Genomic DNA, 56,922 nt, shown 5'->3' on the forward strand with positions numbered 1-56,922 from the left:
AAATCTCACCCCGGAGCCGTTCCACCCCCCCAACCTCATGACCAGAAGATGCCCACCACCAGCCAAGATCACCCAACGTAACGAAGCACTACTAGGCACGTCTCCCGCGGCCCCGCCCCGTGTGCTTCCGGGAAGCCGGCCCGGAGGCACGCGCGGCGGTGGTTCAGCGCAGGGCCGGCACCTCCAGGGTGAGCGTGCCCGCCTCCGCGTCGAGCACGCCGGGGATCCCGAGCGGCACGGTCAGGGCCGTCTCCCCGTGTCCGAAGCCCAGCTCCTCCACGACCGGCACCCCGAGCCCGCCCAGCCGGTCGGCGAGCACCGCCCGCACCTCCTCGTACGGGCCGCACTCCGCCCAGGACCCGAGGGCGACGCCCGTGACTCCGTCGAGCCAACCGGAGCGCAGGAGCTGGGTGAGGACGCGGTCGAGACGGTACGGCTCCTCCCCCACGTCCTCCAGGAGCAGCAGTCCGCCGCGCGCCGAGGGCCGCCCGTACGGGGTGCCGAGGTCGGCGGCGAGGAGACTGGCACAGCCCCCGAGCGTCACGCCCCGGGCCCGGCCCGGCACCAGCGCCCGTGCCGTCTCCAGGCCGAGGGTCCGCACCGATTCGGGTTCGAAGAGGGTGGCCCGCAACGACTCCCGGGTGCGCGGGTCCGTCAGGAACGTGCCCGCCGCGGCCATCGGGCCGTGCAGGGTGGCGAAGCCCGCGCGGACGGCGAACGCCTCGTGCAGGGCGGTCACGTCGCTGTAGCCGACGAACGCCTTGGGTCCGGCCGCCCGGATCGCCGTCCAGTCCACGAGGTCCACCATGCGCTGGACCCCGAACCCCCCGCGCGCGCAGATCACGGCGGAGACCGAGGGGTCGCACCACGCCTCGGTCAGGTCCCCGGCCCGGTCCCGGTCCGTCCCCGCGAGGTACCCGAGCGCGGGACGGACGTCCAGGACGTGCGGGGCGACCACCGGGTCCAGGCCCCAGCCGCGCAGCACGTCGAGCCCCGCCCGCAGCCGTTCCTCCGGGACGGGCCCGCTGGGGGCGACGACGGCGACCCGCGCCCCGGGCCGGAGCCTGACGGGGCGCGCCAGGGGGACGGCGACGGCCGGACCCCGTGCCTCCCGCCCGGTCACGTGCGGTACTCCAGGGCGGGCACGTCCGTACGGCCGAGCCCGAAGACCTCGGAGTAGAGGGACAGTTCGGCCTCCAGGGCCCGGACCAGGGTGTCGGCCGCACGGAAGCCGTGGCCCTCCCCCTCGAAGGCGAGGTAGGCGTGCGGGACTCCCCGCCCGGCCGCGCGGGCGAGGAACCGCTCGGCCTGCGCGGGCGGGCAGACGACGTCGTCGAGCCCCTGGAGCAGCAGGAAGGGCGCCGTGATCCGGTCGACGTGCTCGATGGGCGAGCGCTCCTTGTAGCGGGCCGGGACCCGGTCGAGGGGGCCGATCAGTCCGTGGAGGTACTGGGACTCGAAGTCGTGGGTCCCCTCGGCGGCCCAGTCCCGCAGGTCGAGGACGGGGTAGATGATCGTGCCGCAGGCGTACACGTCCGTCCCGGCGAGGGAGGCCGCCGCCGTCCAGCCGCCCGCGCTGCCGCCGCACACGGCGAGCCGCGCCGGGTCGGCCGCGCCCTCGGCGACGAGCGCCGCCGCGACGGCCGCGCAGTCCTCCACGTCCACGACGCCCCACTGCTCGCGCAGCCGCTCCCGGTACTCCCGGCCGTACCCGGTCGAGCCGCCGTAGTCGACCTCGGCGACGCCGATGCCCCGCGACGTGAAGTAGGTGATCTCCAGGTCGAGGACGAGCGGGGTGCGGCCGGTGGGCCCGCCGTGCGCCCGGATCACGTACGGCGGCAGCTCCCCGGCGGGCCCGGTGAAGCCGGGGTGGTGGGGCGGGTGGAGGTGGGCGTGGATCTCCCGTCCGCCGGGACCGGTGAAGGTGCGGGCGCGGGGCGGGGAGTAGTACGCGGGGTCCACGGCGTCGGTGTGCGCGGCGCCGACCACGCGGGTGCGGCCGGTGCGGGTGTCGAGCTCGACCAGTTCGTGGGAGCTGCGCGGTCCGCCGGCGAGGCCGACCACCCGGGTGCCGTGCGCGGCGAGGGTCGCGTCCCACTCGGTCCAGGGCCCGACGGCGTCGGCCAGTTCGCCGCTCTCGGGGTCGAGGACGCCGAGGGAGGTGGACCCCCTGCCGTGGACGACGGCGACGAGCCCGTTGTCCAGGGGTGCGAACCACTTCTGCCCGATCTTCCAGAGCGGGCCGCCGAACTCCTCGTCGCGGGGGTGGAGCGGGACCGGTTCGGACAGGGAGCCGTCGGCGTCGACCGACGCCCGGTAGAGGTTCCACCAGCCGGTGCGGTCGCTGACGAGGAGCAGCCGCCCCGCCGGGTCCCAGTCGATCTGCGGGACGGACTCGGCGGGGCCGCCGGCGACGGTCCGGGCGTTCCGGAAGGTGCCGTCGGGGGCGATCTCGGCGAGCAGGACCTCGGTGCCGTCCCACGGCATCCGGGGGTGGTCCCAGCCGATCCAGGCCGCCCGGCGTCCGTCCGGGGAAAGCCGGGGCCCGGTCACGAACCGGTGCCGTTCGCCGGTGAGTTCGCGCACGGCGGTGCGGTCCCCGGCGGCCGATCCGTCGAGGGGCACGGCGACGAGCACCCGGCGCACGTCGGTCGGCGCGGGGCCGGTGAACTCCTCCAGGACGCACCAGATCTCGCCCCGCTCCGGACGGATCACCGGATCGGCCCAGCGCAGCCCGCCGCCGACGGCGGAGACGGGGGTGAGGGGCCGCGGCGGCACGGCGGGGGCGGCGTCGGGCTCGTACGCGTAGAGCCGCTGGTCGGGGAAGTGGCAGAAGACCACGAGCGGTCCGTCCGCCGGGCGGTCCACCGCCGCCCAGGGCTGTCCGCCGTACTCGACGACCCGGCTGCGGACGTTCCACGGGGCGGGCAGCACGGTCTCCTCCGTGCCGTCGGCGCGCCGTCGTACGAGGGCACGGCGGCCGCCCTCGGCGGGCCGGGGCGCGGTCCACCACAGTGCGTCGCCGACGGCGCCGAGGTACTCGGGCCGTCCGTCGTGCGCGGCGGCGAGCGCCGCGTCGACGGGCGACGGCCAGGTGCCGTGGGCGGCGCTGGTCTTCATCTCGTCTCCCCCTGTCACGGGTCTGTCCCCCGGGTCCTGGTCACGTGCCCTACGCGGTCTTCAGATAGTGGTCGAGCACGCGGACGCCGAAGTGGAGGGCGTCCACCGGGACGCGTTCGTCCACGCCGTGGAAGAGCGCCCCGTAGTCGAGGTCCGGGGGCAGCCGGAGCGGCGAGAAGCCGTAGCCGGTGATGCCGAGCCGGGAGAACTGCTTGGCGTCGGTGCCGCCGGACATGGTGAACGGCACGACGTGCCCGGCCGGGTCGAAGCGCTCGACGGCGGCCCGCAGTTTGGCGAACGTCGGTGAGTCGACGGGGGATTCCAGGGGCACCTCGCGGTGGTGGAACTCCCACTCCACGTCGGGGCCGGTGAGCCGGTCCATCGTCTCGGTGAACTCCTCCTCGCCGCCCGGCAGCATCCGTCCGTCGACGTACGCGACGGCCGTGCCCGGAACGACGTTGACCTTGTAACCGGCCTCCAGCATCGTCGGGTTGGCGCTGTTGCGGACGGTCGCCCCGACCAGGGCGGCGGCGGGTCCGAGCTTGTCGAGGAGGCGGTCCACGTCGAGGTCGGGGGCGTGGGTGTCGACCTCGACGCCGTACAGCGCGGCCAGTTCGGTGAGGGCGGCGCGGACGGTGGTGGTGAGCCGGACCGGCCAGGTGTGGGCGCCGATGCGGGCGACGGCGGCGGCGAGGCGGGTGACGGCGTTGGCCGTGTTCACCTTGGAGCCGTGACCCGCCCGGCCGCGGGCGGTCAGCCGGAGCCAGGCGGTGCCCCGCTCCCCCGCCGCGATCGGGTAGATCCTCGTGCGGGGGTCCGGGTGGAAGCTGTACGCCCCGGACTCGCTGATGCCCTCCGTGCAGCCCTCGAAGAGGGCCGCGTGCCGGTCGGCGAGGAAGCCGGAGCCGTCGTCGGCGCTGTCCTCCTCGTCGGCCGTGTAGGCGAGGACGATGTCGCGGCGGGGACGGACGCCCTGCCGGGCCCAGGAGCGGACGACGGCCAGGACCATCGCGTCCATGTTCTTCATGTCGACGGCGCCGCGTCCCCACACGAGTCCGTCGCGGACCTCGCCGGAGAAGGGGTGGACGGTCCACTCGGCGGGATCGGCGGGCACCACGTCCAGATGGCCGTGGACGAGGAGCGCCGGGGCCCCGGGGTCGGTGCCGGGGACGCGCGCCACGACGTTGGTCCGGCCGGCGGTCCGTTCCAGGAGGGTGGGCTCGATCCCGGCGGCGGCGAGCCGCTCGGCGACGTACTCGGCGGCGGGCCGCTCGCGGCAGTCTCCGCCGCCCCGGTTGGTGGTGTCGAGGCGGATCAGCTCGGAGGTGAAGGCGACCGCCTCGTCGAGCGCCGTCGCGTCCGGTTCACGGACCTGCTCAGCCATACTGCTCCTCCACGGCGGCCGAGACGATGGTCGTGACCGCTTTGAACGTGCGAATCGCCTCGTACATCGTCGCGCCGGTGTAGGCGACGCGCCGCTCGCCGCTCCGCGTCACGCCGGGGACCACCGTGGCGGCGGCGCCCAGGTGCTCGGCGTCGAACTCCAGCTCCACGGTGAAGGGACCGCCCCGGACCGGTTCGTGCCGTACGGCGAGCGAGGCGCCCGTCTTCGCCGCGGCCCGGATGTCGGCGGCGGTCCTGGCCGGGGTGCGGCACACCGCCGCGTACCGCGAGACGTGGTCCTTGACGGCGACCTTGGGCGCCCCGGGGGCGTAGCCGAGGGCGTCCTCGCAGGTGAGGTCGTCGCCGGTGACGAGGACGACGGGGACGCCGTACTCCGCGACCACATGGGCGTTCAGCAGGCCCTCGCTCGCCCGCTCGCCGTTGAGCCAGACCCCGGTGACGGAGTTGGCGAGGTAGGTGTGGGCGAGGACCCCCTCGGCGCCGGCGCCCGTGTGGTAGCCGACGAAGGCGACGCCGTCGACGTCGCCGTGCTGCACGCCCTCGACCATGGAGAGGGACTTGTGCCGGCCGGTGATCATCTCGGCCCGCTCGTCCAGCCGCTCCAGGAGCAGGTTCCGCATGCTCCAGTGCGCCTCGTTGATGAGGACCTCGTCGGCGCCGCCGTCGAAGAAGCCGAGCACGGCGGCGTTCACGTCGGACGTGAACATCGCGCGGCACCGTTCCCACTGGGGCGTGCCGGGCAGCACGTCGGCGGGCCAGGTCACGCCGGTCGCGCCCTCCATGTCGGCGCTGATGAGGATCTTCATGTCTGGCACCGTACGCGCCGTCCGGCCGCCCTACCACCCCTGTGGAAAACCACCGTTGGAGTGGACCGGTGGCACGAGCCGGGCGGTGGCGCGGATCGTCCGGCGGGTTCCGGTCGTCTCCCGGCGCCGGGATACCGAAACGGGTGAAACTTCGCCAAGAGGTGTGGATAGGCTGTCGGCCGCAGTCGTCGTACCCGACCCTCGGAGAGCCCCGGTGACCACCGCCTTCACCCCGTCCGAATCCGCGCCCGCCGAGGCCGGAACCGCCGTCCCCGAGCCCGCCGACGCGGCCGCCGGGCCCGTCATGGCGGAGGAGCCGGAGTTCTGGGAGCCCTCGCCGCCGGAGGACCGGGACGGGCGGGAGGACGGGGACGGCCGGGGCGAGCAGGAGGGCCGGGAGGGCCGGGGCGAGCAGGAGGGCCGGGAGGGCCGGGAGGGCCGGGAGCAGGACGCCCCGGACCTGGAGGAGGACCGGGACACCGGGGAGCCCGACCCCGTGGTCGTCCGTGACGCGCGCGACTTCGGTGTCTACGCGCGGACCGGCGGCTGGGCCTTCGCGCTCAAGGTGGCGCGCAGCGTGCGTCCCGGCGGCCAGCCCGCCGAGGGAACGGCCCGGACGAAGGTCTCGGCGAAGGCGTTCGCCGAGCTGGCGGGGTGCTCGCCCGAGCGGGTCATGCGCCACTACAGGGCGTGGGACATGGCGGCCGACGACGGCCTGGTGCCCCAGTTCGAGGTCCTGGTCCCCGGCGAGGACATCGACCTGCCCGACGCGGACACCTGGATCGCGTACTACTCCTCCCGCAACGGCGCGGCCTCCGTGCGCGGCCGGGCGATCAGCGAGGCGGCCGAGGCGGAGGGCATCCGTCCGACGAAGGCCCTGGAGGTCGCGGAGAACCCGACGGCGCTGCGGGCCGCGATCCTCGCCGACCCCGGGACGGCGGAGGCCGCGCGCGGCGCGCTGCTCGACCGGATGAAGGAGGACCCGGCCCTCCAGACGGAGATGGCCCGCGCCTTCGTCCGCACCGACGACCTGAAGAAGGCGGTGGCGAGCGAGGCGAAGGCGGCCGACCGCATCGGCTACGTGCGCCAGATCGTCGAGAAGGGGCAGATCAGGACGCCCGCCGGGCAGACCGTGGAGGCGCCGGCCGAGCTGCGGGCGGAGGCCGAGCGGCACCTGTCCCTCCTGGACGAGCTGGACGACTCGGAGGAGGCGGGCGAGTGGGCCGGTGAGGCGTACGACACCGTCAGGGGCCTGGTCGCCAGGGCCGTGGAGGAGGACCCCGCGCTGCGCGTCCAGGAGCGGCGGACGAAGTTCTACAACAGTCTGCAGAAGGCGACGAAGGTCTTCGAGGAGCTGACGCTGGACGAGGTCCTGGAGGAGGAGATCTTCGAGGACGACATGCTCCAGCGGCTCGAAGCCCTCCAGGAGGCGATCAGCTCCTGCATCAGCACGCTGCGCAGGGCGTCGACCGCCTCCTGAGGCGCTCCCCTCAGTCCTGGTGGCCGAGCTGGAGGTCGCGTTCCGTGCGGCCCCCGCCGGCCACCTGGAGGACGGTCGCGACGGGCGGGTAGCCGGCGGCGATGACCGTGTACTCCCCGGAGGACAGGTCCACGAAGCGGAAGGTCCCGTCCGGCCCGGTGGTGAGGGTGTCCACGACGTTGCCGGCCGCGTCGAGCAGGGTGACCCGGGCGTCCTCCACGGCGCGCCCGCCGCCGGCGCGCACCGTCCCGCGCAGCACGGCGCCGCCGGCCAGCTCGATGTCCTGGCGGGTCTCGCGGGACGCCTGGACGCTCACCGGGAGCGCGGCGGGCCGGAAGGCGGGGGCGCTGGCGGCGAGCGTGTACTCGCCCGCGACCAGTTCGGTGATGACGTATCCGCCCTCGCGTCCGCTGCGGGTGGAGGCGACGACCTCGCCGCGCACGTCGGTGAGGGTGACGGACGCGTCCCGTACGGGCGTGCCGTCGGCGGTGACGACGCTGCCCGCGAGCCGGCCGGCGCCACCGAGGACCACGTCGAGTTCGACGGGCCGGTCGCCGACGGTGACGGAGACGGCCTGCGGCTGGTGTCCGCCGGCCGCCGCGATCAGGACGTACGCGCCGCCGCCGGGCACGCTCAGCGCGTACCGGCCGTCCTCGCCGCTCGCGCCCCGGCCCACCTGCCGTCCCTGGACGTCGATGAGGGTGAGGGCGGCCCGGGGGACGCGGCTGCCGTCGTGGTGCCGGACCGTGCCGCAGACGGGCAGTCCGGAGTGGGCCGGCCCGGGGTGCGACGGGGCGGCGGGCGCGGGCTCCGGGACGGCGTGCCGGGCCTGCGGCACCGCCTGGGTGCCGAAGTCGGCGGCCTCGGTGGTGGGGGTGTGGTGGGACACCAGCGGTTTCTCCTTGAGGGCGAAGGCGAGGACGAGGCCGAGCACGAGGACCGGCACGAGGTAGAGGAAGATGCGCGGCATCGCGTCCGCGTACGCCTGGATGTACGCGTCGCGCAGGGCGGGCGGCAGGGTGTGCACCGTCTGCGGGGTGATCGACTCGGCCGGGGGCAGGACGCCGGGGCCGCCCTGGGACAGGACGCCGGCGAGCCGGTCGCCGAGGGCGTCGTCGAGCCGGGAGGCGAAGAGGGTGCCGAAGATCGCGGCGCCGACGCTGCCGCCGATCTGGCGGAAGTAGTTGTGGGCGCTGGTGGCGGCGCCGAGGTCGGCGGGGCGCACGGAGTTCTGCACGGCGAGCACGAGCACCGGCATGACCAGGCCGATGCCGAGACCGAGGACGGCCTGCCAGAGGCTGTGGTGCAGGCGCGGCGTGTCGGTGCCCATGTGGGAGAGCAGCCACATGCCGAGGACGGCGAGGGCGCCGCCGGCCACCGGGTAGACCTTGTAGCGGCCGGTGCGGCTGATGAGCCGGCCCGAGGCGACGGAGGCGAGGACGATGCCGCCCATGAGGGGCAGCATCAGGAGTCCGGACTCCGTGGCGGTGGCGCCCTCGACCATCTGGAGGAAGGTGGGGAGGTAGCTGGCGGCGCCGAAGAGCGCGATGCCGATCACGGTGCCGACGAGGGCGGTGACGGTGAAGACGGAGTCGCGGAAGAGACGGAGCGGGATGAGGGGTTCGGGCGCGAAGTGCTCGACGACCAGGAACAGCAGGGCGGTTCCGGCGGCTCCGCAGGCGAGACCGAGGATGACGCGGGAGTCCCAGGCGTACTCGGTGCCGCCCCAGCTCGTCAGCAGGACCAGGCAGGTGGAGGCGGCGGCGAGGAGCAGCGCGCCGAGGACGTCGAAGCGCGCGCGTGCGGCCGGCTTGGGGAGCTTGAGGACGGTGACGACGACGGCGAGGGTGACGAGCCCGAAGGGCACGTTGAAGTAGAAGCACCAGCGCCAGGAGACGTGGTCGGTGAAGAAGCCGCCGAGCAGGGGTCCCGCGACGGAGGCGAGGCCGAAGACGGCACCGATCAGGCCCATGTACCGGCCGCGTTCCCGAGGGGGCACGATGTCCGCGATGATCGCCTGGACGCCGATCATGAGGCCGCCGGCGCCGATGCCCTGGACCGCGCGGAAGGCGATGAGCTGGTCCATCGTCCGGGACCAGCCGGCGAGCCCCGAGCCGATGACGAAGACGACGATGGCGAAGAGGAAGACGCCCTTGCGGCCGAGGAGGTCGCCGAGCTTCCCGTAGACCGGCAGGCCGACGGTGGAGGTCAGCAGGTAGGCGGTGATCGCCCAGGACATCCGGTCCAGGCCCTGGAGTTCGCCGACGATCTTCGGCAGGGCGGTGGCGACGATCATCTGCTCCAGGGCGGCGAGGAGCAGCGCGAGCATGAGGCCGAAGAAGACGAGCCGGACGCGACGGGGGTCGAGGGCGGCCGGGCCGGGCGAGGGCACGGGGCCGGCGGGCGGGCCGTCCGGCGGGGGCGGCGCCGCGCCCGCCACTTCTCCGACGGTTCCGACGACCCCGGCGGCTCCGGCGGCTCCGGCGGCTCCAGCGGCTCCGACAACCTCGGCGGACCCGGCGGTCCGGATGCCCTCGGTGATCCCGGTGCCCTCGGCGGTCCCGGTGCCCTCGGCGGTCCCGGTGCTCTTCGCCATGGTGACCCCACCCACGTGTCTGCTCCCCTCGTCACGGCGTCTGCGCCGCGCCATTCTTCGCATTGGGCGCGAAGGGGGAGCAAGTCGGGCGGTACGGGAGTCAAGGGCGCCCGGGGCGGTGAACCTCCCCGGACGGCAGCGCACTTGGGGCGCTCATCAGCGCGTTTGCGCGAGGGCCCGCGCCCCCGGCGCACCGGGGGCGCGGACACGGGGGCGCGGGCGATCCACTCGAATCGGTGAACGCTCCGGGCGTTACTTCTCGACCTCGGCCGCCAGCCGGTCGAGGACGAGGTCGTAGATCCGGCCGAGTCCCTTGGGCGCGAAGGTCTTCTCGAAGAAGCCGCCGATGCCGCCGGCACCGTTCCAGACGGTCGTGACGACGGCGCGGGACTTGCCCTCGCCGGCGGGCGTCACGGTCCAGGTGGTGACCATGGAGGAGTTGCGGTCCTTCTCGACGAGCTGCCCGTCGGTGGGCTCGGTGACCTCCAGGAGGCAGTCGCGGACGCGCTTGCTGGTGGCCTGGAGCTTCCAGTGGACGAGGGTGCCCTCGCCGTCGCCGCCCTCGCGCACCTCGTACTCGCTGAAGTGCTCGGGGAGGAGCTTCGCGCGCGTGCCACTGTAATCGGCGAGGGCGTCGAACACCGTGTCGGCGTTCGCGGCGATGATCCGTTCCGTCGTGGCCTCGACCTGCGCCATTGACTTCCTCCAGCTCGTGGTTCCTCGGGGAATGAGGACCAAGCGAACCACGTGGGTGCCGGGGGACGAAATCCGGTACGCGACGACGGGGAGCACGCGTTTCCTCGCGGGCGGACGATCGAACCCTGGCCGCCGAGGAGGCGCCCGTGCGCCGGGACGGCCCAAACGAAACCCCCGCCGTTCCGGCAACGGCGCCGGACCACTCGTCAGCTGTGCGGTTTCGCGGCGGAGTTCACCGTCGGTCCCGGCCCGCGCGGCGGGGTGCGCCGGGCCGCCCCGCCGGAGGAGCCGGACGTCACGCCGGCACCGGAGCGGTCCGCTCCCCTCCGGCGGCCGGTCGGATCGTCGGACCGGTATGCCTGACACGCCGTCGGGACCCGCCGTTCGGGTCAACTCCCGTCGGAACGGGTCCTTCCGGGCCCTGTTCGGGGCACGGAGCCCCCATGACCCCACGCGCAGGCATGCTGATCGCCGCTGGAGCACTGGTGGCCGGGACGGTCACCGTCCTGCCCGCCTCCCCCGCGGGCGCCGGCGAACCGGCCCCCCGTCCCCTCCCCCGGCTCGCCTGGGCCGACTGCCCCACGAAGCCGTACCCGAGACTCCAGTGCGCCACCCTGAAGGTCCCGCTCGACCACGACGCCCCGGCCGGGCGGACGATCACGCTCGCCCTCACCCGGGTCCCGCACACCGCGAAGACCTTCCAGGGGCCGCTGTTCGTGAATCCGGGCGGGCCCGGTGGCAGCGGGCGCGGCATGGCCGGGTACGTGGCGTCCGCGCTGCCCCCGGAGGTGGCCGCCCAGTACGACGTGATCGGCTTCGACCCGCGCGGGGTCGGCAGGAGCGAGCCCGCGCTCGACTGCCTCCCCGGCCACTTCGCGCCGGTGCGCCCCGACTCGGTGCCGCGCGGGAGCCGGGCCGAGCGGGCGGGGGTGAACCGGGCGCGGGAGTTCGCCGAGGCGTGCGGCGAGAAGTACGCCGACGTCCTGCCGTACATCGACACGGTGAGCACCGCCCGGGACCTCGACCTCGTCAGGGACGCGCTCGGCGCACCGAAGCTCACCTACCTGGGGTACTCGTACGGCACCTATCTGGGGGCGGTGTACGCGCGGCTCCATCCGGACCGGGTGCGGCGCATGGCGCTCGACTCCGTCGTCCACCCGCACGCCGTCTGGTACGAGTCCAACATCGCGCAGAACCACGCCTTCGACACGCGCCACAAGGCGTTCCTGGCGTGGGTGGCCCGGCACGACTCCGCGTACCGGCTCGGCACCGACCCGGCGGCGGTCGAGGCCGCCTGGTACCGGATGCGCGACGCGGTGCGCGCGGCCCCGGCCGGCGGGAAGGTCGGTCCGGGCGAACTGGAGGACACCTTCCTGCCCGGCGGGTACTACAACGGCTACTGGCCCGCGCTGGCGAAGGCGTTCTCCGCGTACGCCGTCGACGCGGACCCGAAGCCGCTGACGGAGGCGTACGAGCGGTACGGGGAGCCCGAGGCCGCCACCGACAACGGCTATTCGGTCTACACCAGCGTGCAGTGCCGGGACGCGGGCTGGCCCCGCGACTGGAGCGTCTGGCGCAGGGACGCCTGGAAGACGCACGCCAAGGCGCCGTTCTCGACCTGGAACAACACCTGGTACAACGCTCCGTGCGCGTTCTGGCCGGTGGAGTCCCTGACCCCGCCGGACGTCCGCAACGACCGGATTCCGCCGGCCCTCGTCCTCCAGGCGACGGACGACGCGGCGACGCCGTACGAGGGCGCGGTCGCGCTGCACCGGCTGCTGCGCGGTTCCAGCCTGGTGGTGGAGGAGGGCGGCGGCAACCACGGCGTGACGCTCGCGGGGAACGACTGCGCCGACCGGTACCTGGCCGCCTACCTGGCCACGGGCGAGGTCCCGCGCGGCGGGGGCGGCGGCGAGGCGGACGCGGTCTGCGCCGCGCTCCCGGACCCGGAGCCCGAGCCGGTGGCCCCGGCCGGTCCGAAGCCGCCGGAGAAGAACGGCGCGGCGTCGCGGGTGGGGCCGGTCGGAGCCGTCCTGCACGGCCTCCTCGGCCACGCGCGCTGAACGGCCGCCCGTCGCCCGGTCCCTCGCCGCCCGTCTTCCGCCGCCCGGACCGGCCGGGGCCACCGGACCGGGCCTCCGCCGTCCGGTCCCGCACCGCCCGGCCCGCGCCGGCCGCGCCCCCGCCGTCCGGTCCCGTTCAGCCGGCGGGGCCGAGCCGCCCCAGCGACCGTCCCGCCGCCGCGCCGAGACGGGGGTGCGGCAGCGCGGCCTCCAGGGCGGGGCGGGCCCGGGGATCGCCGAGGGCACCGAGCCCTTCGACGCAGGCGAGACCGACCCGCCAGTGCGGGTCGTCGGCCGGGAGGCGCCGTTCGAGGACGGTGATCAGGGCCGGTACGGACTCGGGGGCGCGCAGCGCGGCGAGCAGCCGGACCGGCAGCAGGGCGTAGGCGGCACGGAGTTCGTTGGTGGCGAGGGCGGCGGCCGCGCGGGCGGTGCGCGGGTCGCCGAGCCGGGTCAGGGCGTGGGCGGCGGTGACGCAGCGCTCGGGATCGCGGTGGTTGAGGAGGAGGACGAGGGGCTCGAAGGCGCGCGGGTCCCCGGCGACGCCCAGGGCGTAGGCGGCGATCTCCCGGGCCCAGAGCGGCTGTCCGGGCGCGGTGAGAACGTGGTGCAGTTCCTCGGGGTCGCGGGTTTCCGCGAGCCGTCCGAATTCCGCCGGGACCTCTCCGCCCTCATTCTCGATCTCGTCGCGCAATCGATCGATCATCGAGCAGAATTCCGGGTCCTCGGCGTATTCCATGAATCCGAGCCTATCCGCGATCCAGATCACATCTTCTCGACTTCCCGGGACTGGCGCGCTCGTTACCGGCCGGTTAGTCTCGGGTGAGCGGGTCGATCCCCGCTTCTCACAACGGCCTGGTGACGCAGCCGTCGTGAGCGTTCGTCGGTTCGGCAGTTTCGACGCGGCTCCGGGACAGAGCCCGTCTCCCCTTTCACCGGGCACCGCCCTTTCCGGGCCCGCTCCCGCGTGTTCTTCCGCGATTCCTTTCGCGCGATTCAGCGGCACCACCCGCGCGTACTGCCCTCAGTCGTCACTCTCCCTCCCTGGAGTCCCCTGATGGACACCCCTCTCTCCACCATCGCCGTCGTCGGTCTCGGCACCATGGGCACGGGCATCGCCGACGTCCTCGCACGGGCCGGCCGCGAGGTCATCGGCATCGACATCAGCGACGCGGCCGCCGCCCGGGCCGTCGCCGCCCTGGAGGCATCCACCGCCCGCGCCGTGGCCCGCGAGCGGATCACCGAGGAGGAGCGGCAGGACGTCCTGGCCCGCTTCCGCACCTTCCCCGACCTCCGGGCGGCCGCCGAGGCCGATCTCGTGATCGAGGTCGTGCCGGAGTCGTACGAGGCGAAGCGGGAGGTCTTCCGGGCCCTCGACGGCATCGTCCGGCCCGACGCGATCCTGGCCACCGGCACCAACGCGCTCTCCGTCACCCGGCTCGCCGCCGACTCGGCGCACCCCGAGCGGGTGCTCGGCCTGCACTTCTTCACCCCGGTCCAGGCGATGAGGCTGGTCGAGGTGGTCTCCTCGGTGCTGACCGACCCGCGGGCCGTCGAGGCCGTCACCCGCCTCGCCCAGGACCTCGGCAAGGAGCCGGTGGCGGTCGGGGACCGGGCCGGGTTCATCGCGGACGGGCTGCTCTTCGGCTACCTGAACCAGGCCGCCGCGATGTACGAGTCCAAGTACGCCTCCCGCGAGGACATCGACGCGGCGATGCGGCTGGGCTGCGGCCTGCCGATGGGCCCGCTGGCGCTGCTCGACCTGATCGGGATCGACACGGCCCGCACGGTCCTGGAGGCCATGTACGCCTCCTCGCACGACCGGCTGCACGCCCCCGCCCCGATCCTCCGGCAGCTCAGCGAGGCGGGCCTGACGGGCCGCAAGACGGGCCGCGGCTTCTACACGTACGCGGCGCCGGACTCCGGCGAGGTGGTGCGCGACGCGCTCACCCCGCTCGCCTCGGCGGAGGCCGGGGCCGGCCGCGAGGTCCGCTCGGTCGGCGTCGCCGGTTCGGGCACCATGGCCTCCGGCATCGCGGAGGTCTTCGCCAAGGCCGGGTACGAGGTCGTGCTCGCCGCCCGCTCCCAGGAGAAGGCGGACACCGCCAAGGCCCGGATCGCCACGTCCCTGGACCGTTCGGTGTCCAAGGGCCGGATGACGGCCGAGGCCCGTGACACCACGCTCGCCCTGATCACCCCGGCCGGCACGCTCGACGCCTTCGCCGAGGTCGACCTGGCGGTCGAGGCGGTCGCGGAGGACCTGGAGATCAAGCAGGAGCTGTTCGCGCGGCTCGACAAGATCTGCAGGCCGGGCGCGGTGCTCGCCACCACGACCTCCTCGCTGCCGGTCGTGGCCTGCGCCCGGGCCACCACGCGCCCGCAGGACGTCATCGGGATGCACTTCTTCAACCCGGCGCCCGCGATGAAGCTGGTGGAGATCGTCCGTACGGTCCTGACCGGCGACGACGTCCACGCCACCGTCCGCGAGGTCACCACCAGGATCCGCAAGCACCCCGTGGACTGCGGCGACCGGGCCGGCTTCATCGTGAACGCGCTGCTCTTCCCGTACCTGAACAACGCGGTCAAGATGGTCCAGGAGCACTACGCGACCCTGGACGACATCGACGCCGCGATGAAGCTGGGCGGCGGCTACCCGATGGGCCCGTTCGAGCTGCTCGACGTGGTCGGCCTCGACGTCTCGCTCGCGATCGAGCGGGTCCTGCACCGCGAGTTCCGCGACCCCGGCCTCGCCCCGGCCCCGCTCCTGGAGCACCTGGTGGCGGCGGGCTGCCTGGGCCGCAAGACGGGGCGCGGCTTCCGCGAATATGCCCGGCGCTGAACCCCGCTCCCCCGGCTGGGGCGGGCTCCTGATCCCCCCGGGCACCCCCGGTGCCCCGGGGGGTTCCCCGCCCCCACCTGGGCACACGTCCACTCCGATGCAGTACGTTCGGACCATGTCCAAGGCCGCGAAGTCACCCCGTGCCACCTCTCCGTCCGACGCTCCGGAGAGCGCGGCGGGCACCCGTGCCGCCGCGCAGCGGCTCAAGATGCGCCGGGAGCTCGCCACCGCGGCGATGGAGCTCTTCGCGACCAAGGGGTACGAGGCCACCACGGTGGACGAGATCGCGGCCGCGGCCGGGGTCGCGCGGCGGACCTTCTTCCGCCACTTCCGCTCCAAGGAAGAGGCGATCTTCCCCGACCACGACGACACCCTGGTGCGGGCGGAGGCGGTGCTGAACGCCGCGCCGCCGCACGAGCACCCGCTCGACACGGTGTGCCGGGGCATCAAGGAGGTCATGAAGATGTACGCGGGGTCCCCCGCGGTCTCCGTGGAGCGCTACCGGCTCACCCGCGAGGTGCCGACGCTGCGGGAGCGGGAGATCGCCTCGGTGGCCCGCTACGAGCGGCTGTTCACCCGCTACCTCCTCGGCCACTTCGACGAGCGCGACCACCACGACGGCAACGACGACCCGCTGCTCGCCGAGGTGGCGGCCTCGGCGGTCGTCACCGCCCACAACCACGTGCTGCGCCGCTGGCTGCGGGCGGGCGGCGAGGGCGACGTGGAGGCCCAGCTCGACCACGCCTTCGCGATCGTCCGGGAGACCTTCGGGTCGGGCATGGGCGCGGGCCGGCCGGCCCCGTCCTCCGCGGCCCCCCAGGACGGCCCCGCCCCCGCCGTCCGGGCCTCCGCCCGCGGTGACGTGGTGGTCGCCGTGGCCCGTACGGACGCGCCGCTCGACGAGGTCATGCGCTCCATCCAGCAGGCGCTCGGCACCGTCTGAGCCCTCCCGCTCCACGGCGCACCGCGTGGGCCGCTCCCGATCCCGGGGGCGGCCCACGCGGCGTTTGCCCAGGTCGGAGCGGTATGAGCCACCCATTCGATCGATCATCGCTCATCTGTGACGGGCAGTTCGCATGCGAGTGAAATTACTGGCACGCAGTGCCTTGTCAGGTGACACGGCGTGCCATACGTTGATGGTGTCCGGGCGGTCGGCACGCGGAGACCACCTCGCGCGCCGGCTGTCCCCACGGGCCGACGGCCCGTGCGCCCGGACGCCTGCGTCACAGGCAACCCCGCGCCCGAACGGCGCCGCGCCACCGCACCGCCCAGCCGAACCGACGGCACACCTCCACAGCAGCAGCACTTCCCGTCGCAACCCCCAGGCGTCCTCCCCGGACGCTCACCGCCGGAGGCAACCCGTGAAGGAAATCCTGGACGCGATCCAGTCCCAGACCGTGACGTCGAGCGGCTCCGCCGCGGTCACGTCCGCCGACTTCGCGAACATCCAGCTCCCCGAGTCGTACCGCGCCGTCACCGTCCACAAGGACGAGGCCGAGATGTTCACCGGACTCGCCAGCCGTGACAAGGACCCGCGCAAGTCGCTCCACCTCGACCAGGTCCCGGTCCCCGAACTCGGTCCCGGCGAGGCGCTCGTCGCCGTGATGGCCTCCTCGGTCAACTACAACTCGGTGTGGACCTCGATCTTCGAGCCGGTGTCGACCTTCGGGTTCCTGGAGCGCTACGGCCGCCTCTCCGAGCTGACCAAGCGCCACGACCTGCCGTACCACGTCATCGGCTCCGACCTCGCGGGCGTCGTCCTGCGCACCGGCCCCGGCGTCAACTCGTGGAAGCCCGGCGACGAGGTCGTCGCGCACTGCCTCTCGGTCGAGCTGGAGTCCTCCGACGGCCACAACGACACGATGCTCGACCCCGAGCAGCGCATCTGGGGCTTCGAGACCAACTTCGGCGGCCTGGCGGAGATCGCCCTCGTCAAGTCGAACCAGCTGATGCCGAAGCCCGGCCACCTGAGCTGGGAGGAGGCGGCCGCCCCGGGCCTGGTGAACTCCACCGCCTACCGCCAGCTCGTCTCCCGCAACGGCGCCGGCATGAAGCAGGGCGACAACGTCCTCATCTGGGGCGCCAGCGGCGGCCTCGGCTCGTACGCCACCCAGTTCGCCCTGGCCGGCGGCGCCAACCCGATCTGCGTCGTCTCCTCCCCCGAGAAGGCCGACATCTGCCGGTCCATGGGCGCCGAGGCGGTCATCGACCGCAACGCCGAGGGCTACAAGTTCTGGAAGGACGAGCACACCCAGGACCCGAAGGAGTGGAAGCGCTTCGGCAAGCGCATCCGCGAGCTCACCGGCGGCGAGGACATCGACATCGTCTTCGAGCACCCGGGCCGCGAGACCTTCGGCGCCTCCGTGTACGTCACCCGCAAGGGCGGCACCATCACCACCTGCGCCTCGACCTCCGGGTACATGCACCAGTACGACAACCGCTACCTGTGGATGTCGCTCAAGCGGATCATCGGCTCGCACTTCGCGAACTACCGCGAGGCGTGGGAGGCCAACCGCCTGATCGCCAAGGGCAAGATCCACCCCACCCTGTCGAAGGTCTACTCCCTGGAGGAGACCGGCCAGGCCGCCTACGACGTCCACCGCAACCTCCACCAGGGCAAGGTCGGCGTCCTCGCCCTCGCGCCCCAGGAGGGCCTGGGCGTGCGCGACCCGGAGATGCGGGCCCAGCACATCGACGCCATCAACCGCTTCCGCAACATCTGAACCCGGGACCACAGATGACTGAGCGCCAGAAGGACCGGCCGTGGCTCATGCGGACGTACGCCGGTCACTCGACCGCCGAGGCGTCCAACGAGCTGTACCGGCGCAACCTCGCCAAGGGTCAGACCGGCCTCTCGGTCGCCTTCGACCTGCCGACGCAGACGGGCTACGACCCCGACCACGTCCTCGCCCGCGGCGAGGTCGGCCGGGTCGGCGTCCCCGTCTCGCACCTCGGCGACATGCGCCGGCTGTTCCAGGACATCCCCCTGGAGCGGATGAACACCTCGATGACCATCAACGCCACGGCGATGTGGCTCCTGGCGCTCTACCAGGTGGTCGCGGAGGAGCAGGGGGCGGACGTCGCCGGGCTCCAGGGCACCACCCAGAACGACATCGTGAAGGAGTACCTGTCGCGCGGGACGCACGTCTTCCCGCCCGGCCCCTCCCTCCGCCTCACGACGGACATGATCACCTACACGGTGAACCACCTCCCGAAGTGGAACCCGATCAACATCTGCAGCTACCACCTGCAGGAGGCGGGGGCCACTCCGGTCCAGGAGATCTCGTACGCGATGTCCACCGCCATCGCGGTGCTCGACGCGGTCCGGGACTCCGGCCAGGTCCCCGAGGACCGCTTCGGCGAGGTGGTCGCCCGCATCTCGTTCTTCGTGAACGCGGGCGTCCGCTTCGTCGAGGAGATGTGCAAGATGCGCGCCTTCGGGCGCATCTGGGACAAGATCACCCACGAGCGGTACGGCATCGAGAACGCCAAGCAGCGCCGGTTCCGCTACGGCGTGCAGGTCAACTCGCTCGGCCTGACCGAGGCCCAGCCGGAGAACAACGTCCAGCGGATCGTCCTGGAGATGCTGGCCGTCACCCTCTCCAAGGACGCCCGCGCGCGGGCCGTCCAGCTCCCCGCCTGGAACGAGGCCCTGGGTCTGCCCCGGCCCTGGGACCAGCAGTGGTCGCTGCGCATCCAGCAGGTCCTCGCCCACGAGTCCGACCTGCTGGAGTACGAGGACATCTTCGCCGGCTCGCACGTGATCGAGGCCAAGGTGGACGCCCTCGTCGAGGAGTGCCTGGCCGAGATCGACCGCATCCAGGAGATGGGCGGCGCGATGGCGGCCGTCGAGTCCGGCTACCTCAAGGCGCAGCTCGTCTCCTCGCACGCCGAGCGGCGCGCCCGGATCGAGGCCGGCGAGGAGAAGATCGTCGGCGTCAACATCTACCGGTCGACCGAGGAGAGCCCCCTCACCGCCGACCTGGACACCGCGATCATGACGGTGGACCCGGCGAACGAGGCGCGGGTGGTCGCCGCCCTCCACGAGTGGCGCGACAACCGCGACGAGACCCGCGCCCAGGAGTCCCTGGCGAAGCTGAAGGCGACGGCGGCCGGCGACGGCAACCTCTTCGCCGCCACCCTGGAGTGCGCGCGCGCGGGCGTCACCACCGGGGAGTGGTCCTGGGCGCTGCGGGACGTCTTCGGCGAGTTCCGCGCCCCCACGGGCGTGTCCTCCGCCCCGGTCGCGGTGACCGCCGAGGCGGGCACGCCGCTGGCCCTCGTACGGGAGAAGGTGGCGCGGACCGCGGAGGAGCTGAACGCCGGACGGCTGCGGCTGCTCGTCGGCAAGCCCGGTCTGGACGGGCACTCCAACGGGGCCGAGCAGATCGCCGTACGCGCGCGCGACGCCGGTTTCGAAGTGGTCTACCAGGGCATCCGGCTGACCCCCGAACAGATCGTCGACGCGGCCCTGGCCGAGGACGTGCACTGCGTGGGCCTGTCGATCCTCTCCGGCTCGCACGCCGAGCTGGTCCCGGACGTCCTCGGCCGCCTCCGCGAGGCGGGCGCGTCCGACATTCCCGTCATCGTCGGCGGGATCATCCCGAACGCCGACGCCGCGGAACTGAGGCGCGCGGGCGTGGCCGCCGTCTTCACCCCGAAGGACTTCGGCATCACGGAGATCATCGGCCGTATCGTCGACGAGATCCGCAGAGCCAACAAGCTCAGCTCCCTTGAAAGTACGGAGGTCCCCGCATGACCAGCCCCGCGTCTCCCGTGAACCGGCTGCGCCCCCGCCGCTCCTGCCTGGCGGTCCCCGGCTCCAACCCGCGCTTCCTGGAGAAGGCCCAGGGCCTCGCCGCCGACCAGGTCTTCCTCGACCTGGAGGACGCCTGCGCCCCGCTGGCCAAGCCCGAGGCCCGGCACACCATCGTGAAGTTCCTGAACGAGGGCGACTGGACCGGCAAGACGCGCGTGGTCCGCGTCAACGACTGGACGACCCACTGGACGTACCGGGACGTCGTCACGGTCGTCGAGGGCGCCGGCCAGAACCTCGACTGCATCATGCTGCCGAAGGTCCAGGACGCGCAGCAGATCGTCGCGCTGGACCTGCTGCTCACCCAGATCGAGAAGACGATGGGCTTCGAGGTCGGCAAGATCGGCATCGAGGCGCAGATCGAGAACGCGCAGGGCCTGACCAACGTCAACGCCATCGCGCGGGCGTCCCAGCGCGTCGAGACGATCATCTTCGGCCCGGCCGACTTCATGGCCTCCATCAACATGAAGTCCCTCGTCGTGGGCGAGCAGCCGCCCGGCTACCCGGCGGACGCCTACCACCACATCCTGATGAGCATCCTGATGGCCGCCCGCGCCAACAACCTCCAGGCGATCGACGGCCCCTACCTGCAGATCCGCAACCAGGAGGGCTACAAGGCCGTCGCGCGCCGCGCCGCCGCCCTGGGCTTCGACGGCAAGTGGGTGCTGCACCCGGACCAGGTCGCCGCCGCGAACGAGATCTTCTCGCCCTCGCAGGAGGACTACGACCACGCCGAGCTGATCCTCGACGCGTACGACTACTACACGTCCGAGGCCGGCGGGAAGAAGGGCTCCGCGATGCTCGGCGACGAGATGATCGACGAGGCGTCCCGCAAGATGGCCCTGGTCATCTCCGGCAAGGGTCGTGCCGCCGGCATGCGGCGCACCACCAAGTTCGAGATCCCGGAGGCGTAGCACCATGCAGTTCGGCCGCACGTACGAGGAGTTCGAGGTCGGTGCCGTCTACAAGCACTGGCCCGGGAAGACGGTCACGGAGTACGACGACCACCTCTTCTGCCTGCTCACGATGAACCACCACCCGCTGCACATGGACGCGCACTACGCCGAGAACACGACGGACTTCGGCAAGAACGTCGTCGTCGGCAACTACGTCTACTCGCTGCTGCTCGGCATGTCCGTGCCGGACGTCTCCGGCAAGGCCATCGCCAACCTGGAGATCGAGTCGCTGCGGCACGTGGCGCCGACCTTCCACGGCGACACGATCTACGGCGAGACCACGGTCCTCGACAAGACCCCGTCGAAGTCGAAGAACGACCGCGGGATCGTGTACGTGGAGACCAAGGGCTACAAGCAGGACGGCACCCTCGTGTGCGTCTTCCGCCGCAAGGTGATGGTCCCCACCGAGACGTACATCAAGGAGCGCGGCGGCGAGCAGCCCGGCCGCCCCGACCTCGTCGAGCCCTCCAAGAAGCCGGAGAAGTAACCATGGCGCGACTCGCCCAGACCCACGGCCTCACCGATGTCCAGCAGGAGATCCTGGCCACCGTCCGCGACTTCGTGGACAAGGAGATCATCCCGGTCGCGACCGGCCTGGAGCACCGCGACGAGTACCCCCAGCAGATCGTGGACGGGCTCAAGGAGCTCGGCGTCTTCGGCCTGATGATCCCCGAGGAGTACGGGGGCCTGGGCGAGTCGCTGCTCACCTACGCGCTGTGCGTGGAGGAGATCGCCCGCGGCTGGATGTCGGTCTCCGGCATCATCAACACCCACTTCATCGTGGCGTACATGCTCAAGCAGCACGGCACGCAGGAGCAGAAGGAGTACTTCCTCCCGCGCATGGCGGCCGGCGAGACGCGCGGCGCGTTCTCGATGTCGGAGCCGGCCCTCGGCTCGGACGTGTCGGCCATCACCTCGAAGGCCGTCAGGGACGGCGACGAGTACGTCCTCAACGGCCAGAAGATGTGGCTGACGAACGGCGGCACCTCGTCGCTGGTGGCCGTTCTGGTCCGGAGTGACGAAGGACACCCGGAGGGCACCGCCCCCCACAAGTCGATGACGACCTTCCTCGTGGAGAAGGAACCCGGCTTCGGAGAGGTCCGTCCGGGCCTCACCATCCCCGGGAAGATCGACAAGATGGGGTACAAGGGCGTCGACACGACCGAGCTGATCATGGACGGACTGCGTATTCCGGCCAATCGTGTGCTCGGCGGGGTCACGGGCCGGGGCTTCTATCAGATGATGGACGGCGTCGAGGTCGGACGCGTGAATGTGGCGGCGCGTGGCTGCGGCGTCGCTCAGCGTGCGTTCGAGCTGGGCGTTTCGTACGCCCAGCAGCGCCACACCTTCGGCAAGGCCATCGCCCAGCACCAGGCGATCCAGTTCAAACTGGCCGAAATGGCTACCAAGGTCGAGGCCGCCCATGCCATGATGGTGAACGCAGCACGCAAAAAGGACTCCGGCGAACGAAACGACCTCGAAGCAGGGATGGCGAAGTACCTCGCCTCCGAGTACTGCAAGGAGGTCGTCGAGGACGCCTTCCGCATTCACGGCGGATACGGCTTCTCGAAGGAGTACGAGATCGAGCGCCTCTACCGGGAGGCTCCGATGCTGCTCATCGGTGAAGGTACCGCCGAGATCCAGAAAATGATCATTGGTCGCCGGCTGCTGGAGGAGTACCGATTCCAGGGTTGATTGTCGCTTTTGAGCCGGTTCGGCCGCGAAGAAGATCACACCCCGTGTTCGTCTTCCGGCCGCCGACTCGGTTCCTGGCTTGCCCAGTTGCGCCCCGCAACCGATAGCATCGCCGGAAAGCCGCCGTCCCCGTTGCCAGTGCGGCATCATCCGCTACGAAGGTCATCCATGCCCCACAGCCAAACCTCTGCACACCGCGACAGCCTCAAGGGCGTACGCCTCGCGCGCGGAGCATCGCCGTGGCTCCTGCCGACCGTCGCCACCGCGGCGCTCAGCCTCGTGCGCGCGCGCGGGTCGAGGCGCGCCGCGGCCATCGCCGTGCCGACCACCGCGCTCGCGGCCGGCATGCTGTGGTTCTTCCGCGACCCCGAGCGCGAGATCGCTCAGGGCCGGGTCATCTCCCCCGCCGACGGCGTGGTGCAGAGCATCATGCCGTGGAAGGACGGGCGCACCCGGGTCGCCATCTTCATGAGCCCGCTGAACGTCCACGTCAACCGCGCGCCGCTGGCCGGCACGGTGACGTCCGTGGAGCACATCCCCGGCGGGTTCGTCCCGGCGTTCAACAAGGAGAGCGAGAACAACGAGCGCGTTGTCTGGCACTTCGACACCGAGCTCGGCGACATCGAGATGGTACAGATCGCGGGCGCCGTCGCCCGTCGCATCGTGCCGTACGTCCCGCAGGGGACGAAGGTGGAGCAGGGCGACCGTATCGGCCTGATCCGCTTCGGCTCGCGCGTCGACATCTACCTCCCCGAGGGTGTCGAGGTCGCGGTCGAGGTCGGTCAGGTCACCACAGCGGGGGTGACTCGCATTGACCGTGATTGATCCCGAGACACAGTCGGCCGACTGGGCCGCCGACGCCGAGGCGCGGGCGGCCGAGGAGGCCGAGGAGATGCCGTTGTCGCTGAGGCTGTCCATAGCGGACGCCCTCACGCTCGGTAACGCCACGTGCGGTTTCATGGCCGTGTACTTCACCACCACGGGCATCCTCATCCCGCACCTCACCGGCAGCAACGAGACCGGCATGGCGCGCAACAGCGCCGCCACCGCCGTGATCCTGATGCTGTGCGCGGCGGTCTTCGACCTCTTCGACGGGCTGGTGGCGCGCAAGCTCCGCAGCTCCCCGATGGGCGCCGAGCTCGACAACCTGTCGGACCTGATCAGCTTCGGTCTCGCTCCGGCCTACTTCGTGCTCGTGTACGGCATGGTCGCGGACGACGCGCAGCAGAAGGTCTCGGCCGTGGCCGCGATCGTGGTGCTGCTCGCGGTGGTCCTCAGGCTCGCGAGATTCTCCTGCGTGACCATGAAGGACGGCATGTTCCAGGGCATGCCGAGCCCCTTCGGCGCGCTGACGGTCGTCTCGATCGTGCTGCTGGAGCTGCCCTTCATCCCGACGCTGCTCGCGATCATCGGGGTGGCGTGGCTGATGGTCAGCCGGGTCGAGTACCCGAAGCCCCGGGGCATCCTCGCGGTGGCGATGCTGAGCTGGATCGTCGGCGCGATGGCCATGCTGGCGGCCTGGGCGTTCGACGCGCCGGGCGGGGCGTTCCTGCTCCAGACCGGCTGCGCGCTCCAGGTCGTGCTGGGCGCCGTGATCCCCCTCTTCGCGACGGCCCGCCGGGTGAACACCTTCCGCGGCAACCGGCGCGAGAGCCGGGAGGCGCGGGCGGCACAGCTGCCGTAGCGGACGGCACACGAAAAGGGCCCCGGAAGGCGATTCGCCTTCCGGGGCCCTTTTCGTGTGCCCGGGGCCCGCCCGAGGCGCTCGTGGTACGGCATGGCGGGGCGCGGGCGCGCACGGCGCCGGGGGCGAGCCGTCCGGCACGGCCGGTCGCGGGGTCTCCTCTACGCTGCGTCCATGCGTGTACTGGTCGCGGGCGCCACGGGCGCCGTGGGTCGTCAGCTCGTGCCGCGCCTGCGGGCGGCGGGCCACGAGGTCGTGGGCATCTCCCGGCGCGGTCCGCGCCCGGTGGACGTGCTCGACGCGGAGGCGGTGCGGCGGGCGGTGGCCGCGGCCGCGCCGGACGCGGTGGTGCACCAGCTCACCGACCTGGGCGGGGCGGACGGGGCCGCGAACAACCGGGTCCGCGTCGAGGGCACCCGGAACCTGGTGGACGCGGCGCGCGCGGCGGGCGTCCGGCGGATCGTGGCGCAGTCGATCTCCTGGGCGTACGCCCCCGGGGACGCGCCCGCCGACGAGTCCGCGCCGCTCGACCCGGTGGAGGAGCTCCCCCGGGCCCGGGTCGTCGCCGGGGTGCGCGCCCTGGAGTCGGCGGTGGCCGGGCTGCCGGAGGCCGTGGTCCTGCGGTACGGGATCCTCTACGGGCCCGGCACCTGGTACGCGCCGGGCGGCGCCGTCGCCGCCGCGCTCGCCGGGGACCCGGGGGCGCGGTTCCTGGGGAGCCTGGCGGCCGACGGTTCGGTCAGCTCCTTCGTGCACGTCGGGGACGCCGCCGAGGCGGCCGTACGGGCCCTGGAGTGGCCCCCGGGCGCGTACAACGTGGTGGACGACGAGCCCCGCCCCCGGTCACGCCTGGCTGCCGGTCCTGGCGGAGGCCCTGGGCGTCCCGGCCCCGGAACGGACGGAGGGACGGGCACCGTGGGCCCGGGGCGCGGTGAACACCCGGGCCCGTGCGCTCGGCTGGGTCCCGGCCCGCCCGTCCTGGCGGACGGGCTTCGCCGACCAGGGCCGGTGACGGGCGCCCACGGCGTGCGGGTCCTCGCCACGTCCGGGGCGGAGGACCGCCGTGCGGGCGGGCGGCGTGCCCGCCGCCGGTGCTACGACAGGAAGTCGCGCGCGATGCGGGCCGCCGTGTCCTCCAGGAGCGGGCCCGCGTTCGCGATGCACGTCGCCGTGTCCGGTTCCAGGTCCGTGAGGGGGTAGGCGCGGCGGATGCCGGCCCCGCCCAGGGACTCGGCGGGCAGGGCGAGGCGGCCGCAGACGGCGACGACGTCCTTGCCCGCCGCGCGGGCCGCCGAGGCGACGCCGGCCGGGGCCTTGCCGTGCAGGGTCTGTTCGTCGAGGGAGCCCTCGCCCGTGATGACGAGGTCGGCGCGCTCCAGGGCGGGAGCGAAGCCGAGGACCTCCAGCATCAGCTCGATGCCGGGGCGGAAGCTCGCGCCGAGGATGAGGGCGCCGTAGCCGATGCCGCCCGCGCCGCCCGCGCCGGGTGCCGCGGCGGCCTCGGCCGCCCGGGGGCCGACGGTCTTCTCCAGGACGGTGGCGAAGTGGGCGAGGGCCGCGTCCAGGGTCCGGACGTCGTCCGGGGTGGCGCCCTTCTGCGGGCCGTAGACGGCGGGGGCGCCCTTGGGTCCGGTGAGGGGGTTGTCGACGTCGCTCGCGAGGACCAGGTCGACCCCGGCGAAGCGGGGGTCGAGGCCGGTGAGGTCGGCCGCGGCCAGATCCGCGAGGGCCGCGCCGCCGGGGCCGACGGGCTCGCCCGCCGCGTCGAGGAAGCGGGCGCCGAGCGCGGCGAGCATCCCGGCGCCGCCGTCGGTGGTGGCGCTGCCGCCGACGCCGAAGACGACGGTGGTCGCACCGGCGTCCAGGGCGGCGCGGAGCAGTTCGCCGGAACCGTACGTGGTCGCGGTGAGCGGGGCGAACACACCGGGCGGGAGGAGCTGGAGGCCGGACGCCTCCGCCATCTCGACGACGGCGGTGGTGCCGCGCAGCGCGAACGCGGCGGTGACCGGTTCGCCGAGCGGTCCCGTCACGGTCAGTTCACGGCGCTCGAACCCGGCGGCGACGGCCGCCGCGACGGTGCCGTCGCCGCCGTCCGCGACCGGCAGCGTTTCCACCACGAGGTCCGGGAGGACCCGCCGCAGACCCGCCGAGACCCGCCGCGCGACCTCCACCGCCGTGAGCGAACCCTTGAACTTGTCGGCCGCCACGAGCACGCGGGCGACCTCAGTTGCTGCTCCGTCCGTCACCTTGCATCCCTTGCTTTCGAACGTGCAGTCGCGCCGCCGCCGACCCTATCCGGACCGCCGGACGGCGTGCCACCCCCCGCCGCACGGACATTCCGCACCATAGTGGGGTCGCATGAGCACGGAACCGAGCGAGCGCGCCCCGGCAGCCCCGGACGGGCGGCACGCGCCTGACGGCAAGGTCATCGGGATCGGGGTCACGGCCGTCGCCGCGGCCGTGGCCTGGGCGGCCCTGGGCGAGGAGTCCTTCGACAGCGCCTCCTCCACGGCCCTGGACTGGGTCCTCTCCAACTTCGCCTGGTTGTTCGTGGTCGCGGCGGACGTCTTCCTGGTGCTGTGCGTGGTGCTGGCGCTGAGCCGGTTCGGCCGGATCAGGCTGGGTCCGGACGACTCCGAGCCCGAGTTCACGCACCTGGCGTGGATCGCGATGATGTTCAGCGCCGGCATGGGCATCGGCCTGATGTTCTACGGGGTCGGGGAGCCGCTCCAGCACTTCCTGTCCCCGCCGCCGGCGAGCGGGGCCTCCGCCGGGACGGGCACGGCGGCCCTCAACGCCATGGAGTACTCGTTCTTCCACTGGACGCTCACCCCGTGGGCGATCTACGGCATCACGGGCCTCGCCCTGGCGTACGCGGGCTTCCGCAAGGGCCGCGGGAACCGGCTGAGTTCCGCCTTCGTGCCGCTGATGGGGGCGCGGCGGGCGGCCTCCTGGCCGGGCAAGGCGATCGATCTGCTCGCGGTGTTCGCGACCGTGTTCGGCACGGCGACGAGTCTGGGGCTCGGCGCCCTCCAGGTCGCCGAGGGACTGGACCTGACCATGGGCGTGAAGAACACGACGACCGTCCAGCTCGTCGTCATCGTGTCGCTGTCGGCGGCCTTCGTCCTGTCGGCCTTCTCCGGCCTCCACAAGGGCGTGAAGTGGCTCTCCACGCTGAACGTCGCCCTCGCGGCCTGTCTGATGCTCTTCGTCTTCCTGCTCGGGCCGACCGTCTACGTCCTGGACACCATCCCGGCCTCCGTCGGCGGCTACCTGCACCAGCTGCTGCCGATGGCGACCCGGACCGGGGCGTTCACCGACCCCGGCTGGCTGGGGAAGTGGACGATCTTCTACTGGGCGTGGTGGCTGTCCTGGGCGCCGTTCGTCGGCACGTTCATCGCCCGGATCTCGCGCGGCCGGACGGTCCGGGAGTTCCTGGTGGGCGTGCTGCTCGTGCCGTCGGGGGCGACGGTGGTGTGGTTCTGCGTGATGGGCGGCACGGCGATCCGGCTGGAGTCGACGGGCGCCGCGGACCTGGCGGCGACGGTGGCGGACGGGGCGGAGGCGTCGCTGTTCGGGATGCTGGAGGCGCTGCCGCTGGGCACGGTCACCTCGGTCCTGGCGATGGTCCTGGTGATGACGTACTTCATCACCAGCGCCGACTCGGCCTCCCTGGTGATGGGGTCGCTGACCAGCCGCGGCGCGCTCCATCCGCCGACCTGGCTGGTGGTGGTGTGGGGCGTCCTGATGGCCGCCGTGGCGGCGGCGCTGCTCGTGGTGGGCGGTCTGGACTCGCTCCAGACGGCGACGATCCTGGTGGCGCTGCCGTTCGTGGTGGCGATGCTGGTGCTCTGCTGGGCGCTCGTGAAGGAGCTGCGGGAGGACCCGGGAGCGGGTCCGGTCCGGCACCACGCCCTGCACGGGCTGCGGGACGCGGTGCGGTCCATGGTCGGCGAGGCGATGACCGAGCAGGGCGGCGACCGCCACCCCCGCCTGCGGCGCGCGGCGCGGGCGCGCCGCGACGCGGAGCCCCCGGACCGGGAGGGCTGAGGTCCCGGACCAGGAGGGCTGAGGCCCCGGCGGGGCGGGCCATCCGGCCTGCCTCAGCCCTGCGGGGGCTCCGGCGGGACGATCTCGCCGGTGCGCTGCGGTTCGTCCCGGCCGGCGACCCGGGCCTCGGTGCGGTGGCCGCGGGCGATGTAGTCGCGGACGACCGCCTCGACGGCGTCCTGGGGGTTGTTGATCCCCGCCAGGACCATGACTTCCACGACGAGTTCGGCGTCGAGCGCGATGTTCATCTTGGGCATGCCGGGAACCTAGCACCCCGGCCGGGGGGAACGGGGTTCAGAAGAGGACGTCGGGTTCCTTCGTACCCGACTCGAAGGCCAGGAGCCGCCGTTTGCGGTCGAGGCCGCCGCCGTAGCCGGTGAGGCCGCCGCCGGTCCCGACCACCCGGTGGCAGGGGACGACGATGCCGACGGGGTTCCTGCCGTTGGCGAGGCCGACGGCACGGGAGGCGCCGGGACTCCCCAGCTCCTCGGCGAGTTCGCCGTACGTCCGGGTCTCCCCGTACGGGATGAGGCGCAGCCGCTCCCAGACGCGCAGCTGGAACGGGGTGCCGACGAGGTGCAACGGCAGGTCGAACTCGGTGAGTTCGCCGGCGAAGTAGGCGTCGAGCTGACGGATCGTCTCCCCGAAGGGGCGCGGGTCGGGCTCGCCGAAGGTCTCCTCGGGCGGGCGGTGGCGCTGGCCGGTCATGTGGACGCGGCTGAGGACCCCGTCGACGGCGACGAGGGTCAGCGGGTCGTACGGACTGTCCACGACGGTGTGCTGGACGGTGGGCACGGGCGCGGTCTCCTCAGGAGGGCAGGTGGTTGACCGGGTGGGTGTCGGTCGCCCAGAGGTACTGGACGGCGTAGGCGCGCCAGGGACGCCAGCACGCGGCGCGGGCGGTCAGCGCGGCCGGGGTGGCGGGCAGGCCGAGGCGTTCGGCGGCGCGGCGGACGCCGAGGTCGCCGGGGAGGAAGGCGTCGGGGTCGCCGAGGGCCCGCATGGCGATGAGTTCGGTGGTCCAGGGGCCGAAGCCGGGCAGGGCGAGCAACCGGGCGCGGACCTCCTCGCGGTCGTCGGCGGGGCCGAGGGGGAGCGTGCCGTCCGCGAGGGCCCGGACCAGGGTCAGGAGGGTGGTGCGGCGGCTGCGGGGCAGGGCGAGGTCGGCGGGGTCGAGGGCGGCGAGCGCCCCGGGTTCCGGGAAGAGGTGGGTGAGGCCGCCCTCGGGGTCGTCGACCGGGACGCCGTGCGCGGCGACGAGCCGGGCGGCGTGGGTGCGGGCGGCGGCGGTGGAGACCTGCTGGCCGAGGACGGCGCGTACGGCGAACTCGGCGGGGTCGACGGAGCCGGGCACCCGGCGGCCGGGCGCGGCGTCCACGAGCGGGGCGAGCAGCGGGTCGGCGCGCAGCCGCTCGTCCACGGCGACGGGGTCGGCGTCGAGGTCGAGGAGTCTGCGGCAGCGGCTGATCGCGTGGGTGAGGTCGCGCGGGTCGGTGAGGGAGAGGCGGCAGGCGATGTGGTCGGCGCGGGGGGCGAGGGCGACGGTGCCGTGCCCGTGCGGGAGACCGAGGGTGCGGCGGTAGGCGCCGTCCCGCCACTCCTCGACGCCGGGGACGGCGGTCGCCGCGAGGTGGCCGAAGACGTTGGAGGGTTCGAAGGGCGCGCGGAACGGCAGCCGGAGGCAGATCGCTCCGGGGGCGGGCGACCGCGGCGCGGCCGGACGGGCGGCCCGGGCGCGCAGTGCGCCGGGGGTGAGGGCGAAGACCTCGCGGACGGTGTCGTTGAAGGCGCGGACGGAGGAGAACCCGGCGGCGAAGGCGATCTCGCCCAGGCGCATCGGGGTCGTCTCGATGAGCACCCGCGCGGTCTGGGCGCGCTGGGCGCGGGCCAGGGCGAGGGGACCGGCGCCCAGCTCGGCGAGGAGCTGGCGTTCGATCTGGCGGGTGGACCAGCCGAGCCGCCGGGCGAGGCCCGGGACGCCCTCCCGGTCGACGACGCCGTCCTGGATGAGCCGCATCGCGCGGGCGACGGCGTCGGCCCGGACGTTCCACTCGGGCGAACCGGGGCTGGTGTCGGGCCGGCACCGCTTGCAGGCCCGGAAGCCGGCGCGCTGGCAGGAGGCGGCGCTGGGGTGGAACTCCATGTTCTCGGCCTTGGGCGGGGCGGCCGGGCAGCTCGGCCGGCAGTAGATCCGGGTGGTGCGGACGGCCGTGAAGAACACGCCGTCGAAGCGGGCGTCCTTCGACCGGACGGCCCGCACGCAGCGCTCGGTGTCGGTGTGCATGTCTCCATGGTCGGGGACGGACGGCGCCGGAGCTGGCGGAAAAACGACATGGCCGTCCGGCCCCGGGGCCCGCTACTCGAAGCGGGCGGTGTCCCCCGCTCCCCGGCGGACGATCTCGGGCTCGCCGCCGGAGAAGTCCACCACGGTGGTGGGCTCGGTGCCGCAGTCGCCGGAGTCGAGGACCGCGTCGACCTGGTGGTCGAGCCGTTCCTTGATCTCCCAGCCCTGGGTCAGCGGCTCGGCCTCGTCGGGCAGGAGCAGGGTGCTGGAGAGCATCGGCTCGCCGAGTTCGGCCAGGAGCGCCTGGGTGGCGACGTGGTCGGGGATGCGGACGCCGACCGTCTTCTTCTTGGGGTGGAGGAGCTGGCGCGGCACCTCCTTGGTGGCGGGCAGGATGAAGGTGTACGGGCCGGGGGTGGCCGCCTTGACGGCGCGGAACACGTCGTTGTCGATGTGCACGAGCTGGCCCAGCTGGGCGAAGTCCCGGCACATCAGGGTGAAGTGGTGCCGGTCGTCCAGGTCGCGGATCGCCCGGATGCGGCTGATGCCGTCGCGGCTGCCCATGCGGGTGCCGAGCGCGTAGCAGGAGTCGGTCGGGTACGCGACGAGCGCCCCGTTCCGGATGCTGTCGGCCACCGCCGCGATGGTGCGCGGCTGCGGGTTGTCGGGGTGCACGTCGAAGTACTTGGCCATGGGGCCAGTCTAATTTTCGCGGGCGGGGGCGCGCAGCCGCCGCCAGACCGCCTTCGCCGCGTTGTGGCCGGACATGCCGTGCACGCCGGGGCCGGGCGGGGTGGCGGAGGAACAGAGGAAGACCGCGGGGTGCGGGGTGTCGTAGGGGCGCAGCGACAGGGTGGGGCGCAGCAGGAGCTGGAGGCCGCGGGCGGCGCCGCAGGCGATGTCGCCGCCGACGTAGTTGGCGTTGCGGGCGGCGAGTTCGGGCGGGCCGGCGGTGGCGCGGGCCAGGACGCGGTCGCGGAAGCCGGGGGCGAAGCGCTCGATCTGACGTTCGATCGACTCGGTGAGGTCGCCGCGCCAGCCGTTGGGCACGTGGCCGTACGCCCAGAAGACGTGCTTGCCCCCGGGGGCGCGCGAGGGATCGACGAGGCTGGGCTGCGCGGTGATGAGGAAGGGCACGTCGGGCGCGGTGCCGGAGGACGCCCGGTTCAGGGCGGTGCCGATCTCCCCGGCGGTGGGGCCGATCTGGACGGTGCCGGCGCGGCGGGGCTCCTCGGCGGTCCACGGCACGGGGCCGTCCAGGGCGTAGTCGATCTTGAAGGCGGCGGCGCCGTACGCGTAGCGGTCGTAGTGGCCGCCGAAGCCGGCGATCCGGGCGAGGGCGGTGGGCGAGGTGTCGAAGACGTAGGCGCGGGCCGGCGGCAGGTCGTCGAGGCGCTTGATCTCGTAGTCGGTGTGGACGGCGCCACCGAGGTCCCGGAGGTACGCGGTGAGGGCGTCGGAGAGGGACTGCGAACCGCCCCGGGGCAGCGGCCAGCCGCCGGCGTGGGCGGCGAGCGCGAAGACGAGGCCGACGGCGCCGGTCGCGAAGCCGCCGAGGGGGGCCATGACGTGGCCGACGAGCCCGGCGAAGAGCGCGCGGGCCTTCTCGTCCCGGAAGCGGCGCACGAGCCAGGTGGAGGGCGGCAGCCCGGCGAGGCCGAAGCGGGCGAGGGTGACCGGGTCGCGGGGCAGCGCGGTGAGCGGGAGCTGCATGAAGTCCGCCGCCAGGGTGTCCCACTTGCCGCGGAAGGGGGCGACGAGCCGCCGGTACGCCCCGGCGTCGCGCGGGCCGAGGGAGGCGGCGGTCTCGGCGACGGAGCGGGCGAGGACGACGGCGGTGCCGTCGTCCCACGGATGGGCCATGGGCAGCTCCGGGTGGAGCCACTCCAGTCCGTACCGGTCGAGGGGCATCGTCCTGAAGACGGGCGAGCCGGCGCCGAGGGGGTGCACGGCGGCGCAGGGGTCGTGCCGGAAGCCGGGAAGGGTCAGCTCCTCGGTCCTGGCGCCGCCGCCCACGGTGGACCTGGCCTCGAAGACGGCCACGGAGAAGCCGCGGCGGGCCAGTTCCACGGCGGCGGTCAGTCCGTTGGGGCCCGCCCCCACGACGGCGGCGTCGAGCATCGGTGTCCTGTGCGTCACCCGCGGGCTCCTTCGTCAGCCGGTGGCCGGGCCCTCAGGATAGGCGGACGGGCCCGGCGGTCTCACCTCCCTCCGAGGAGGGTCCGTATCCTCTCGGCGGTCGCCGCGTCCCGGGCCGCGGTGAACGGCAGCGCGTTGCCGCCGGTGACGCGGAACGGCTCCCCGGCGACCGTGGTGTCCGCGCCGCCCGCCTCGGCGACCAGGAGGAGTCCGGCCGCGTGGTCCCACGCGTACTCCCAGGAGAAGGCGACCCCGGCGATCTCCCCGCGCGCCACGGCGAGGTATTCGAGTCCGGCGGAGCCGCAGGGGCGGGGACGGACGCCGTCGGCGTCCAGGCCGAGCAGGGCGTGCTTCTGCTCCGGGGTGGTGTAGTCGGGGTGCGAGGAGGCGACCTCCAGGACCTCGCCGGGCGCGGGCGAGCCGGAGCGCAGCGGATTCCCGTTCAACGTGGCGCCGCGGCCGCGCACCGCGACGGCCATCTGCTCCAGGGCGGGGGCGTAGGTCCAGGAGGCAAGGACCTCGCCGTGCCGGGCGAGGGCGACGAGGGTGCAGAAGGCGGGGTCACCGTGGACGAACTGGCGGGTGCCGTCGACGGGGTCGACGATCCACACGGGCGCGTCGCCGCGCAGCGCGCCGTAGACCTCCGGGTCGGCGTGGACGGCCTCTTCGCCGACGACCACGGAGCCGGGGAGGAGCGTGGTGAGGGAGGCGGTGAGGTGGGCCTCGGCAGCCCGGTCGGCGACGGTGACCAGGTCGTGCGGTCCGTTCTTCTCGACGACCTCGTGGGCGGCGAGTTGCCGGAAACGCGGCGTGATCTCGGCGGCGGCAGCCTCGCGGACCGCCTCCTCCACCTCGGCCGTACCGCCGTCGAGAACGTGTGCGAGGAAGTCTTCGATCATGCGCCCAGCCAAGCACGCCGCTCCGGCGAACGGTACGGCGCCTCCGTCGTCGGCCGTTCCGCCGGGGAGTACCCTTTGGCCGAGTTCATCCCTCACCCGCAGGAGGATCCCGTGCACGGCGAGTACAAGGTCCCGGGCGGAAAGCTGGTGGTCGTCGACCTCGACTCCGAGGACGGCGTCCTGCGGAACGTCCGGGTCGCCGGCGACTTCTTCCTGGAGCCGGACGAAGCGGTCCTGGCGATCGACCGGGCCCTGGAGGGCGCCCCGGCCGACACGGACGCCGCCGGGCTCGCGGCGCGGATCGACGCGGCGCTGCCGCCGGGCACGCACATGCTCGGGCTGACGTCCGAGGGTGTCGGGATCGCGGTCCGCCGCGCCGTCGCCCGCGCCACGGACTGGACCGACTACGACTGGCAGCTGATCCACGAGCCGCCGCAGTCCCCCGCCCTGCACATGGCCCTGGACGAGGTCCTGACGGCCGAGGTCGCGGCCGGCCGCCGCCCGCCGACCCTGCGGGTGTGGGAGTGGGGCGCCCCGGCGGTGGTGATGGGCAGCTTCCAGTCCCTGCGCAACGAGGTCGATCCGGAGGCGGCCGAGCGGCACGGCATCCGGGTGGTGCGGCGGATCAGCGGCGGCGGTGCGATGTTCGTCGAGCCGGGGAACACGATCACGTACTCGCTCTCGGTCCCCGACTCCCTCGTGCAGGGCCTGTCCTTCGCCGACAGCTACGCCTACCTCGACGACTGGGTCCTGGGCGCGCTCGGCGACATGGGGATCAAGGCGTGGTACCAGCCGCTCAACGACATCGCCACCGAGGCCGGGAAGATCGCGGGCGCCGCCCAGAAGCGGGTGGTCGGCCCGGACGGCGGGCCGGGGGCCGTCCTGCACCACGTGACCATGTCCTACGACATCGACGCCGACAAGATGCTGGAGGTCCTGCGCATCGGCCGGGAGAAGATGTCCGACAAGGGCACGAGGAGCGCCAAGAAGCGCGTGGACCCGCTCCGGCGCCAGACCGGCCTCCCCCGGGAGCAGGTGATCGAGAACATGATCGCCTCCTTCCGCGACCGCTACGGACTGACCGCCGGGGAGGTCACGGAGGAGGAGCTGGCCCGGGCGGAGGAGCTGGTGCGGACGAAGTTCGCCACCGAGGAGTGGACCGCGCGCGTGCCGTAACCGCCCGCCCCGGACCCCCGCCCGCGCACCGCCCCCGCCCCGTCGGCTCCGCGCCCGCGCGCCACCCGCGCCCTCCCGTCGAACGCCAGTCCGGGGCCGAGCCGGGGTGACCGGGTCCCGTCCGGTTCGTTGATGCCGACGCGGGCCGGAAAGCACGCGGAGGAAACGTCTCTGCACGCCGTCGGCCCCGGCAGGGTGACGCCGACGGATCGGAGGTCCCATGGGACGGACGCGAAAGCTCGTGGCCTCGGTCGCGGGCGCGGTGATGGGCATGAGCGTGCTCGGGCCCGCGCCGGCGCACGCGGTCGTCGGCGGACAGGAGGCCGGGCCGCACCAGTACCCGTTCATGGCGGGGCTCGTGGACCTGGCCGAGCGGCGGGTGATGTGCGGCGGGGCGCTGATCGGCGACCGGTACGTCCTGACCGCCGCGCACTGCCTGACGGGCGCGTACAGCAGCACCGCGCGGGTGGGCGTGCTCCTCGGGGACCACGACCTGACGAGCGGGGACGACAGTCCGCACGCGGTGCTCGCGGCCCCGGACCGGTTCCTGACGCACCCGGAGTACGACCCGGAGACCCAGCGGAACGACATCGCCCTCGTCCGGCTGGCCGAGCCGGTGGTGTTCGGCCGGGACGTGCGCCCGGTCGCCCTGCCCTCGCCCTACGCCCACGGCGCCTTCGACCACACGCGGGTGGAGGCGCCGGGGTGGGGCGCCACCTCGTCCGGCGGACGCGCCTCCCCCGTCCTGCGGACCGTGACCCTCGACACCATGGACAACGCGGCCTGCGAGGCCAGGGGCGCGTTCCGGGTGACGCCCGCCCAGCTCTGCACATACTCCCCCGGGCGGGACACCTGCCAGTACGACTCCGGCGGCCCCCTGGTCCGCACGGTGGCGCGGAAGCCGTATCTGGTCGGCCTGGTCTCCTACGGGCGGGGGTGCGCCACCGACTCCCCCGCCGTGAACACCCGCGTCCGGTCGTACCTCGACTGGATCGCACAGGTGACCGGGGAGCGGCCGTCCCCCACCTCGTGAAGGCGGTGCGCCGAAGCGGGGGACGAGGGGCGCGGCGCTCAGCGCCGGCGCCCGGACCGCCTGGTGGACGCCAGGCCCCGGCGTACGGCTCGCGTCAGGGGATGCTCCTCTCCGAGGGTGCGACGGCACCCGGAGAGGGCCTGCCCGTACAGGCTCCGGGCCCGGCGCCGCAGTCCGGCCTCCTGGCACGTGCCGGCCAGACTCAGCTGCGTGGAGAGCGTGTCGGGGTGATCCGCGCCCAGAGCCCTCCGCTGTCGCCGGAACGTGGCTTCGAACAGCGGGAGGGCCCGGCCGAAGTCTCCGGAGGCGGCGTGGGTGACCGCCAGGTTGTGGTGGGCGACGAGGGTGTGCGGATGGTCCTCCCCGAGGGCGTGGGCGCACGCGGTGGCGTTCTCCTCGTGGAGCAGCGCGGCCCGGTGGAGTTCACCCGCGTCCAGGTAGGCTCCGGCGAGATTGTTGCGGATGGTGAGCGTGTCGGGGTGATGGGGTCCGTGCACCCGCTCCTGTCCGTGGAGCGCCTGCTCGAAGAGCGGCGCGGCCCGGTCCGGCCGGCCCGCGAGCCGATAGGTGTGCGCGAGCATGCCGAGGACGGCGAGGGTGTCCTCGTGCCGCGCGCCGAGGACTCGTGACCGCGCGTGGAACGTCTGCTCGTAGAGCGGGAGGGCCCGCCCGAAGTCGCCCGACTCGCGGTGGGCGTCCGCGAGATGCCTGCGGCTGGTGAGGGTGCCGGGATGGTCCTCCCCCAGTGAACGTTCCCGCGCCCGGAGGACCTCTTCGAAGAGCGGAACGGCCCGCTCGGCGCGTCCCGCCTTGAGGTGGGCCACCGCCAGGTTGTGACGGGTGGTGAGCGAGCCGGGGTCGTCCCCGCCGAGCCGGTGCCGGTCGCCGCGGACGGCCTGCTCCAGGAGGGGAACGGCGCGGTCCACGTCGCCGACGGCCAGGAACCCGTAGCCGATGTCGGCGCCGCGGGTGTCGAGATGCCCCTCGTCCGGAACGACCGCCGCCGCACCGGGATCGGTGGGGTCCGTACGGTGCGCCGACGGCGCGCCGGGACCGTCCGGCGGGTCCGGTCGCGGAGCGGCGAGGCGCGCTGCCCGGTCCGGGTCGCCGGCCGCGCGGCACGCGAGAGCGAGGGCGACGCGGGCGGCGCGAGTCGTGCCGTGGCTCTCGCCGAGCACGCGCTCCATGACCGGCAGTACCTCGTCGAACAGCGCGACGGCCCGGTCGAGCTCACCGGCCTTCCGGCAGGCGCCCGCCAGATTGCCCCGCACGACGAGGGTGTCGGGGTGTTCGTCGCCCAGGACGCGTTCCATGTCGCCGAGGACCTCCTCCAAGAGACGGACGGTCTCTCGCGGCTCCACCGACGCCGCGCGCGCGGCCACCAGGTTGCTCCGCGTCACCAGGGTGAGGTGGTGGTCCTTCCCGAGCGCGCGGACGGAGGCGCCGAGGTTCTCCCCGTACAGGCGAACGACCTCGTCGTGGTGACCGGCCGTCCGCCGTGTACGGGCGAGGGTGTTGCGCATGGCGACAGCGGTGATGTCCTCGCCGTCCTCGGACGCGCCGGGAAGCGGGCCGTACGCGGGTTTCCCTCCGAGCAGGGCGAGCGCCTTGTCCGGATCGCCGACGGCCCTGTAGGCGTCGGCGAGGTTGTTGCGGCTGGCGAGGGTGAGCGGATGCGTTTCCCCCAGTACGCGTTCCTCGTCGCGCAGGGCCCGTTCGTACAGGGGGATGGCCCGCTTCACGTACCCCGACGCCTCGTGGGCGTGCGCCAGGTTGTGACGGCAGGTGAGCGTGTGGATGTCGTCGTGGCCGAGTTCCCGCTCGTGGTGGTCGAGGGCTCGACGGAGGTGCGCGACGGCTCGGGTGGCGAGTCCCTGGCTGATGAGGAACACACCGGCGTGGACGAGGAGCCGTGCCGTGATGCCGGTGTCGTCGCACGCCGGCGTGTGGTCGGCCAGGGCGTCCATGTGCGGGAGCAGGACGTGCCCGGTGGGCCAGGTGGCGGCGTCCTGCCAGTCGGTCGGCCGGACGGCGGCCTCCAGTGCGGCGGTCGCACGCCCCCGGGCCTCGGTGATGAGACCGGGCGCGCGGTGCGGGTCGTCGGCTGCGGAGGTCCGGGCCACGGACTGGACCAGCCGGTGGACGGAGAGGGCTCGTGCCCCGGGGTCCACGGTGATCATGCTGTACCTGTTCAGGGCGCCGATCGCGTCGTCGACCTCGGCCGGTTCGCCCCCGCCGTCCAGGAGCCCGGCGGGAATGCCGTCCGGCGCGTACCAGGCCAGGGTGCGCAGCACGTCGGCCGCCAGCGGCTGCTGTTCGGCGAGAAGGTCCAGCGTCACGCGCCAGACGCGGGCGACGGTGTGTTCGGGGTCGATGGCGCCCTCGCCGCCCTGCAGGTACAGCGGGCCGGGGTTCCGCCGGAGCCGTTCCAGGTACCTGCCCGGGGTCAGCAGGGGGTTCTCGGCGAGGGTGAAGGCCGCTTGTCCGACGGCCAGGGGAAGGTGCCCCAGTTGCGCGCAGACTTCGGCCGCTCCGGACAGGTCCCGGTCGCCGCCGACGTTCGCGATGCGCGTGAACAGGGCCAGTGATTCGGCCGGCTGCAGGGTGTCGAGCCGGATGACCTCGGCGGCGTCGTGCCACACCGTGGCGAGTCTGCTGGTGATGAGGAAGCGACCGCTGGGGACGCGGGCCAGGAGCGGGGCGATGTCCGCGAGGTGGTTGACGTTGTCCAGGATGAGCAGCCAGCCGCTGTGCGTGGCCAGCCACTGCATCCCGTTCTCGGCCAGGGCCTCCACCGTCAGCGCTTTGGAGGTCGCGGGCTGCAGGGCGGTGGCCAGGGCGGCCAGGCCCTGCTCCACGCCCGCCGCGCTGTCGGCGGATATCCACCGGATGGGCGCGAGGCGGTGCTTCCTGGCCCGGGTGGCCGCCCAGTGCACGGCCAGCGTGCTCTTGCCGACCCCGCCGAGACCGTGCACGGCCTGGATCCACACGCCACCGGTCTTCCTCATGGCGGCGTCGAGACGGTCGAGTTCGGTGGCGCGCCCCACGAAGTGGGCCGTGCGGTACGGCAGGTTGTCCAGTCCCGGTCGGGCTCTCACCTCGCCCACGGGCCGCACCGCCTCCGGTGGGAGCACCACGCTGGAATGGTCGTTGTAGATGCCCGAGACGGCGATGCCGCCGTGCGTCGCGTTCGCGTTTCCGGTGCCCGACACCTGCTGCGCGGGTGGGACGCCGCCCACCGTGCCCCCTGCCGGGGTGCGTTTGCCGGGGTCGCGCCTTCTCCCCCATCGCCACTTGGCCATGCGTCGCCCCGGCCGTCTACTCGGCCACGATGCCGCTGACCGCGCTGGACCCCGCGCCGGTGGCCTCCGCGGCCCCGGTGTTCACGGCTCGCGCGGCCCGGCCGCCGCCCGACCGCTTCACCCCGGTCACGGCGCTGCCGCCGTCCCGCGCCAGAGCGTTCCCGGTCGCCAGCGCCGTGTCGTCCCCCGCACCGGCGACGAAGGCCAGCAGGGCACGCAGGTCCTGGACCGCCCGCTCCCGGTCTCCCGCGCCGAGGGACTCCAGCAGGACCTCGAACCGCTCCTGCCACATGCCTTCCTGGCGCGACAGCTCCCGGTCCGGGTCCGTGGCGGCATCCGGCTCCAGGGCCCGTGCCGTCCGGTCCAGCCGCTCCAGCTCGGCCCGCCCCCGCTCCGCGTCGCCCCGGCCGAACAACGCGGCGACCCGCTGCCGCACCGCGTACCAGGCGTCGGTCCCCGCGGCCTGGACCACCGCCGCGCCACCCGCCGCTGCCAACGCGGTCAACGTCTCGGCCAGCAAAGTCCCCACCCACCCTCACGTCGCCTCAAGACCTCTCTCCGCAACGTACAGCTCCGCTGCCGCGAATGGACACCGAATGGGGCCGGTCGAAGGCCTCCGCTCGACGGGACGCCGGGAGGTCAGGAGTTGATCACGGGGATGATCCCGGAGCCGTACGCGTCGATGGTGGCCTCCTGGGCGTCGTGCATCGCGTACACCGCGAACTGGTCCACGCCGAGGTCCTCGAGGTGCCGCAGCTTCTCGACGTGCGCCTCGGCGGGGCCGAGGAGGCAGAAGCGGTCGACGATCTCGTCGGGCACGAAGGCGGTGTCGGGGTTGCCGGCCCGGCCGTGGTGTGCGTAGTCGTAGCCGTGCCGGTCCTTGATGTACGCGGTGAGTTCCTCCGGGACCATGCCGGAGTGCTCGCCGTACCGGGCGACCAGATCCGCGACGTGGTTGCCGACCATGCCGCCGAACCAGCGGCACTGGTCGCGGGCGTGGGCCAATGCCTCCGGGGAGTCGTCGGCCGTGACGTAGGCGGGGGCGGCGACGCAGACGGTGAGGGCGTCGGGGTCCCGGCCCGCGTCGGTGGCCGCCTGCCGGACGGCCCTGACCATCCACTCGGTGAGGAACGGGTCGGCGAGCTGGAGGATGAAGCCGTCGGCCTTCTGCCCGGCGAGGGCAAGGGCCTTGGGACCGTAGGCGGCCATCCAGACGGGCAGCTTTCCGTTCTTCACCCAGGGGATGCGGATCGGGTTGCCGTCGACCGTCGCCTCACGGCCCTCCGCGAGGTCGCGGATGACCTCGATGGCCTCGCCCAGGCGGGCCAGGGTGTTGGGCTTGCGGCCGGCGACGCGCATGGCGGAGTCGCCGCGGCCGAGGCCGCAGACGGTCCGGTTGCCGAACATGTCGTTGAGGGTGGCGAAGGTGGAGGCCGTCACCTCCCACGCCCGTGTCCCCGGGTTGGTCACCATCGGGCCGACGCGGAGCTTGGTGGTGTGCTCCAGGATCTGGCTGTGAATGACGAAGGGTTCCTGCCACAGCACGGCGGAGTCGAAGGTCCAGCCGTGGCGGAAGCCGTTGCGCTCCGCCCGGCGCATCAGGCCGACGACCCGCGAGGCGGGCGGGTCGGTCTGCAGGACGAGTCCGAAGTCCACGGGACGGCCTCCTAGTTCAGGTACTGACAGGTGGAACGGGGGACGAAGATCCCGTGTCCGGCGCGGCCGACGTACGTGCGCCGGTCGAGGACGGGTTCGCCGCGCGAGAGGACCGTCTCGACCCGGCCGGTGACCGTTCTCCCTTCGTACGCCGAGTAGTCGACGTTCATGTGGTGGGTCCCGGCCGACAGCACCTGGGTGGTGTGCGGGTCGTAGACGACGATGTCGGCGTCCGCGCCGGGGGCGATCGTGCCCTTCTGCGGGTAGAGGCCGAACATCCTCGCCGGGGTGGCGCAGGCGATCTCGATCCAGCGGCGCCGCGAGATGTGGCCGTCCACCACCGCCTGGTGGAGGAGGTCCATGCGGTTCTCCACCCCCGGCAGGCCGTTGGGGATCTTCGAGAAGTCCCCCCGCCCCAGCTCCTTCTGGCCCGTGAAGCAGAACGGGCAGTGGTCGGTGGAGACCACCTGGAGGTCGTTCGTCCGCAGCCCCCGCCACAGCGCCGCCTGGTGCTCCTTCGGCCGCAGGGGCGTGCTGCACACGTACTTGGCACCCTCGAAGCCCGGCTCCGCCAGGTTGTCGGTGGACAGGAAGAGGTACTGGGGACAGGTCTCGCCGAAGACGGGGAGCCCCTTGTCGCGAGCGGCCGCCAGCTCGGCCACCGCCTCCTGTGCGGAGACATGGACGACGTAGAGCGGGGAGCCCGCGACCCGGGAGAGCTGGATCGCCCGGTGGGTGGCCTCCGCCTCCAGGAGGGACTTGCGGACCTCCCCGTGGTACCGGGGGTCGGTCTCGCCCCGGGCGAGGGCCTGCTCCACCAGGACGTCGATGGCGATGCCGTTCTCGGCGTGCGCCATGATCAGCCCGCCGTTGCCGGCGGAGCGCTGCATGGCGCGCAGGATCTGCCCGTCGTCGCTGTAGAAGACGCCCGGGTACGCCATGAAGAGCTTGAACGAGGTGATCCCTTCCTGGACGAGCAGGTCCATCTCCTTGAGCGTGTGCTCGTTGACGTCGGAGAGGATCATGTGGAAGGCGTAGTCGATCGCGCAGACGCCGTCGGCCTTGGCGTACCAGGCGTCGAGCCCCTCGCGCAGGGAGCGGCCCGCGGTCTGCACGGCGAAGTCCACGATGGTGGTGGTGCCGCCCCAGGCAGCGGCGCGGGTGCCCGTCTCGAAGGTGTCGGAGGCCGATGTGCCGCCGAAGGGCAGCTCCATGTGGGTGTGGACGTCGACGCCGCCCGGGATGACGTAGCGGCCGGTGGCGTCGACGGTCCGGCCGGCGGACCAGCCGGCCGCCGCGTCCGAGCCGTGGGCCGCGAGGGCGGCCACGCGGCCGTCCTCGATCAGCACGTCGGCGTGGACCTCGTCGGCGGCGGTGACGACGAGGCCGCCCCTGATGAGGGTACGAGTGCTCACGGGACTCTCCCTGCTCGATGCGTCGGGACTGCGGGGACCACCGGGGCCGGCGGTCTGCCGGGCCGCCGGAACCGGCGGTCTCCCGGGTTCACAGGGACCGGAGGGCCCGTCCGAGGAGGGCGGCGCCCTCCTCGGCCTCGGAGACGGTGAGGGAGAGGGGCGGGGCGATGCGCAGGGTGCTGGTGTCGTGGCCGCCGCCCTTGCCGATGAGCAGGCCGTTCTCGCGGGCCGCCTCCAGGACCGCGGCGACCGCCTCCGGGTTCGCGCGGTCGGTGTCCGGTTCGGTGAGTTCGACGCCGATCATGAGCCCCCGGCCGCGTGCCTCCCGCACGGCGGGGACACCGGCGCAGACGGCCCGGACGCGTTCCAGGAGGAGACCGCCGACACGGCGGGCGTTGCCCTGGAGGTCGTGTTCCAGGAGGTACGAGAGGTTGGCGAGTCCGGCGGCCATGGTGACGGGCGAACCGCCGAAGGTGGAGATGGAGTGGGCGTCGACGCAGTTCATCACCTCGGCGCGGGCGACGACACCGCCGATCGACATGCCGTTGCCGATGCCCTTGGCGAAGGTGAGGATGTCGGGCGGCCCGGCCCGGCCGTGGGCCTGCCAGCCCCAGAAGTGGTCGCCGGTGCGGCCCCAGCCGGTCTGCACCTCGTCCGCGATCCACAGGATGCCGTGCCGGTCGAGGACGCGGCGGAAGGCGGCGTACAGGCCGTCGGGCGGGGAGGTGAAGCCGCCGACGCCCTGGATCGGCTCCGCGATGAGCGCGGCGACGTTCCGGGTGTGGCCGATGAGGTCTTCGAGGTCGGCGACGCACGCCTCGGTGAACCGCTCGTCGGTGTACCCGGCGTAGGGCCCGCGCGTGCGGACGGCGCCGTGCACGTAGAGCGTCTGGAGCGGGGAGAGGCCGGTGGGCGACCAGGCGCGGTTGCCGGTGACGCCGACGGTGGAGAAGGAGCGGCCGTGGTAGCTGTTGCGCATCGCCAGGATCTGGTTCGAACGGCGGTACGTGGTGGCGAGGAGGAGGGCGGTGTCGTTGGCCTCGGTGCCGGAGGTGGTGAAGAAGACGCGGGCGTCGGGGATGCCGGAGAGCCCGGCGATCCGCTCGGCGAGCTCCACCATGGGCCGGTTGAGGTAGAGCGTCGAGGAGTGGACGATCCGTCCGGCCTGCTCGGCGACGGCCTTGGTGACCTCGGGCAGGGCGTGGGCGGTCATGGTGGTGAGGATGCCGCCGAAGAAGTCGAGGTACCTGCGTCCCTCGGCGTCCCAGACGTGGCGGCCCTCGCCGTGGGTGATCTCCAGGGGGTCGCGGTAGTAGAGGGCGACCCAGTCGGGGACGACGGCCCTGTGCCGGTCGTACAGGCTGCTCACGGCCGCACCAGCCCGTCGTACGCGTCGGGGCGGCGGTCCCGGTAGAAGGCCCACTGCCGGCGGACCTGGGCGATGAGGCCGAAGTCGAGGTCGCGGACGACGAGTTCCTCGTCCTTGTCCGAGGCGACGTCGCCGACGAAACGGCCGCGCGGGTCGACGAAGTAGCTCGTGCCGTAGAAGTCGTTGTCGCCGTACTCCTCGACGCCGACGCGGTTGATGGCGGCGACGAAGTACTCGTTGGCGACGGCTGCGGCGGGCTGTTCGAGCTGCCAGAGGTGGGAGGAGAGGCCGCGGTGGGTGGCGGACGGGTTGTAGACCAGCTGGGCTCCGTTGAGTCCGAGCTGGCGCCATCCCTCCGGGAAGTGCCGGTCGTAGCAGATGTAGACGCCGACCTTGCCGACGGCGGTGTCGAAGACCGGCCAGCCGGCGTTGCCCGGACGGAAGTAGTACTTCTCCCAGAAGCCCTCGACCTGGGGGATGTGGTGCTTGCGGTACTTGCCGAGGTAGCTCCCGTCGGCGTCGATCACGGCGGCGGTGTTGTAGTAGAAGCCCTCGTCCTCGACCTCGAAGACGGGGACCACGATCACCATGCCGGTCTCCCGGGCGAGGTCCCGCATCCGGCGGACGGTCGGGCCGTCGGGGACGGGCTCGGCCCAGCGGTAGTGCTCGGGCTCCTGGACCTGGCAGAAGTAGGGGGCGTTGAACACCTCCTGGAAGCCGATGACCCCGGCGCCCTGCCGGGCGGCCTCGCGGGCGTGCTCCTCGTGCTTGGCGATCATGGATTCGGTGTCCCCGGTCCAGGTCGCCTGGACGAGCGCGGCGCGTACGACGTCGTTCATGAGCTGCTCCTTCGGCACGGCGTCAGAGAGCCTCTACGCACGTAGACGCGGTGCGTAGGAAGAGAACGTAAGCCCCGTCACACCCCGGAGCAAGACCACTGCCGCGAAGCGGCCGAGTCGATCATGTTTCATACCCGAGTGGTCCACATCGGACACGCACGGGCACACGCGACCGCATACGGGCGCGGTGCGGGGCCCCGGCGTCCGGGGCCTCGCGCCGCGCCCGGCCGGGGCTCACGGGAAGCGCACGACGATCCCGGTGTGCGGGCGCCTGCCGAGCCGGAAGAGCGTGGCCGGAACGTCGACGAGCCAGAACTGCCAGGTGTACTTGCGCAGGAGCAGCCGCCGGACCCGGCGCAGCTCCTCCCCCGTCACGAGGCGGGCCTCGCCGGTCACGCGTGCGGCGCCCCCGGGGACGTTGCCGCGCACGTCGCAGACGGCGGCCACGACCCGCGGGTCGTTCCGCAGCCGCTTGACCTTCCAGGAGTCGGTGCGGGTCCAGGCGTACAGCTCGGAGCCCTCCACCGCGTACCAGACGGGCGTCGCGACCCCCGTGCCGTCCTTCCGGAAGGTGGTCAGGCTGACGTAGCGGCCGCGCCGCAGCTCCTCGGGAATCATGCCCGGGAGCCTACGGGGCGCGCCGGACCGGGCCGCGCCGGACACCGGGCCGGACCCGGGCCGCCCCGGCTCAGACCGGGGCCGGGGAGCAGTGCGTGACCAGCTCGTCCATGGAGAGGCCGAGGACGCCGGCGAGGGCCGCGACGGTGAAGAAGGCCGGGGTCGGGGCCCGGCCGGTCTCGATCTTGCGGAGGGTCTCGGCGGAGAGTCCGGCGGCCGCCGCGATCTCGACCATGGACCGCTCGCCGCGCGCCTCGCGCAGGAGCAGTCCCAGACGCTCGCCGCGCTCGCGCTCTTCGGGGGTCAGGGGGGTGCGCACCATGAGGCCATTCTAATACCGGTATAGTAATTGGTCATGGTGGAGATCAAGACGAACGAATCCCTGGCGGCCATGCGCGAGACCGGGCGGGTGGTGGCCCGCGCCCTCGCGGCCGTACGGGAGAAGGCGGCGCCCGGTGTCCGGCTGACGGACCTCGACCGGGCCGCGCGCGAGGTGCTGGCGGACGCGGGCGCCGGCTCGCCCTTCCTGGGGTACCGCCCGGAGTGGGCGCCGGTGCCGTTCCCGGCGGTCGTGTGCCTCTCGGTGAACGACGCGATCGTGCACGGCGTCCCGGACGACACCCGGCTCGCGCCGGGCGACCTGGTGTCCGCGGACTGCGGGGCGCTGCTGGGCGGCTGGGCGGGCGACTCCGCCGTCAGCTTCACGGTCGGCCCGGCCCGGCCGGAGGACGCCCGGCTGATCGCCACGGCGGAGGAGGCCCTGGAGGCCGGCATCGCGGCGGCCGTCGTCGGCAACCGGATCGGGGACGTCGCGCACGCGATCGGGCGGGTCTGCCGGGCCGCCGGGTACGGCATCCCGGACGGCTTCGGCGGGCACGGCATCGGCCGCACCATGCACGAGGACCCGGGCGTCCCCAACGAGGGACGCCCGGGCCGGGGCATGAAGCTGCGTCACGGGATGACGCTCGCGATCGAGCCGATGCTCATCGGCGGTGGTACGGACGACTACTACACGGCGCGGGACGGCTGGACGATGCGCACGTCCGACGGCTCGCGCGCCGCCCACGCCGAGCACACGGTGGCGATCACGGACGACGGCCCGCGCGTGCTGACGGCGCCGTAGCCCCCGTCACCTCCCCGCCGGCCGGACCACCATCGCGGAGCCGCCGCCCCGCCGGACCGTCTCGGCCGCGGCCAGCCAGCGGCCGTCCGGCAGGCGCTGGACGCCGGTGGCCGCGCCGATCTCCGGGTTCTGCCGGAAGCGGTGCCCGATCGCCTCCAGTTCGGCGCGGACGGGGCTGTTCCACAGGCCGGGTTCGAGTTCGGTGGTGGCCTGGTTGCGCTGGCTGGCGCGCGGCGCGGCGATCGCCTCGACCAGCGGAAGCCCCCGGTCGAGGACCCCGGTGAGGGTCTGGAGGACGGTGGTGATGATGGTCGCGCCGCCCGGCGAGCCGAGGGCGAGGACGGGCCGGTCGTGCCGGTCGAGGACGATCGTCGGGGAGATCGAGGAGCGCGGGCGCTTGCCGGGGCCGGGCAGGTTCGGGTCGTGCACGGCCGGGTTCGCCGGGGCGAAGGAGAAGTCGGTCAGCTCGTTGTTGAGCAGGAAGCCCCGGCCGGGCACGGTGATCCCGCTGCCGCCGGTGGACTCGATGGTGAGCGTGTAGGCGACGACGTTGCCCCACTTGTCGGCCACCGTCAGATGGGTGGTGTTCTCGCCCTCGTACGTGGTGGGGGCGGCGGTGCCGCCGGGGGCGCAGTGCGCCGGGTTCCGCGGGTCGCCGGGGGCGAGCGGGCTGGTCAGGACGGCGTCGTCGCGGACGAGGCAGGCGCGGGAGTCCGCGAACCGCTGGGAGAGCAGGCCGCGCGTCGGCACGGACTCGAAGGCCGGGTCCCCCACCCAGCGGCCCCGGTCGGCGAAGGCGATGCGGCTGGCCTCGACGAAGCGGTGCAGGTAGCGGGTCTGCGAGGCGCGGGAGAGGTCGGTGTTCTCCAGGATGTTGAGCGCCTCGCCGACGCTCGTGCCCCCGGAGGAGGAGGGGGCCATGCCGTAGACGTCGAGGCCCCGGTACGAGACCTTCGTCGGCTCGCGGAACTCGGTGCGGTACGAGGCGAGGTCGCGCTCCGTCAGGTCCCCGGAGCGGACGTTCCGGGTGGCGCCCGGGCGGACGGGGGGCGTGCGGACGGTGTTGACGATGTCCCGGGCGAGCGGTCCCTTGTAGAGCGCGCCGACGCCCTCGCGGCCGAGCTTCTCGTACGTACGGGCCAGGTCCGGGTTCCTGAAGCGCGAGCCGACCTCGGGCAGCCGTCCGCCCGGCAGGAAGAGGGCGGAGGAGGCCGGGAAGTCGCGGAAGCGGGCCTCGTTGGCGGCCGTCTGGGAGCGGAAGGTCTCGTCCACGGTGAAGCCCTCGCGGGCCAGGCGCTCGGCGGGTGCGAGCAGGGTGGAGAGCCGCTTGCTGCCCCAGGCGTCGAGGGCGGACTCCCAGGTCGCCGGGGTGCCGGGGGTGCCGACGCCGCGCCCGCTGGTCATGCCCTCGTCGAAGGGAATGGGGGCACCGTTCTCCACGAAGAGGTTCGCGTCGGCGGAGCGGGGCGCGGTCTCGCGGCCGTCGATCGTGTGGACGGTGCGGCTCTTCGCGTCGTAGTAGACGAAGTAGCCGCCGCCCCCGATCCCGGCCGAGTAGGGCTCGGTGACGCCGAGGGCCGCCGCGACGGCGACGGCGGCGTCCACCGCGTTGCCGCCCCTGCGGAGCACCTCGATCCCGGCGGCCGAGGCGTCGGCGTCGACGCTGGCGACGGCGCCGCCGTAACCGGTCGCGACGGGCTCCTTGACGGGCGGCGCCGCCACCGTCGGCGGTGCGGCGGCGCCCACCGAGAGCACCGTCGCCGCGACGGCGAGAAGCGAGACCTTGCCAGCGGCCGAACGACGCATGCGTACCTCCAGTCAACTGCGGTCCGCGCAGCGTAACTTCCCCGGAGCCCTTCCGTCAGGAACGCCTCGAACTGAATGCCGGATCGCCGCTAGCATGCGCGCCCATGGACGAAGACCTGCGCAACATCGTGCTCGGGGTGCTGGCCACCGGTGTCAGCGCCTCCCTCGGCTGGCTCGGCCGCACGTACCAGTGGCGGCGCGGGCTCCGCCGCAAGCAGGCGTTCTTCGGGCTTTCCGGGGGCTCCGAGTGCCTGCTGGTGGTGAACCGGGAGTCCGGCGGGGACAACGTGGTGCACCGCCACGACGTCTTCGCGCTGCTCGAACTCTCCACGCTCGTCAAGGACTGCGGGGCGCACGCGCGCATCCTGTCGCACGACCGGACCCACCAGGGCTTCGGCGACCGCACCGAGTTCTGCGTGGGAGGACCGTACTCGAACAGGCGCACGGCGGCCCATCTGGCCACCCTGCTGCCGGGCGTGTCGGTGAACGTGGAGGTCGAGCCGTCCGAGACCCGGGGGTCGATCACGGTCGGCACCGAGCGCCACCTCATGGACAAGGGGACGTCCGAGTACGTGCTCCTGGCCCGGCTCACGGCCGGGGAGGGACACCGGCCGGTCTTCCTCTTCTGCGGGCAGCGGGCGATCACCAACCAGGCCGCGACCCGCTACCTGGCCCGTCACCACGAGGCCCTGGCGCGCCGTCACCGCGGCGGCTCGTTCGTCCTGCTCCTCAGGGTGGTCAACTCGGACGCCTACGGTCCCGACGTGGTGGAGCTGGTGGCCGACGTGACGCGTGCGGCGCTCACGGCCCCGGCGCCCGCCCCCGCGTCCGGGACCGCGGCGGCGTAAGCGGGGCGCCCGGCCGCCAATCGTTACCCCCACGTGACGCACCGGGGTGTTACCTCCGGTAAGCCGCCGAGGTTACCGTCGGGTACTTTCACTGCCCCCTCAGCGCCGCCCCCGCGGCGTCCCCAGTGAGGAGTACCCCCGTGCGCGCACCCCTGGTCCTCGCCGTCTCGACCGCCCTCCTGGCCGGGACGGCCCTCGGCCTCGCCCCCACCGCCCAGGCCGGCACCACCGATACCGCCGGCACCACCGGCGTCCGTTTCGTCGACATCCCCGGGGAGGGCGGCACCGTCCTCAAGGCGAACGTCGTCACCCCCGCCGGGACGCCCGCCGACGCCCGCCTCCCCCTGATCGTCTTCCCCACCAGCTGGGCCATGCCCCAGATCGAGTACGTCGCCCAGGCCCAGAAGCTCGCCGACTCCGGCTACGTCGTCGTGAGCTACAACTCGCGCGGCTTCTGGCAGTCCGGCGGCGAGATCGAGACCGCGGGCCCCAAGGACGTCGCCGACGCCTCCGCCGTGATCGACTGGGCCCTCGCCCACACCCCCGCCGACCCCGGGCACGTGGGCATGGGGGGCGTCTCGTACGGCGCCGGGATCAGCCTGCTCGCCGCCGCGCACGACCCCCGGATCAAGGCCGTCGCCGCGCTCAGCGGCTGGGCCGACCTCATCGAGTCCATCTACAGCGGCCGGACCCAGCACCTCCAGGCCGCCGCCCTGCTCGGCGGCGCCGGATACCTCACCGGCCGCCCCGGGCCCGAACTCCAGCGGATCCTGAGCGACTTCCTCTCCTCCAACCTCGCCAAGGAGGAGGACATGATCGCCTGGGGCCGCGAGCGCTCCCCGGTGACGTACCTCGACCGGATCAACGCCAACGGCGCCGCGATCATGCTCGGCAACGCCTGGGGCGACACCATCTTCCCGCCCAACCAGTACGCGAGCTTCTACGAGAAGCTCACCGGCCCCAAGCGCCTGGAGTTCCGCCCCGGCGACCACGCCACCGCCGAACTCACCGGCCTCTTCGGCCTGCCCAACGACACCTGGACCAGCACCCGCCGCTGGTTCGACCGCTACCTCAAGGGCGCCGACAACGGCATCGACCGCGAGCAGCCGGTCCAGCTCGCGTCCCGCTCCGCCGGCGGCTACGAGGGCTACGCGGACTGGAAGTCCGTCCAGGCGGACCGGCGGAAGTTCGACCTCGGCGGCACGCAGCGGGTCTGGGCGAACGTCGACTCGGGCGCCAACGGCGGCATCACCCTGCTCACCAACGCCCTGGACCAGTTCCTCCGCGTCCCGCCCGTCGTCTCCGTCCCCCTCCTCCCCCGCTCCTTCGCCGGCGTGTGGCAGTCCGAGCGGTACGACGCCTCCCAGCGGGTGCGCGGCACGGCGAAGGTGCACACCACGGTCGCCTCCACCGAGGAGAGCGGCACCCTCGTCGCGTACCTCTACGACGTGAGCCCGCTCGGCGTGGGCAAGCTGGTCACCCACGCTCCGTACACCTTCCACGACAAGGTTCCGGAGCAGCCGTTCGCCGTCGACCTGGAGCTGTTCTCCACGGCGTACGACGTGCCCGCCGGGCACCGGCTCGCCCTGGTGGTCGACACCGTCGACCCGCTCTACATCGAGCACAACCCGACCGGCGCGCGGCTGACCTTCTCCTCCCCCGCGGCCGACCCGTCGTACGTGTCGGTACCGCTGCGGAAGGAGTGATCACCGGCCGCTGCCGGGCGGGTGCGGCTCCCGTCCCGCTACCGCCCTCCCGGCAGCGGCGTCCCCGGCCCCGCGGGGGCGACCTCCACGGCCCCCGCCTTCGGGTCGCGGCGCTCCCTGCGGGCCAGCCAGGTGGCGAACCAGGAGAGCAGCATGCACATCCCGATGTAGATCGGCGAGATGACGAGCACGACGGGGATGAACGGCAGGTCGTAGTCGAGGTTCGACGCGATCAGCTTGCCCGCGTGCAGGAACTCCTCGTAGGTGATGAGGAACCCGAGCGAGGTGTCCTTGAGCGCCACCACCAGCTGGCTGATGATGGCGGGCAGCATCGCGCGGACGGCCTGGGGCACCAGGACGTACGTCATCACCTGCGTCTTGCGCATGCCGAGCGCGTACGCGGCCTCCCCCTGGCCGCTCTCGACGGAGTGGATCCCGGTGCGGAACACCTCGGCGAGCACCGAACCGTTGTAGAGGGTCAGGCCGGTGACGAGCGCGGGCAGCGGCTGCACCTTCAGCGCCACGAAGACGAAGAAGATCATCACCAGGACGGGCATGGCGCGGAAGAACTCGACGAACAGGGTCGAGATCCACCGCGGCACCCGGTGTTCGGAGAGGCGGCCGGCGGCCAGGAGGGCGCCGAGGGCGAGCGAGAGGACCGCCGCGCAGGCGAACGCCTTGAGGGTGTTGCCCAGGCCCCTGAGCAGCAGCTCCTGGATGCCCTCGTAGAGGAAGGGCGACCACTTGGTGGAGGTGAACTGGTCGGTGGCGAAGAGGAGATGGAGAATCCAGCCGGCCAGCGCGAGGAGCAGGACGGTGGCGGCGAGGCCGTAGAGGAGGTGGCGTTTCCGGGCGCGCGGCCCGGGGATGTCGTAGAGGGCGGTGGACTCGGTCATCGGGCGACTCCCCAGCGCTTCTCCATGACGTGGAAGAGGGCGCTGATGGTGAGGGTGATGATCAGGTATCCGACGGCGATCCAGACGAAGGTCCAGACGATGTTGTAGCCGAGCTCGTTCAGCGTCTTGTAGGTGCCGAGGAGTTCGGTGACGCTGAACGCGCCCGCGATCGCCGAGTTCTTGGCGAGGGCGATCAGGGTCGAGCCGATGGGCGGGATGACGGTGCGGAACGCCTGCGGCAGGACGACCGTGCCGAGCGTCTGGGTGAAGGTCATGCCCAGGCTGCGGGCCGCTTCCCCCTGGCCGCGCGGCACCGTGTTGATGCCGGAGCGCAGCACCTCGCAGATGAAGGCCGAGGTGTAGCAGCCGAGGGCGAGGACCGCGAACAGCTCGAAGGGCAGGACCAGTCCGAAGCGGGGCAGTCCCAGCATGACCGCGAAGAAGAGCAGGGTCAGCGGGGTGTTGCGCAGGACGGTCACCCAGGCCGTTCCGAAGGCCCGGAGCGACCTCACGGGCGCCGCCCGGAAGGAGGCCATGACGAAACCCAGGACGAGGGCGAGCGCCGAGGCGTAGACGGTGAGTTCGACGGTGCCGAGGAACCCCTTTCCGTAGAGCGAGAAGTTGTCGGTCAGGACGTCCATGTCGAAGGAGCTCCTCCGGGTCGGCCCGCCGGGTACCGGTCGATGGCGGGCGGCTTCGGGGCGGGGACCCCGGAGAGGCCGAGGGTCGCGTCGTACGCCTTCTTCCAGTCGCCGTTCTTCTCGTGGGCGGCGATGGCGTCGTCCAGTGCCAGGCGCAGGGCGTTGTCGTCGCGCGGGACGCCGATGCCGTACGGCTCCTTCGAGAACGGCTTTCCCGCCACCTTGAGTTCGTCGGGGACCTTGGCGGCGTAGCCCATGAGGATCGTGTCGTCGGTGGTGACCGCGTCCACCTGGTAGGTCAGCAGGTTGTCCACGCAGACCGAGTAGGTGTCGTAGGCGACGAGTTCGGCCTTCGGGTAGTCCTTCTGGATCCGCTGGTACGGGGTGGAGCCGGCGGCCGAGCAGACCCGTTTGCCGGCGAGGTCGCGCGGGCCGTGGATGTCGTTCTCGTCGGTGCGGACCAGCAGGGACTGGCCGGCCTGGTAGTAGGGCCCGGCGAAGCCGACGAGCTTCTTGCGGTTGTCGTTGATGGTGTAGGTGCCGACGTAGTAGTCGATCTGGCCGTTCTGCAGGGCGGTCTCGCGGTTGGCCGAGGCGATCGTGCGGAACTCGACGCGGGCCGGGTCGAAGCCGAGGGAGGCGGCCATCATCTTGGCGATCTCGATGTCGAAGCCGGAGTAGCGGCCGGAAGCCGGGTCCTTCTCGCCCATGTAGGGCTGGTCCTCCTTGACGCCGACGACGAGCCGGCCGCGCTTCTTCGCCCGGTTCCAGGTGGCCGAGCCGGGCAGGGCGAAGTCCTCCCGCACCTCGTAGACGGGGAGCTGGTCGGGCTGCGGCCCCTTGACGGGCGGGCTGCCCTCCCGGCCGCAGCCGCCGAGCGCCGTCGCGGCGAGCAGCAGGGCGAGCGCGGCCAGGGTCCGGTGCGTACGCTGCATGGTTCCCACCCGGTCAGTGCTTGAGGATCTTGGAGAGGAAGTCCTTGGCGCGTTCGCTGCGCGGGGCGGTGAAGAAGTCCTCCGGCGCGCGGTCCTCGACGATCCTGCCGTCCGCCATGAAGACGACCCGGTTGGCGGCGGAGCGCGCGAAGCCCATCTCGTGGGTCACGACCACCATCGTCATGCCCTCCCGGGCCAGCTGCCGCATGACCTCCAGGACCTCGTTGATCATCTCGGGGTCCAGCGCCGAGGTCGGCTCGTCGAAGAGGAGCGCCTTGGGGTCCATGGCGAGGGCGCGGGCGATGGCGACGCGCTGCTGCTGGCCGCCGGAGAGCTGGGCGGGGAACTTGCCGGCGTGCGCGGCGAGTCCGACCCGGTCGAGGAGTTCGCGCGAACGCCGGTCGGCCTCCTCCTTCTTGCGCCCGCGGACCTTGACCTGGGCGAGGGAGACGTTGTCGAGGACGGTCCTGTGCCCGAAGAGGTTGAAGGACTGGAAGACCATGCCGACCTCGGCCCGCAGCCGGGCGAGCGCCCGGCCCTCGGCGGGAAGCGGCTGCCCGTCGATGAGGATCTCCCCCGACTCGACGCTCTCCAGGCGGTTCACCGCCCGGCAGAGGGTGGACTTGCCGGACCCGGAGGGGCCGATGACGACGACCACCTCCCCGCGGGCGACGGTGAGGTCGATGGACTGGAGGACGTGCAACGTGCCGAAGTGCTTGTTGACGCCACGCAGTTCGATCAACGGATCGACGACGGCCATACGCTGCCCTGCCCCATTTCTCAGCGGTGTCGCGGTCAGCGCAAACTACCCACCGAAAAACGGACTTCACGGGACGACACGCATGAAACAGGAATAAGCCGTATTTACTGCGCAAGGGTGGGGCGTCCGGCCGCCCGCGTCAGTACTCGGCGGCCTCCGCGTACGCCCGGGAGAGCGGGGGAGCGCCCGTCGTCGCCCAGTCGAGGCCGGCCTCGACGGCCCGGATCTCCCGGCCGGAGGCGAGCCGTACCACCGGACCGCCGCCCGGCCGCACCTGCCAGCGGGCGCCCGGGACGTTCCGCACGACCACCGTGCCGAGGTAGAGGCCGGCGTCGTTCCCGAACCAGGGCAGCTCCTCCGGGTCGTCCCGCCAGCGGGGCGGCAACTGGTCGAGCTCCTGGAGGGAGCGCGGGGTGTCGTCCAGCTCCACCCCGGCCTCCCCGGCACGGGCGCGCAGCAGCTCGCACTCGGCGAGCAGCTCGGCCACCCCGTCCGGGTCGCGGTCGAAGGCCGCGGCCAACGGGGAGGCCGGAGGGGCGGAAACGTGCCGTCTGCGCCAGGTGTCCAGAAACGGGATGTTCATCCGAACAGCGTCGCACCGCTTCCCGCCGGTCCACCACCCGGCGCGCGGAGATCGTTCCCGGACGGGCCGGCGGGCCCGGACGGGCCGGACGGCGGTCCGGCGGACCCGGCGCGGCGCGGTCCGGACCGGGGCCCCTACACGTCGAGGTCGACGACGACCGGTGCGTGGTCCGAGGCGCCCTTGCCCTTGCGCTCCTCACGGTCCACGTAGCTGTCCGTGACGGCTTCGGTGAAGGACTCGTTGCCGTAGACCAGATCGATGCGCATGCCCTTGTTCTTGGGGAAGCCGAGCTGGCGGTAGTCCCAGTAGGTGAAGGGGTGGTCGTACTTGAGGGGGCGCGGGACCACGTCGCTCAGGCCGGTCCCGCGCAGCGCGGCGAGCGCGGCCCGCTCCGGCTCCGTCACGTGCGTGGCGCCCTCGAAGAGGGCGACGTCCCAGACGTCCTCGTCGGCCGGCGCGATGTTGTAGTCGCCGAGGACCGCGAAGGGGCGCTTCCCCGCCGCGTCCTCCGCGACGGCGGCCTTGAGCGCCTCCAGCCAGCGCAGCTTGTAGGCGTAGTGGTCGTGGGCCACCTCGCGGCCGTTCGGCACGTACACCGACCAGACGCGGACCGGGCCGCAGGTCGCGGAGACCGCCCGGGGCTCCTGGACCCCCTCGTACTCCGGTCCGCCGGGCAGGCCCGTGACCACGTCCGTGAGGCCGACCCGGGAGAGCAGGGCGACGCCGTTCCACCGGCCGGTGGCGTTGACCGCCGACTCGTAGCCCAGGGCGCGCAGCTCCTCGGTGGGGAACTGTTCGGCGCCGCACTTGGTCTCCTGGATGCACAGCACGTCGGTGCCGCTGCTCTCCAGCCAGGCCAGGAGACGGGGCAGCCGGGCGGTGATCGAGTTGACGTTCCAGGTGGCGATGCGCATGGGCGCAAGCCTACTGGCGGGGACCGACAACGGCCGGTCGCCCGGGGCCCCTACGGTGCCCGGCGGCCCCCGGGGGCGGACGGCTCAGACGTCGGCGGAGGCCCCCGGGGCGAGCCGGGAGTGGTCGGTGCCGCCGAGTTCGCCGATCTGGCGGTCGTAGATCGGCCGGGCGAGGTCGGTGAGCAGGGCGTCGTGGACGTCGTACGCCCGGCGCGGCCTCACCTCGCGCACGTAGTCGATGACCTCGGAGATCTTGTTCCAGGGAGCCATCACGGGCAGCAGCAGCGTGTCGACGGGGTGGTCGGGCACGGTGAGGGCGTCACCGGGGTGGAAGACGGTGCCGTCCACGAGGTAGCCCACGTTGGTGACGCGCGGGATGTCCGGGTGGATCACCGCGTGCAGCTCGCCGTGGACCTGGACCTCGAACCCGGCCGCCGTGAAGGCGTCGCCGTGGCCGACGGTGTGCACCCGGCCGGGGAAGGCTGCCGAGATCGCGCCGGCGACACTGCGCAGCGTCCAGAGTTCGACGGCCGGGTCGGCCTCCAGGGCGGCCCGCAGCCGGCCCTCGTCGAAGTGGTCGGGGTGCTCGTGGGTGACGAGGAGGGCGTCGGCCCCGAGGGCGGCGTCCTCCTCGGTGAACCCGCCGGGGTCGAGGACGAGCGTCCGCCCGTCCTTTTCGAGGCGGACGCAGGCGTGAGTCTTCTTCGTCAGCTTCACACGGCCAGGCTACGACGGGGGCGTGGTCTCCTCCTCGATGACGCGGGTGACGACGCGCAGCGCGGTCTCGGCGGCCGGGAGGCCGCAGTACACGCCCGCGTGGAGCACGATCTCGCGGATCTCGCCGGGCGCGAGGCCGTTGCGGAGGGCGGCCCGGGTGTGGTCCGCCAGGGCCTCCCGGTGTCCCCCGGCGAGGAGCGCGGTGAGGGTGACGGCGCTGCGGGTGCGGCGGTCGAGGCCGTCGCGGCTCCACACCTCGCCCCACTCGTACCGGGTGACGAGGCCCTGGAAGGCCCCGTCGGGATCGTCGGCGAGGGCCTGGTCCACATGGGCGTCGCCGAGGACCTCGCGGCGCAGCCCGAGGCCCTTCTCGTACGGATCGGGGCGGTCCGCCTCGGCGGGCCCGGCGTCCGGGGCGACCTCCGGGGCCTCGGCGGCGAGGACCGGGGGCGTGCGGGGCGGCGGCACGGCCAGGGCGCCGCTGGTGTCCTGGGCGGTCCCGGCGAAGTGGTCGACGAGCAGGTCGGTGACGGCCGCGGGCTGCTCGACGGGGGCGAGGTGGGAGGCGCCGGGGACGACGGCGAGCCGGGCGTCGGCGATGCCGGCGACCAGGGTGCGGGCCTCGGCGGGACCGGTGACCTGGTCCTCGGAACCGACGAGGACCAGCACCGGGATGTCGACGCGGCCGAGCGCCTCGCGGACGTCGAAGACGGCGAGGGCCTCGCAGGCGGCGATGTAGCAGGCGGGATCGGTCGTACGGACCATCTGGACGGCCCAGTCGACGATGGCGGGCTGCGCGCCGGCGAAGAGCGGGGTGAACCACTGCTCGGGAGCGGTGCGGGCCATCGGCTCCAGGCCGTTGGCGCGGACGATGACGCCGCGCTGCCGGAACTCGTCGGCGGTGCCGAACCGGGGCGAGGCGGCGACCAGGGCGAGCGAGGCGACCCGGTGGGGCGCCCGCAGCGCGAGGTCGAGGCCGACGGCACCGCCGAGGGAGCAGCCCGCGTACCCGAAGCGCTGGACGCCGAGCGCGTCGAGGGTGGCGAGCAGCCTGTCCC

Annotated in this window: 49 protein-coding genes (1 of these 49 only partly in view); 18 read left to right on the forward strand and 31 right to left on the reverse strand. The window is 73.1% G+C overall.

Annotated elements, in window-relative coordinates; translation table 11 throughout:
• Positions 1–163: 163 nt before the first annotated feature.
• From ACFYZY_RS20305 to ACFYZY_RS20320, 4 genes are read right to left on the reverse strand one after another with little or no spacing between them, the layout of a single operon-like run.
• Positions 164–1,123 carry an LD-carboxypeptidase gene (locus ACFYZY_RS20305; protein WP_388695895.1) on the reverse strand — a complete coding sequence of 320 codons (960 nt, stop codon included), beginning with the start codon at positions 1,121–1,123 and terminating at the stop codon, positions 164–166.
• Positions 1,120–3,120: a prolyl oligopeptidase family serine peptidase gene (locus ACFYZY_RS20310; protein ID WP_388695897.1), complete on the reverse strand. Its 2,001-nt coding sequence runs from the start codon at positions 3,118–3,120 to the stop codon at positions 1,120–1,122. Before ACFYZY_RS20310 ends, ACFYZY_RS20305 begins: the two co-directional genes overlap by 4 nt.
• A 49-nt stretch (positions 3,121–3,169) precedes the next feature.
• The gene (locus tag ACFYZY_RS20315; protein WP_388695898.1) at positions 3,170–4,504 is read right to left on the reverse strand and encodes a M20/M25/M40 family metallo-hydrolase; all 1,335 of its coding nucleotides are present in this window, start codon (positions 4,502–4,504) and stop codon (positions 3,170–3,172) included.
• Positions 4,497–5,330 carry a M55 family metallopeptidase gene (locus tag ACFYZY_RS20320; RefSeq protein ID WP_388695900.1) on the reverse strand — a complete coding sequence of 278 codons (834 nt, stop codon included), beginning with the start codon at positions 5,328–5,330 and terminating at the stop codon, positions 4,497–4,499. Before ACFYZY_RS20320 ends, ACFYZY_RS20315 begins: the two co-directional genes overlap by 8 nt.
• A 214-nt stretch (positions 5,331–5,544) precedes the next feature.
• Here ACFYZY_RS20320 and ACFYZY_RS20325 point away from each other — a divergent pair, with 214 nt between their 5' ends.
• Positions 5,545–6,810: a hypothetical protein gene (locus ACFYZY_RS20325; RefSeq protein ID WP_388695901.1), complete on the forward strand. Its 1,266-nt coding sequence runs from the start codon at positions 5,545–5,547 to the stop codon at positions 6,808–6,810.
• A gap of 10 nt (positions 6,811–6,820) precedes the next feature.
• Here the strand turns inward: ACFYZY_RS20325 and ACFYZY_RS20330 are convergent, their stop codons facing one another.
• Positions 6,821–9,406, reverse strand: coding sequence for an MFS transporter (locus ACFYZY_RS20330; RefSeq protein WP_388695904.1), 2,586 nt, complete (start codon positions 9,404–9,406; stop codon positions 6,821–6,823).
• Positions 9,407–9,658: 252 nt separating this feature from the next.
• The gene (locus ACFYZY_RS20335; RefSeq protein WP_388695906.1) at positions 9,659–10,102 is read right to left on the reverse strand and encodes an SRPBCC family protein; all 444 of its coding nucleotides are present in this window, start codon (positions 10,100–10,102) and stop codon (positions 9,659–9,661) included.
• 443 nt (positions 10,103–10,545) lie between these two features.
• Here ACFYZY_RS20335 and ACFYZY_RS20340 point away from each other — a divergent pair, with 443 nt between their 5' ends.
• Positions 10,546–12,165: an alpha/beta hydrolase gene (locus ACFYZY_RS20340; protein ID WP_388695909.1), complete on the forward strand. Its 1,620-nt coding sequence runs from the start codon at positions 10,546–10,548 to the stop codon at positions 12,163–12,165.
• 136 nt (positions 12,166–12,301) lie between these two features.
• Here ACFYZY_RS20340 and ACFYZY_RS20345 read toward each other — a convergent pair whose 3' ends face one another.
• A complete protein-coding gene (locus ACFYZY_RS20345) occupies positions 12,302–12,904 on the reverse strand; it encodes a HEAT repeat domain-containing protein (protein ID WP_388695911.1) in 603 nt (200 codons plus the stop codon).
• Between the two features lie 318 nt (positions 12,905–13,222).
• Between ACFYZY_RS20345 and ACFYZY_RS20350 the strand changes: the two genes are divergently transcribed.
• From ACFYZY_RS20350 to ACFYZY_RS20395, 10 genes are all read left to right on the forward strand, one after another.
• Positions 13,223–15,004 (forward strand): 3-hydroxyacyl-CoA dehydrogenase family protein, encoded by a 1,782-nt coding sequence (locus tag ACFYZY_RS20350; protein WP_388695913.1) that lies wholly within the window; start codon positions 13,223–13,225, stop codon positions 15,002–15,004.
• A 115-nt stretch (positions 15,005–15,119) separates the two neighbouring features.
• Positions 15,120–15,947, forward strand: coding sequence for a TetR family transcriptional regulator (locus ACFYZY_RS20355; protein ID WP_388695915.1), 828 nt, complete (start codon positions 15,120–15,122; stop codon positions 15,945–15,947).
• Between the two features lie 418 nt (positions 15,948–16,365).
• Positions 16,366–17,727, forward strand: a complete 1,362-nt coding sequence (gene ccrA, locus ACFYZY_RS20360; protein ID WP_388695916.1) for a crotonyl-CoA carboxylase/reductase — start codon at positions 16,366–16,368, stop codon at positions 17,725–17,727.
• Positions 17,728–17,741: 14 nt separating this feature from the next.
• On the forward strand, positions 17,742–19,763 hold the full coding sequence (locus ACFYZY_RS20365) for a protein meaA (RefSeq protein WP_388695919.1): 2,022 nt from the start codon (positions 17,742–17,744) through the stop codon (positions 19,761–19,763).
• Positions 19,760–20,734, forward strand: a complete 975-nt coding sequence (locus tag ACFYZY_RS20370) for an HpcH/HpaI aldolase/citrate lyase family protein (protein ID WP_388695922.1) — start codon at positions 19,760–19,762, stop codon at positions 20,732–20,734. The genes ACFYZY_RS20365 and ACFYZY_RS20370 overlap by 4 nt, the downstream gene beginning before the upstream one ends.
• A gap of 4 nt (positions 20,735–20,738) precedes the next feature.
• The gene (locus ACFYZY_RS20375; RefSeq protein WP_388695924.1) at positions 20,739–21,263 is read left to right on the forward strand and encodes a MaoC family dehydratase; all 525 of its coding nucleotides are present in this window, start codon (positions 20,739–20,741) and stop codon (positions 21,261–21,263) included.
• Positions 21,264–21,265: 2 nt separating this feature from the next.
• A complete protein-coding gene (locus ACFYZY_RS20380; protein ID WP_388695927.1) occupies positions 21,266–22,471 on the forward strand; it encodes an acyl-CoA dehydrogenase family protein in 1,206 nt (401 codons plus the stop codon).
• Between the two features lie 168 nt (positions 22,472–22,639).
• The gene (locus ACFYZY_RS20385; protein WP_388695929.1) at positions 22,640–23,296 is read left to right on the forward strand and encodes a phosphatidylserine decarboxylase; all 657 of its coding nucleotides are present in this window, start codon (positions 22,640–22,642) and stop codon (positions 23,294–23,296) included.
• Entirely contained in the window at positions 23,289–24,155 is an 867-nt protein-coding gene (pssA, locus tag ACFYZY_RS20390) for a CDP-diacylglycerol--serine O-phosphatidyltransferase (RefSeq protein ID WP_388695932.1), read from the forward strand. The genes ACFYZY_RS20385 and pssA overlap by 8 nt, the downstream gene beginning before the upstream one ends.
• Before the next feature lie 174 nt (positions 24,156–24,329).
• Entirely contained in the window at positions 24,330–25,355 is a 1,026-nt protein-coding gene (locus ACFYZY_RS20395; RefSeq protein ID WP_388695933.1) for an NAD-dependent epimerase/dehydratase family protein, read from the forward strand.
• On the opposite strand, the gene ACFYZY_RS20400 is transcribed toward ACFYZY_RS20395, so the two are convergent.
• Positions 25,250–26,401 (reverse strand): glycerate kinase, encoded by a 1,152-nt coding sequence (locus ACFYZY_RS20400; RefSeq protein ID WP_388695934.1) that lies wholly within the window; start codon positions 26,399–26,401, stop codon positions 25,250–25,252. The two genes, ACFYZY_RS20395 and ACFYZY_RS20400, sit on opposite strands and share 106 nt — an antisense overlap.
• Positions 26,402–26,513: 112 nt before the next feature.
• Between ACFYZY_RS20400 and ACFYZY_RS20405 the strand changes: the two genes are divergently transcribed.
• Positions 26,514–28,205: a BCCT family transporter gene (locus ACFYZY_RS20405; protein ID WP_388695936.1), complete on the forward strand. Its 1,692-nt coding sequence runs from the start codon at positions 26,514–26,516 to the stop codon at positions 28,203–28,205.
• 53 nt (positions 28,206–28,258) lie between these two features.
• Here the strand turns inward: ACFYZY_RS20405 and ACFYZY_RS20410 are convergent, their stop codons facing one another.
• The 6 genes from ACFYZY_RS20410 to ACFYZY_RS20435 all read right to left on the reverse strand — a co-directional run bounded on the left by ACFYZY_RS20410 (position 28,259) and on the right by ACFYZY_RS20435 (position 33,527).
• Positions 28,259–28,462: a type II toxin-antitoxin system VapB family antitoxin gene (locus ACFYZY_RS20410; protein ID WP_388695938.1), complete on the reverse strand. Its 204-nt coding sequence runs from the start codon at positions 28,460–28,462 to the stop codon at positions 28,259–28,261.
• A gap of 37 nt (positions 28,463–28,499) precedes the next feature.
• Positions 28,500–29,000: a methylated-DNA--[protein]-cysteine S-methyltransferase gene (locus ACFYZY_RS20415; protein ID WP_388695941.1), complete on the reverse strand. Its 501-nt coding sequence runs from the start codon at positions 28,998–29,000 to the stop codon at positions 28,500–28,502.
• A gap of 13 nt (positions 29,001–29,013) precedes the next feature.
• A complete protein-coding gene (locus tag ACFYZY_RS20420) occupies positions 29,014–30,489 on the reverse strand; it encodes an AlkA N-terminal domain-containing protein (protein WP_388695944.1) in 1,476 nt (491 codons plus the stop codon).
• A 72-nt stretch (positions 30,490–30,561) separates the two neighbouring features.
• Positions 30,562–31,182 carry an L-threonylcarbamoyladenylate synthase gene (locus ACFYZY_RS20425; RefSeq protein WP_388695947.1) on the reverse strand — a complete coding sequence of 207 codons (621 nt, stop codon included), beginning with the start codon at positions 31,180–31,182 and terminating at the stop codon, positions 30,562–30,564.
• 9 nt (positions 31,183–31,191) lie between these two features.
• Positions 31,192–32,610 (reverse strand): phytoene desaturase family protein, encoded by a 1,419-nt coding sequence (locus ACFYZY_RS20430; protein ID WP_388696243.1) that lies wholly within the window; start codon positions 32,608–32,610, stop codon positions 31,192–31,194.
• An 80-nt stretch (positions 32,611–32,690) separates the two neighbouring features.
• Complete coding sequence (locus tag ACFYZY_RS20435) at positions 32,691–33,527, reverse strand: inositol monophosphatase family protein (protein ID WP_388695950.1); 837 nt, start codon at positions 33,525–33,527, stop codon at positions 32,691–32,693.
• Between the two features lie 111 nt (positions 33,528–33,638).
• Between ACFYZY_RS20435 and ACFYZY_RS20440 the strand changes: the two genes are divergently transcribed.
• Both ACFYZY_RS20440 and ACFYZY_RS20445 read left to right on the forward strand, forming a co-directional pair.
• Positions 33,639–34,703 (forward strand): biotin/lipoate A/B protein ligase family protein, encoded by a 1,065-nt coding sequence (locus ACFYZY_RS20440; RefSeq protein WP_388695952.1) that lies wholly within the window; start codon positions 33,639–33,641, stop codon positions 34,701–34,703.
• 220 nt (positions 34,704–34,923) lie between these two features.
• The gene (locus ACFYZY_RS20445) at positions 34,924–35,736 is read left to right on the forward strand and encodes a serine protease (protein ID WP_388695955.1); all 813 of its coding nucleotides are present in this window, start codon (positions 34,924–34,926) and stop codon (positions 35,734–35,736) included.
• Between the two features lie 38 nt (positions 35,737–35,774).
• Here the strand turns inward: ACFYZY_RS20445 and ACFYZY_RS20450 are convergent, their stop codons facing one another.
• The 8 genes from ACFYZY_RS20450 to ACFYZY_RS20485 all read right to left on the reverse strand — a co-directional run bounded on the left by ACFYZY_RS20450 (position 35,775) and on the right by ACFYZY_RS20485 (position 45,257).
• Positions 35,775–38,975 (reverse strand): tetratricopeptide repeat protein, encoded by a 3,201-nt coding sequence (locus ACFYZY_RS20450; RefSeq protein ID WP_388695958.1) that lies wholly within the window; start codon positions 38,973–38,975, stop codon positions 35,775–35,777.
• Positions 38,976–39,054: 79 nt separating this feature from the next.
• A complete protein-coding gene (locus tag ACFYZY_RS20455) occupies positions 39,055–39,534 on the reverse strand; it encodes a hypothetical protein (RefSeq protein WP_388695961.1) in 480 nt (159 codons plus the stop codon).
• 143 nt (positions 39,535–39,677) lie between these two features.
• A complete protein-coding gene (locus tag ACFYZY_RS20460; protein WP_388695963.1) occupies positions 39,678–40,694 on the reverse strand; it encodes a TIGR03842 family LLM class F420-dependent oxidoreductase in 1,017 nt (338 codons plus the stop codon).
• A gap of 11 nt (positions 40,695–40,705) precedes the next feature.
• Complete coding sequence (gene hydA, locus ACFYZY_RS20465; protein ID WP_388695966.1) at positions 40,706–42,109, reverse strand: dihydropyrimidinase; 1,404 nt, start codon at positions 42,107–42,109, stop codon at positions 40,706–40,708.
• An 88-nt stretch (positions 42,110–42,197) separates the two neighbouring features.
• Positions 42,198–43,478, reverse strand: coding sequence for an aspartate aminotransferase family protein (locus ACFYZY_RS20470; RefSeq protein WP_388695969.1), 1,281 nt, complete (start codon positions 43,476–43,478; stop codon positions 42,198–42,200).
• The gene (locus ACFYZY_RS20475) at positions 43,475–44,317 is read right to left on the reverse strand and encodes a nitrilase-related carbon-nitrogen hydrolase (RefSeq protein ID WP_388695971.1); all 843 of its coding nucleotides are present in this window, start codon (positions 44,315–44,317) and stop codon (positions 43,475–43,477) included. Before ACFYZY_RS20475 ends, ACFYZY_RS20470 begins: the two co-directional genes overlap by 4 nt.
• Positions 44,318–44,551: 234 nt before the next feature.
• The gene (locus tag ACFYZY_RS20480) at positions 44,552–44,935 is read right to left on the reverse strand and encodes a PPOX class F420-dependent oxidoreductase (RefSeq protein ID WP_388695973.1); all 384 of its coding nucleotides are present in this window, start codon (positions 44,933–44,935) and stop codon (positions 44,552–44,554) included.
• Positions 44,936–45,005: 70 nt separating this feature from the next.
• Positions 45,006–45,257: a helix-turn-helix domain-containing protein gene (locus tag ACFYZY_RS20485; protein ID WP_388695975.1), complete on the reverse strand. Its 252-nt coding sequence runs from the start codon at positions 45,255–45,257 to the stop codon at positions 45,006–45,008.
• Between the two features lie 33 nt (positions 45,258–45,290).
• Here ACFYZY_RS20485 and map point away from each other — a divergent pair, with 33 nt between their 5' ends.
• A complete protein-coding gene (gene map, locus ACFYZY_RS20490) occupies positions 45,291–46,058 on the forward strand; it encodes a type I methionyl aminopeptidase (protein WP_388695978.1) in 768 nt (255 codons plus the stop codon).
• Positions 46,059–46,064: 6 nt separating this feature from the next.
• Here map and ggt read toward each other — a convergent pair whose 3' ends face one another.
• Positions 46,065–47,864: a gamma-glutamyltransferase gene (gene ggt, locus ACFYZY_RS20495; protein WP_388695980.1), complete on the reverse strand. Its 1,800-nt coding sequence runs from the start codon at positions 47,862–47,864 to the stop codon at positions 46,065–46,067.
• Between the two features lie 104 nt (positions 47,865–47,968).
• Here ggt and ACFYZY_RS20500 point away from each other — a divergent pair, with 104 nt between their 5' ends.
• A complete protein-coding gene (locus tag ACFYZY_RS20500; RefSeq protein WP_388695983.1) occupies positions 47,969–48,712 on the forward strand; it encodes a hypothetical protein in 744 nt (247 codons plus the stop codon).
• A gap of 140 nt (positions 48,713–48,852) precedes the next feature.
• Entirely contained in the window at positions 48,853–50,418 is a 1,566-nt protein-coding gene (locus tag ACFYZY_RS20505; RefSeq protein WP_388695986.1) for a CocE/NonD family hydrolase, read from the forward strand.
• A 38-nt stretch (positions 50,419–50,456) separates the two neighbouring features.
• Here ACFYZY_RS20505 and ACFYZY_RS20510 read toward each other — a convergent pair whose 3' ends face one another.
• The 8 genes from ACFYZY_RS20510 to ACFYZY_RS20545 all read right to left on the reverse strand — a co-directional run.
• Positions 50,457–51,314 carry an amino acid ABC transporter permease gene (locus tag ACFYZY_RS20510; RefSeq protein ID WP_388695989.1) on the reverse strand — a complete coding sequence of 286 codons (858 nt, stop codon included), beginning with the start codon at positions 51,312–51,314 and terminating at the stop codon, positions 50,457–50,459.
• Positions 51,311–51,955, reverse strand: coding sequence for an amino acid ABC transporter permease (locus ACFYZY_RS20515; RefSeq protein ID WP_388695991.1), 645 nt, complete (start codon positions 51,953–51,955; stop codon positions 51,311–51,313). The genes ACFYZY_RS20510 and ACFYZY_RS20515 overlap by 4 nt, the downstream gene beginning before the upstream one ends.
• Positions 51,943–52,890 carry a glutamate ABC transporter substrate-binding protein gene (locus ACFYZY_RS20520; protein WP_388695994.1) on the reverse strand — a complete coding sequence of 316 codons (948 nt, stop codon included), beginning with the start codon at positions 52,888–52,890 and terminating at the stop codon, positions 51,943–51,945. Before ACFYZY_RS20520 ends, ACFYZY_RS20515 begins: the two co-directional genes overlap by 13 nt.
• A 13-nt stretch (positions 52,891–52,903) precedes the next feature.
• Positions 52,904–53,650 (reverse strand): amino acid ABC transporter ATP-binding protein, encoded by a 747-nt coding sequence (locus ACFYZY_RS20525; RefSeq protein WP_388695997.1) that lies wholly within the window; start codon positions 53,648–53,650, stop codon positions 52,904–52,906.
• Between the two features lie 139 nt (positions 53,651–53,789).
• Complete coding sequence (locus tag ACFYZY_RS20530; protein ID WP_388695999.1) at positions 53,790–54,233, reverse strand: DUF6278 family protein; 444 nt, start codon at positions 54,231–54,233, stop codon at positions 53,790–53,792.
• Positions 54,234–54,367: 134 nt separating this feature from the next.
• Entirely contained in the window at positions 54,368–55,147 is a 780-nt protein-coding gene (locus ACFYZY_RS20535) for an exodeoxyribonuclease III (protein WP_388696001.1), read from the reverse strand.
• 84 nt (positions 55,148–55,231) lie between these two features.
• Complete coding sequence (locus tag ACFYZY_RS20540; protein WP_388696003.1) at positions 55,232–55,864, reverse strand: MBL fold metallo-hydrolase; 633 nt, start codon at positions 55,862–55,864, stop codon at positions 55,232–55,234.
• Between the two features lie 9 nt (positions 55,865–55,873).
• A protein-coding gene (locus ACFYZY_RS20545; protein WP_388696005.1) for an alpha/beta fold hydrolase crosses the window boundary here: on the reverse strand, positions 55,874–56,922 show its 3' portion. The gene runs 211 nt beyond the window's last position; the window shows 1,049 of its 1,260 coding nt (coding positions 212–1,260); its start codon lies beyond the right edge, outside the window — the gene reads right to left on this strand; its stop codon occupies positions 55,874–55,876.

Origin of the sequence: Streptomyces sp. NPDC001744 (assembly GCF_042892575.1) — a bacterium.
GTDB lineage: Bacteria > Actinomycetota > Actinomycetes > Streptomycetales > Streptomycetaceae > Streptomyces.

Excerpts from the sequence above, each read along its gene's own strand:
- ACFYZY_RS20310 (WP_388695897.1), bottom strand. The coding sequence starts at position 3,120 with ATGAAGACCAGCGCCGCCCACGGCACCTGGCCGTCGCCCGTCGACGCG.
- ACFYZY_RS20315 (WP_388695898.1), bottom strand. The coding sequence starts at position 4,504 with ATGGCTGAGCAGGTCCGTGAACCGGACGCGACGGCGCTCGACGAGGCG.
- ACFYZY_RS20320 (WP_388695900.1), bottom strand. The coding sequence starts at position 5,330 with ATGAAGATCCTCATCAGCGCCGACATGGAGGGCGCGACCGGCGTGACC.
- ACFYZY_RS20330 (WP_388695904.1), bottom strand. The coding sequence starts at position 9,406 with ATGGCGAAGAGCACCGGGACCGCCGAGGGCACCGGGACCGCCGAGGGC.
- ACFYZY_RS20335 (WP_388695906.1), bottom strand. The coding sequence starts at position 10,102 with ATGGCGCAGGTCGAGGCCACGACGGAACGGATCATCGCCGCGAACGCC.
- ACFYZY_RS20340 (WP_388695909.1), top strand. The coding sequence starts at position 10,546 with ATGACCCCACGCGCAGGCATGCTGATCGCCGCTGGAGCACTGGTGGCC.
- ACFYZY_RS20345 (WP_388695911.1), bottom strand. The coding sequence starts at position 12,904 with ATGGAATACGCCGAGGACCCGGAATTCTGCTCGATGATCGATCGATTG.
- ACFYZY_RS20350 (WP_388695913.1), top strand. The coding sequence starts at position 13,223 with ATGGACACCCCTCTCTCCACCATCGCCGTCGTCGGTCTCGGCACCATG.
- ACFYZY_RS20355 (WP_388695915.1), top strand. The coding sequence starts at position 15,120 with ATGTCCAAGGCCGCGAAGTCACCCCGTGCCACCTCTCCGTCCGACGCT.
- ACFYZY_RS20365 (WP_388695919.1), top strand. The coding sequence starts at position 17,742 with ATGACTGAGCGCCAGAAGGACCGGCCGTGGCTCATGCGGACGTACGCC.
- ACFYZY_RS20370 (WP_388695922.1), top strand. The coding sequence starts at position 19,760 with ATGACCAGCCCCGCGTCTCCCGTGAACCGGCTGCGCCCCCGCCGCTCC.
- ACFYZY_RS20375 (WP_388695924.1), top strand. The coding sequence starts at position 20,739 with ATGCAGTTCGGCCGCACGTACGAGGAGTTCGAGGTCGGTGCCGTCTAC.
- ACFYZY_RS20380 (WP_388695927.1), top strand. The coding sequence starts at position 21,266 with ATGGCGCGACTCGCCCAGACCCACGGCCTCACCGATGTCCAGCAGGAG.
- ACFYZY_RS20385 (WP_388695929.1), top strand. The coding sequence starts at position 22,640 with ATGCCCCACAGCCAAACCTCTGCACACCGCGACAGCCTCAAGGGCGTA.
- ACFYZY_RS20395 (WP_388695933.1), top strand. The coding sequence starts at position 24,330 with ATGCGTGTACTGGTCGCGGGCGCCACGGGCGCCGTGGGTCGTCAGCTC.
- ACFYZY_RS20405 (WP_388695936.1), top strand. The coding sequence starts at position 26,514 with ATGAGCACGGAACCGAGCGAGCGCGCCCCGGCAGCCCCGGACGGGCGG.
- ACFYZY_RS20410 (WP_388695938.1), bottom strand. The coding sequence starts at position 28,462 with ATGCCCAAGATGAACATCGCGCTCGACGCCGAACTCGTCGTGGAAGTC.
- ACFYZY_RS20420 (WP_388695944.1), bottom strand. The coding sequence starts at position 30,489 with ATGCACACCGACACCGAGCGCTGCGTGCGGGCCGTCCGGTCGAAGGAC.
- ACFYZY_RS20425 (WP_388695947.1), bottom strand. The coding sequence starts at position 31,182 with ATGGCCAAGTACTTCGACGTGCACCCCGACAACCCGCAGCCGCGCACC.
- ACFYZY_RS20430 (WP_388696243.1), bottom strand. The coding sequence starts at position 32,610 with ATGCTCGACGCCGCCGTCGTGGGGGCGGGCCCCAACGGACTGACCGCC.
- ACFYZY_RS20435 (WP_388695950.1), bottom strand. The coding sequence starts at position 33,527 with ATGATCGAAGACTTCCTCGCACACGTTCTCGACGGCGGTACGGCCGAG.
- ACFYZY_RS20445 (WP_388695955.1), top strand. The coding sequence starts at position 34,924 with ATGGGACGGACGCGAAAGCTCGTGGCCTCGGTCGCGGGCGCGGTGATG.
- ACFYZY_RS20475 (WP_388695971.1), bottom strand. The coding sequence starts at position 44,317 with ATGAACGACGTCGTACGCGCCGCGCTCGTCCAGGCGACCTGGACCGGG.
- ACFYZY_RS20480 (WP_388695973.1), bottom strand. The coding sequence starts at position 44,935 with ATGATTCCCGAGGAGCTGCGGCGCGGCCGCTACGTCAGCCTGACCACC.
- ACFYZY_RS20485 (WP_388695975.1), bottom strand. The coding sequence starts at position 45,257 with ATGGTGCGCACCCCCCTGACCCCCGAAGAGCGCGAGCGCGGCGAGCGT.
- map (WP_388695978.1), top strand. The coding sequence starts at position 45,291 with ATGGTGGAGATCAAGACGAACGAATCCCTGGCGGCCATGCGCGAGACC.
- ggt (WP_388695980.1), bottom strand. The coding sequence starts at position 47,864 with ATGCGTCGTTCGGCCGCTGGCAAGGTCTCGCTTCTCGCCGTCGCGGCG.
- ACFYZY_RS20500 (WP_388695983.1), top strand. The coding sequence starts at position 47,969 with ATGGACGAAGACCTGCGCAACATCGTGCTCGGGGTGCTGGCCACCGGT.
- ACFYZY_RS20510 (WP_388695989.1), bottom strand. The coding sequence starts at position 51,314 with ATGACCGAGTCCACCGCCCTCTACGACATCCCCGGGCCGCGCGCCCGG.
- ACFYZY_RS20515 (WP_388695991.1), bottom strand. The coding sequence starts at position 51,955 with ATGGACGTCCTGACCGACAACTTCTCGCTCTACGGAAAGGGGTTCCTC.
- ACFYZY_RS20520 (WP_388695994.1), bottom strand. The coding sequence starts at position 52,890 with ATGCAGCGTACGCACCGGACCCTGGCCGCGCTCGCCCTGCTGCTCGCC.
- ACFYZY_RS20525 (WP_388695997.1), bottom strand. The coding sequence starts at position 53,650 with ATGGCCGTCGTCGATCCGTTGATCGAACTGCGTGGCGTCAACAAGCAC.
- ACFYZY_RS20530 (WP_388695999.1), bottom strand. The coding sequence starts at position 54,233 with ATGAACATCCCGTTTCTGGACACCTGGCGCAGACGGCACGTTTCCGCC.
- ACFYZY_RS20535 (WP_388696001.1), bottom strand. The coding sequence starts at position 55,147 with ATGCGCATCGCCACCTGGAACGTCAACTCGATCACCGCCCGGCTGCCC.